At 64.9% G+C, this 56994-nt stretch carries 55 protein-coding genes and 2 tRNA genes (2 of these 57 running past the window's edge); 11 read left to right on the forward strand and 46 right to left on the reverse strand.

Annotated elements, in window-relative coordinates; all coding sequences use genetic code 11:
* From pnp to tpiA, 25 genes are all read right to left on the reverse strand, one after another.
* Positions 1-631: the beginning of a polyribonucleotide nucleotidyltransferase gene (gene pnp, locus ABD002_RS01040; RefSeq protein ID WP_343786241.1), read on the reverse strand. The gene continues 1472 nt to the left of window position 1, outside the view; 631 of the gene's 2103 nt are visible here — the first part of the coding sequence; the start codon lies at positions 629-631; the stop codon falls past the left edge of the window.
* Positions 632-657: 26 nt separating this feature from the next.
* Entirely contained in the window at positions 658-927 is a 270-nt protein-coding gene (gene rpsO, locus ABD002_RS01045) for a 30S ribosomal protein S15 (protein ID WP_343786243.1), read from the reverse strand.
* 394 nt (positions 928-1321) lie between these two features.
* Entirely contained in the window at positions 1322-2233 is a 912-nt protein-coding gene (gene truB / locus ABD002_RS01050; RefSeq protein WP_343786245.1) for a tRNA pseudouridine(55) synthase TruB, read from the reverse strand.
* Between the two features lie 143 nt (positions 2234-2376).
* Positions 2377-2721: a 30S ribosome-binding factor RbfA gene (gene rbfA, locus ABD002_RS01055; RefSeq protein WP_343786247.1), complete on the reverse strand. Its 345-nt coding sequence runs from the start codon at positions 2719-2721 to the stop codon at positions 2377-2379.
* Positions 2722-2823: 102 nt separating this feature from the next.
* The gene (gene infB, locus ABD002_RS01060; protein WP_343786249.1) at positions 2824-5445 is read right to left on the reverse strand and encodes a translation initiation factor IF-2; all 2622 of its coding nucleotides are present in this window, start codon (positions 5443-5445) and stop codon (positions 2824-2826) included.
* A 148-nt stretch (positions 5446-5593) separates the two neighbouring features.
* Positions 5594-7087, reverse strand: coding sequence for a transcription termination factor NusA (nusA, locus tag ABD002_RS01065; protein ID WP_343786251.1), 1494 nt, complete (start codon positions 7085-7087; stop codon positions 5594-5596).
* A gap of 103 nt (positions 7088-7190) precedes the next feature.
* Complete coding sequence (gene rimP / locus ABD002_RS01070) at positions 7191-7721, reverse strand: ribosome maturation factor RimP (protein WP_343786253.1); 531 nt, start codon at positions 7719-7721, stop codon at positions 7191-7193.
* Positions 7722-7919: 198 nt separating this feature from the next.
* Positions 7920-7996: transfer RNA gene (locus ABD002_RS01075), tRNA-Met, on the reverse strand.
* Between the two features lie 52 nt (positions 7997-8048).
* Entirely contained in the window at positions 8049-9533 is a 1485-nt protein-coding gene (gene nuoN / locus ABD002_RS01080) for an NADH-quinone oxidoreductase subunit NuoN (RefSeq protein WP_343786255.1), read from the reverse strand.
* Between the two features lie 10 nt (positions 9534-9543).
* Positions 9544-11046 (reverse strand): NADH-quinone oxidoreductase subunit M, encoded by a 1503-nt coding sequence (locus ABD002_RS01085; RefSeq protein WP_343786257.1) that lies wholly within the window; start codon positions 11044-11046, stop codon positions 9544-9546.
* Positions 11047-11210: 164 nt separating this feature from the next.
* Positions 11211-13283, reverse strand: a complete 2073-nt coding sequence (gene nuoL / locus ABD002_RS01090) for an NADH-quinone oxidoreductase subunit L (RefSeq protein WP_343786259.1) — start codon at positions 13281-13283, stop codon at positions 11211-11213.
* A 3-nt stretch (positions 13284-13286) separates the two neighbouring features.
* Positions 13287-13592, reverse strand: a complete 306-nt coding sequence (gene nuoK, locus ABD002_RS01095) for an NADH-quinone oxidoreductase subunit NuoK (protein ID WP_343786261.1) — start codon at positions 13590-13592, stop codon at positions 13287-13289.
* Positions 13589-14218: an NADH-quinone oxidoreductase subunit J gene (locus tag ABD002_RS01100; protein ID WP_343786263.1), complete on the reverse strand. Its 630-nt coding sequence runs from the start codon at positions 14216-14218 to the stop codon at positions 13589-13591. The genes nuoK and ABD002_RS01100 overlap by 4 nt, the downstream gene beginning before the upstream one ends.
* Positions 14219-14480: 262 nt before the next feature.
* On the reverse strand, positions 14481-14969 hold the full coding sequence (gene nuoI, locus ABD002_RS01105) for an NADH-quinone oxidoreductase subunit NuoI (protein WP_343786265.1): 489 nt from the start codon (positions 14967-14969) through the stop codon (positions 14481-14483).
* Between the two features lie 11 nt (positions 14970-14980).
* Positions 14981-15973, reverse strand: coding sequence for an NADH-quinone oxidoreductase subunit NuoH (nuoH, locus tag ABD002_RS01110; protein WP_343786727.1), 993 nt, complete (start codon positions 15971-15973; stop codon positions 14981-14983).
* A gap of 64 nt (positions 15974-16037) precedes the next feature.
* The gene (gene nuoG, locus ABD002_RS01115) at positions 16038-18416 is read right to left on the reverse strand and encodes an NADH-quinone oxidoreductase subunit NuoG (protein ID WP_343786267.1); all 2379 of its coding nucleotides are present in this window, start codon (positions 18414-18416) and stop codon (positions 16038-16040) included.
* Positions 18417-18534: 118 nt separating this feature from the next.
* Positions 18535-19845: an NADH-quinone oxidoreductase subunit NuoF gene (gene nuoF, locus ABD002_RS01120; RefSeq protein ID WP_343786269.1), complete on the reverse strand. Its 1311-nt coding sequence runs from the start codon at positions 19843-19845 to the stop codon at positions 18535-18537.
* Between the two features lie 117 nt (positions 19846-19962).
* Positions 19963-20490 (reverse strand): NADH-quinone oxidoreductase subunit NuoE, encoded by a 528-nt coding sequence (gene nuoE, locus ABD002_RS01125; protein ID WP_343786271.1) that lies wholly within the window; start codon positions 20488-20490, stop codon positions 19963-19965.
* A gap of 151 nt (positions 20491-20641) precedes the next feature.
* On the reverse strand, positions 20642-21928 hold the full coding sequence (locus ABD002_RS01130) for an NADH-quinone oxidoreductase subunit D (RefSeq protein WP_343786273.1): 1287 nt from the start codon (positions 21926-21928) through the stop codon (positions 20642-20644).
* Entirely contained in the window at positions 21900-22655 is a 756-nt protein-coding gene (locus ABD002_RS01135; RefSeq protein ID WP_343786275.1) for an NADH-quinone oxidoreductase subunit C, read from the reverse strand. The genes ABD002_RS01130 and ABD002_RS01135 overlap by 29 nt, the downstream gene beginning before the upstream one ends.
* Positions 22656-22665: 10 nt before the next feature.
* The gene (locus ABD002_RS01140) at positions 22666-23220 is read right to left on the reverse strand and encodes a NuoB/complex I 20 kDa subunit family protein (protein ID WP_343786277.1); all 555 of its coding nucleotides are present in this window, start codon (positions 23218-23220) and stop codon (positions 22666-22668) included.
* A complete protein-coding gene (locus ABD002_RS01145) occupies positions 23211-23567 on the reverse strand; it encodes an NADH-quinone oxidoreductase subunit A (RefSeq protein ID WP_343786279.1) in 357 nt (118 codons plus the stop codon). The genes ABD002_RS01140 and ABD002_RS01145 overlap by 10 nt, the downstream gene beginning before the upstream one ends.
* 120 nt (positions 23568-23687) lie before the next feature.
* A tRNA-Leu gene (locus ABD002_RS01150) sits at positions 23688-23772 on the reverse strand.
* Positions 23773-23777: 5 nt separating this feature from the next.
* A complete protein-coding gene (gene secG / locus ABD002_RS01155; RefSeq protein ID WP_343786281.1) occupies positions 23778-24251 on the reverse strand; it encodes a preprotein translocase subunit SecG in 474 nt (157 codons plus the stop codon).
* Positions 24252-24261: 10 nt separating this feature from the next.
* Complete coding sequence (tpiA, locus tag ABD002_RS01160) at positions 24262-25011, reverse strand: triose-phosphate isomerase (protein WP_343786283.1); 750 nt, start codon at positions 25009-25011, stop codon at positions 24262-24264.
* A 140-nt stretch (positions 25012-25151) separates the two neighbouring features.
* On the opposite strand from tpiA, the gene ABD002_RS01165 reads away from it, so the two are divergent.
* Positions 25152-25931 carry an SDR family NAD(P)-dependent oxidoreductase gene (locus ABD002_RS01165; protein WP_343786285.1) on the forward strand — a complete coding sequence of 260 codons (780 nt, stop codon included), beginning with the start codon at positions 25152-25154 and terminating at the stop codon, positions 25929-25931.
* 3 nt (positions 25932-25934) lie between these two features.
* On the opposite strand, the gene ABD002_RS01170 is transcribed toward ABD002_RS01165, so the two are convergent.
* From ABD002_RS01170 to dksA, 4 genes are all read right to left on the reverse strand, one after another.
* Complete coding sequence (locus ABD002_RS01170) at positions 25935-27647, reverse strand: hypothetical protein (RefSeq protein ID WP_343786287.1); 1713 nt, start codon at positions 27645-27647, stop codon at positions 25935-25937.
* 141 nt (positions 27648-27788) lie between these two features.
* Positions 27789-28727, reverse strand: a complete 939-nt coding sequence (locus tag ABD002_RS01175; protein WP_343786289.1) for an isopenicillin N synthase family dioxygenase — start codon at positions 28725-28727, stop codon at positions 27789-27791.
* A 4-nt stretch (positions 28728-28731) separates the two neighbouring features.
* Entirely contained in the window at positions 28732-30090 is a 1359-nt protein-coding gene (glmM, locus tag ABD002_RS01180) for a phosphoglucosamine mutase (RefSeq protein ID WP_343786291.1), read from the reverse strand.
* A 118-nt stretch (positions 30091-30208) separates the two neighbouring features.
* Positions 30209-30655, reverse strand: coding sequence for an RNA polymerase-binding protein DksA (gene dksA / locus ABD002_RS01185; RefSeq protein WP_343786729.1), 447 nt, complete (start codon positions 30653-30655; stop codon positions 30209-30211).
* Here dksA and ABD002_RS01190 point away from each other — a divergent pair.
* The 4 genes from ABD002_RS01190 (at position 30654) to ABD002_RS01205 (ending at position 33854) form a co-directional block, all read left to right on the forward strand.
* Entirely contained in the window at positions 30654-31115 is a 462-nt protein-coding gene (locus ABD002_RS01190; protein ID WP_343786293.1) for a hypothetical protein, read from the forward strand. The genes dksA and ABD002_RS01190 overlap by 2 nt on opposite strands.
* 174 nt (positions 31116-31289) lie before the next feature.
* Entirely contained in the window at positions 31290-31559 is a 270-nt protein-coding gene (gene yidD, locus ABD002_RS01195) for a membrane protein insertion efficiency factor YidD (protein WP_343786295.1), read from the forward strand.
* Entirely contained in the window at positions 31552-32886 is a 1335-nt protein-coding gene (locus tag ABD002_RS01200) for a dihydroorotase (RefSeq protein ID WP_343786297.1), read from the forward strand. Before yidD ends, ABD002_RS01200 begins: the two co-directional genes overlap by 8 nt.
* Before the next feature lie 176 nt (positions 32887-33062).
* The gene (locus ABD002_RS01205; RefSeq protein ID WP_343786299.1) at positions 33063-33854 is read left to right on the forward strand and encodes a M23 family metallopeptidase; all 792 of its coding nucleotides are present in this window, start codon (positions 33063-33065) and stop codon (positions 33852-33854) included.
* A gap of 84 nt (positions 33855-33938) precedes the next feature.
* Here ABD002_RS01205 and folE2 read toward each other — a convergent pair whose 3' ends face one another.
* From folE2 to efp, 6 genes are all read right to left on the reverse strand, one after another.
* Positions 33939-34898: a GTP cyclohydrolase FolE2 gene (folE2, locus tag ABD002_RS01210; RefSeq protein WP_343786301.1), complete on the reverse strand. Its 960-nt coding sequence runs from the start codon at positions 34896-34898 to the stop codon at positions 33939-33941.
* Positions 34899-35003: 105 nt separating this feature from the next.
* Entirely contained in the window at positions 35004-35840 is an 837-nt protein-coding gene (locus tag ABD002_RS01215; RefSeq protein WP_343786303.1) for a squalene/phytoene synthase family protein, read from the reverse strand.
* Positions 35841-36506 carry an HAD family hydrolase gene (locus ABD002_RS01220; RefSeq protein ID WP_343786305.1) on the reverse strand — a complete coding sequence of 222 codons (666 nt, stop codon included), beginning with the start codon at positions 36504-36506 and terminating at the stop codon, positions 35841-35843.
* A 142-nt stretch (positions 36507-36648) separates the two neighbouring features.
* A complete protein-coding gene (ubiG, locus tag ABD002_RS01225; RefSeq protein WP_343786307.1) occupies positions 36649-37365 on the reverse strand; it encodes a bifunctional 2-polyprenyl-6-hydroxyphenol methylase/3-demethylubiquinol 3-O-methyltransferase UbiG in 717 nt (238 codons plus the stop codon).
* Between the two features lie 9 nt (positions 37366-37374).
* Positions 37375-38703 carry a TRZ/ATZ family hydrolase gene (locus ABD002_RS01230; RefSeq protein WP_343786309.1) on the reverse strand — a complete coding sequence of 443 codons (1329 nt, stop codon included), beginning with the start codon at positions 38701-38703 and terminating at the stop codon, positions 37375-37377.
* A 198-nt stretch (positions 38704-38901) separates the two neighbouring features.
* Positions 38902-39468 carry an elongation factor P gene (gene efp, locus ABD002_RS01235; protein WP_343786311.1) on the reverse strand — a complete coding sequence of 189 codons (567 nt, stop codon included), beginning with the start codon at positions 39466-39468 and terminating at the stop codon, positions 38902-38904.
* A gap of 152 nt (positions 39469-39620) precedes the next feature.
* Here efp and epmB point away from each other — a divergent pair, with 152 nt between their 5' ends.
* Both epmB and ABD002_RS01245 read left to right on the forward strand, forming a co-directional pair.
* Positions 39621-40646, forward strand: a complete 1026-nt coding sequence (gene epmB / locus ABD002_RS01240; RefSeq protein WP_343786313.1) for an EF-P beta-lysylation protein EpmB — start codon at positions 39621-39623, stop codon at positions 40644-40646.
* 180 nt (positions 40647-40826) lie between these two features.
* Positions 40827-42902 carry a GGDEF/EAL domain-containing response regulator gene (locus ABD002_RS01245; RefSeq protein WP_343786315.1) on the forward strand — a complete coding sequence of 692 codons (2076 nt, stop codon included), beginning with the start codon at positions 40827-40829 and terminating at the stop codon, positions 42900-42902.
* A gap of 78 nt (positions 42903-42980) precedes the next feature.
* Here ABD002_RS01245 and htpX read toward each other — a convergent pair whose 3' ends face one another.
* Complete coding sequence (gene htpX, locus ABD002_RS01250; RefSeq protein ID WP_343786317.1) at positions 42981-43859, reverse strand: protease HtpX; 879 nt, start codon at positions 43857-43859, stop codon at positions 42981-42983.
* Between the two features lie 177 nt (positions 43860-44036).
* Between htpX and gluQRS the strand changes: the two genes are divergently transcribed.
* From gluQRS to phbB (ABD002_RS01270), 4 genes are all read left to right on the forward strand, one after another.
* Positions 44037-44921: a tRNA glutamyl-Q(34) synthetase GluQRS gene (gluQRS, locus tag ABD002_RS01255; RefSeq protein WP_343786319.1), complete on the forward strand. Its 885-nt coding sequence runs from the start codon at positions 44037-44039 to the stop codon at positions 44919-44921.
* A 67-nt stretch (positions 44922-44988) separates the two neighbouring features.
* Positions 44989-45729 (forward strand): acetoacetyl-CoA reductase, encoded by a 741-nt coding sequence (phbB, locus tag ABD002_RS01260; RefSeq protein WP_343786321.1) that lies wholly within the window; start codon positions 44989-44991, stop codon positions 45727-45729.
* Positions 45730-46114: 385 nt separating this feature from the next.
* Positions 46115-46615 carry a polyhydroxyalkanoate synthesis repressor PhaR gene (gene phaR / locus ABD002_RS01265; protein WP_343786323.1) on the forward strand — a complete coding sequence of 167 codons (501 nt, stop codon included), beginning with the start codon at positions 46115-46117 and terminating at the stop codon, positions 46613-46615.
* A 107-nt stretch (positions 46616-46722) separates the two neighbouring features.
* Positions 46723-47469, forward strand: coding sequence for an acetoacetyl-CoA reductase (gene phbB / locus ABD002_RS01270; protein ID WP_343786325.1), 747 nt, complete (start codon positions 46723-46725; stop codon positions 47467-47469).
* Positions 47470-47672: 203 nt separating this feature from the next.
* On the opposite strand, the gene ABD002_RS01275 is transcribed toward phbB (ABD002_RS01270), so the two are convergent.
* From ABD002_RS01275 to ABD002_RS01320, 10 genes are all read right to left on the reverse strand, one after another.
* A complete protein-coding gene (locus ABD002_RS01275; RefSeq protein WP_343786327.1) occupies positions 47673-48308 on the reverse strand; it encodes a hypothetical protein in 636 nt (211 codons plus the stop codon).
* A 419-nt stretch (positions 48309-48727) separates the two neighbouring features.
* A complete protein-coding gene (locus ABD002_RS01280) occupies positions 48728-49393 on the reverse strand; it encodes an RHS repeat domain-containing protein (RefSeq protein WP_343786329.1) in 666 nt (221 codons plus the stop codon).
* A complete protein-coding gene (locus tag ABD002_RS01285) occupies positions 49303-50217 on the reverse strand; it encodes a transglutaminase family protein (RefSeq protein ID WP_343786331.1) in 915 nt (304 codons plus the stop codon). The genes ABD002_RS01280 and ABD002_RS01285 overlap by 91 nt, the downstream gene beginning before the upstream one ends.
* Before the next feature lie 509 nt (positions 50218-50726).
* Entirely contained in the window at positions 50727-51809 is a 1083-nt protein-coding gene (locus ABD002_RS01290) for a hypothetical protein (protein WP_343786333.1), read from the reverse strand.
* Between the two features lie 112 nt (positions 51810-51921).
* Positions 51922-52455 (reverse strand): DUF2058 family protein, encoded by a 534-nt coding sequence (locus ABD002_RS01295; protein WP_343786335.1) that lies wholly within the window; start codon positions 52453-52455, stop codon positions 51922-51924.
* Positions 52456-52531: 76 nt separating this feature from the next.
* Positions 52532-52747: a SlyX family protein gene (locus ABD002_RS01300; protein ID WP_343786336.1), complete on the reverse strand. Its 216-nt coding sequence runs from the start codon at positions 52745-52747 to the stop codon at positions 52532-52534.
* Positions 52748-52752: 5 nt separating this feature from the next.
* Positions 52753-53883 carry a GDP-mannose 4,6-dehydratase gene (gene gmd, locus ABD002_RS01305; protein ID WP_343786338.1) on the reverse strand — a complete coding sequence of 377 codons (1131 nt, stop codon included), beginning with the start codon at positions 53881-53883 and terminating at the stop codon, positions 52753-52755.
* Between the two features lie 95 nt (positions 53884-53978).
* Positions 53979-54482 (reverse strand): hypothetical protein, encoded by a 504-nt coding sequence (locus tag ABD002_RS01310; protein ID WP_343786340.1) that lies wholly within the window; start codon positions 54480-54482, stop codon positions 53979-53981.
* 13 nt (positions 54483-54495) lie between these two features.
* Entirely contained in the window at positions 54496-56028 is a 1533-nt protein-coding gene (locus ABD002_RS01315) for a DUF1501 domain-containing protein (protein WP_343786342.1), read from the reverse strand.
* A 10-nt stretch (positions 56029-56038) separates the two neighbouring features.
* On the reverse strand, positions 56039-56994 hold the 3' portion of the coding sequence (locus tag ABD002_RS01320; RefSeq protein ID WP_343786344.1) for a DUF1800 domain-containing protein. 820 nt of this gene lie beyond the right edge of the window; the window shows 956 of its 1776 coding nt (coding positions 821-1776); its start codon lies beyond the right edge, outside the window — the gene reads right to left on this strand; its stop codon occupies positions 56039-56041.

The following is a 56994-nucleotide window of genomic DNA, read 5'->3' on the forward strand; positions in this document are numbered from 1 at the left end:
TCTGCTTGTGGCCATACACGACCGCGCCGAGCATCACGTCTTCGCCGAGCAGCTTGGCTTCGGATTCGACCATCAGCACCGCATTCGCGGTACCCGCGACGACGAGGTCGAGGTCGGATGTCTTGAGCTCGGTGGCAGTCGGATTCAGCAGGTACTGGCCGTTCGCGTAACCGACACGCGCTGCGCCGATCGGACCCTTGAACGGGATGCCGGCCAGGGTCAGCGCCGCGGATGCGCCGAGCAGCGCCGGGATGTCACCATCGACTTCGGGGTTCAGCGAAAGCACGGTCGCGATGACCTGCACTTCGTTCTTGAACTCCTCCGGGAACAGCGGGCGCACCGGGCGATCGATCAGGCGCGAAGTCAGCGTTTCCTTTTCGGTCGGACGACCTTCACGTTTGAAGAAGCCGCCGGGGATGCGACCGGCCGAGTAGAACTTTTCCTGGTAGTCGACGGTGAGCGGGAAGAAATCCTGCCCCTCGCGCGCCTTCGCCGCGGCTACCGCGGTGACCAGCACCACGGTGCCGGCCATGCTGACGACCACCGCGCCGGACGCCTGGCGGGCGATTTCGCCCGTCTCCAGCGTGACTTGGTGATTGCCGTACTGGAATGACTTGCTTACTTTCGCCACTGACATCTCCTGATGGGGTCGTTCGCTCAACGGCGCAGGCCGAGGCGCTCGATCAGCGACTTGTAGCGATCGCCGTCCTTCGTCTTCAGATAGCCGAGCAGGCGGCGACGCTGGTTGACCATCTTCAGCAGGCCGCGACGCGAATGGTGATCCTTGGCGTGGTCGGCGAAATGCTTGCTGAGGTGATCGATGCGGGCCGACAGCAGCGCGACCTGGACTTCCGGCGAACCGGTGTCGTTCTTGCCGCGACCGAAGTCGGCGATGATCTTGGTGGTTTGTTCGTTGGGAAGAGACATCTCAATGAATCCTTGAAGCAAAGGCGAGACTTGCGAACGACCAATCGTTCGTGCGGATCGACAGGTCGTGAAGGTCGGCTCGAAGGCAGCAGGTCCCCGGAATCGGGAGCCGGTGCCGGCAGCTCGACACGCGTGGTCGTTCGCAAGCCCCGCGGGTTGGACAGACGTACCGTGAAGTGAACGCGCTATTTTAGCCGGCGCAGCGGCGTCGGAACAAGCACTTATGCCGAAAACCGGCCGATCAGCGTGAATGGAGCGGTTTGAAAAACCGCTCCAGCACAGGGAATGTGCCGCCGCGGCAAGCACGCAGGGGCTTGTCGCGACATAAGGTGGCGCGGCTTGGTCGCGACCGTTTGTTGCAAACCGCGGCTGGATGCCCGGTTTCGCAAAATGCTCAACGGAAGCCGCGCAGCGGACGCAGCCGGCCGGCGGCATCGGCTTCGGCCAGTGCGACCGCCCTGCCCGCCCCGTCGAGCGCCACGCAGCGGCCCGCACCTGCCATTCCGGCGACTTCCACGACCTGCCCCTGGCGCAGCCGCGCGGCCGTCGTGGCGTCGAGCCGGACCTGCGGATAGCCCGCCAGCCCCTGCTCCAGCGGCAGCAGCAGTGCATCCAGTGCGGCCGGGGCGGTCTCGGCCAGCGCCGCGAGTTCGTCGAGACCGTGCATCCGCGGGGCACTGAACGGTTCGACCCACAGACGCCGCAGGACCGTGACATGGGCACCGCAGCCGAGCCGTTCGCCGAGGTCGCGCACCAGGCTGCGCACGTAGGTGCCGGACCCACATTCCACCCGCAGGCGCAGGCAATCCGGACCGCGTCCGGTCAACTCGAACCGATGCACTTCGACTTCGCGCATCGGCGCCTCGACCACCTCGCCACGGCGCGCACGCCGATACAGCGGCTCGCCCCCCTGCTTGAGCGCGGAATAGACCGGCGGGATCTGGGCGATGCGCCCGGTCAGCGCGGCCAGCGCCTCGTGAATCCTTGTGTCATCGAGCTCGGGAATGGCGCGCTGCTCGACCATCTCGCCCTCGGCATCATCGGTCGTGGTGGTTACGCCGAGCCGGCATTCGGTCTGGTAGGCCTTGCGCGAACCGAGCAGCAGGCCCGCGATCTTGGTCGCCTCGCCGAAACACAGCGGCAGCAGGCCGGTCGCAAGCGGATCCAGGCTGCCGGTGTGGCCGCCCTTGGCGGCACGAAAGAGGCGCCGCACCTTCTGCAACGCCTGGTTCGAACTCAAGCCTTGCGGCTTGTCGAGCAGCAGGATGCCGTCGACGTCGCGCCAGAGGGTTTTTGCGGAACTCATCGCGCCCAATTCGTCTTGTGTGTAGGAGCGGCTTCAGCCGCGAAGCGGTTTCGCTTCGTAGGAGCGGCTTCAGCCGCGATGCACTCATCGCAAGAGCATCGCGGCTGAAGCCGCTCCTACAGACGCATGGTTTGGGCGCTGCTCTACGCGTCGCCGCGCAGCAGCGATTCGATGCGCTCGCCCTTGTCGACCGAATCGTCATAGCGGAAGCGCAGTTCCGGCACGCGGCGCAGCTTCATCGAACGCGACAACTCGCGGCGAAATTCCTTGGCCAACTCGTTCAGCGCCTTGACGGCCTCTTGGGCCCGGTCACCGAGCAGCGCAGTCACGTAGATGGTTGCGACGTCGAGGTCCTTGGTGACCTCCACGTCGGAGACGCTGACCGATGGCAGCGCGTGCTCGCGCACGGCAGCGTGCACGAGCAATGCGATCTCGCGTCGAAGTTCGGCGGAGACGCGATCGGAGCGATTGAAAGATTTGGTGGGCATGCAGAATCGGGAATCGGGAATGGGGAATGGGGAATCGGTTCAGGAGAAGCGGATGTGGCGTTCAGCCATTCCCGATTCCCCATTCCCGATTCCCGCGCGCGCCTAGAGCGTGCGAGCCACCTCGATGCGCTCGAAGCATTCGATCTGGTCGCCCGGCTTGACGTCGTTGTACTGCTTGACGCCGATGCCGCACTCGGTGCCGTTGCGCACTTCGTCGACATTCTCCTTGAAGCGGCGCAGCGATTCGAGTTCGCCCTGGAAGATCACCGTGTTGTCGCGCAGCACGCGGATCGGCTTGTGACGCTTGACCGTACCCTCGATGACCATGCAGCCGGCGATCGCACCGAACTTCGACGAACGGAACACGTCGCGAACCTGGGCGACGCCGATGATCTCCTCGCGCACTTCCATGCCGAGCAGACCGGTCGCAACCTGCTTCACCTGGTCGATCACGTCGTAGATGATCGAGAAGTAGCGCAGATCCAGGCCGCTCGACTCGATGATGCGCCGCGCCGATGCATCCGCACGCACATTGAAGCCGATGATCACGGCCTTCGATGCAGCCGCGAGCGTCGCGTCGGATTCGGTGATACCGCCGACGCCGGACGCGATCACGTTGACCTTGATTGCGTCGGTCGTGATCGCGGTCAACGCTTCGCGCAGCGCCTCGGCCGAACCCTGCACGTCGGCCTTGACGACGATGTTCAGCGACAGCTGACCCTCGCCCTGGCCCATCTGCGCCATGATGTCTTCCATGCGGTTGCCGGCCTGCTTGACCAGGCGGGTCTCGCGGCGCTTGTGCATGCGCTGCGAGGCAACATCCTTGGCCAAACGCTCGTCGGCGACGACGACGAAATCGTCGCCCGCCTGCGGCACGCCGGACAGACCGAGCACCTGCACAGGAATCGAGGGACCGGCGGATTCGACCTGGTTGCCGCTCTCGTCGAACAGCGCGCGCACGCGGCCGTATTCGACGCCGCAGACCAGGAAGTCGCCCTTCTTGAGCAGGCCCTGCTGCACGAGCACGGTCGCAACCGGACCGCGGCCCTTGTCGAGACTGGATTCGATCACTGCGCCACTGGCACGGCCATCCGGCACGGCCTTCAGATCCATGACTTCGGCCTGCACCGAAATCGCCTCGAGCAGGTTGTCGACACCGTCGCCGGTCTTCGCCGACACCGGCACGAACTGCACGTCGCCGCCCCATTCCTCGGGCACGACCTCGTGCTGGACCAGGCCTTGCTTGACCGTGTCCGGATTCGCCTCCGGCTTGTCCATCTTGTTCATCGCGACGATCAACGGAACCTTCGCGGCACGCGCATGCTGGATCGCCTCAACCGTCTGCGGCATCACGCCGTCGTCGGCGGCGACGACGAGCACGACGATGTCGGTCGACTGCGCACCGCGCGCACGCATCGACGAGAACGCCGCGTGGCCGGGCGTGTCGAGGAACGTGATGACGCCCTTCGGCGTGTCCACGTGATACGCACCGATATGCTGGGTGATGCCACCCGCCTCGCCCGACGCGACCTTGGTGCGGCGGATGTAGTCGAGCAGCGAGGTCTTGCCGTGGTCGACATGGCCCATGATCGTGACCACCGGCGGACGCGACGCCAGCTCTCCCTCGGCCTGCTGCGCGAGCAACGTGGTCTCGGCGCTGGTGTCCTCGGCCGCGACGACCTTGTGGCCGAGTTCCTCGGCGACCAGCACCGCGGTGTCGTGGTCGATGGCCTGGTTGATCGTGACCATCACACCCATCTTGAACAGCGCCTTGACCACGTCGGCGCCCTTGATCGCGAGCTTCTGCGCGAGATCGGCCACCGTGATCGATTCGCCGACGGCGATCTCGCGCACGACCGGCGCGGTCGGCCGCGAGAACGCATGCGCCGGGCCCGAACGCGCCTGTTCGACATGGCGCGTCTTCGGCCGTTTGCGGCCGGTACGGCGCGCCGCACCTTCCGTCGAGAGGTGCAGTTCCGCGCCGAAGTAGCGCGGCGCCTCTTCGCTCGCGCCTTCGTCGCGCATGCGATGTGAACCATGTTTCGGCTTGTGGCGATGCGCGCTGTCAGGCGCCGGAGCGCCAGGCGCTTCGCGGGCACGTTCCGGCCGCGCGCGTTCGGCTTCACGGGCCGGCGCCGCGGCACCGTCCTTGGCAGCCACTTCAACCTTGGGTTCGGCCGCGGGTTTCGCTTCCTCTTCCGTCTTGCGCTTTTCCTCTTCCGCAGCCGCGCGACGCGCCTCTTCGGCGGCGCGCAGCTTGGCGTCCTCTTCCTGGCGGCGGCGCTCGGCTTCGGCGCGCGTGTGTTCCTCGGCCTCGCGCTTGAGCTGCGATTCGCCGAGCTTGCGGATCGCGTCCTCGCGCTCCGGGTCAACCTGCGCCTGCGCTTCTTCCTCGACGACGCTGCGCTTGACGTAGGTGCGCTTCTGGCGCACCTCGACATTGACGGTCTTCGCGGTGGCACCGCGCTGGCCCGGAACGACCGTGATCTCGCTGACCGTGCGCCGTTTCAAGGTGATCTGGCGCGGCGCGGAGGTTGTCTCGACCGGCGCCTCCTGCTTGCCATGCGTGCGGCGCAGGAAGCCGAGCAGCTTCACTTTCTCGGTGCTGCTGATGACCTGCTCCGGGTCGGAAAACTTCATTCCCGCCTCGGCGAGCTGCGTGAGCAACTTGTCGATCGGCGTGCCGAGGACCTTGGCCAGTTGTTTGATCGTGACGTCCGACATCGATTTCGTACTCCGTGGCCCGTGCGACGCTGCTGCGACTTTCCGCGACCCTGCGCACCAGCGGCCGTATTGCTCCTGCAACTCCGGCAAGATCCGCCACCTGGCGGACCCGCCTCTGCCTCCGCAACGCGGAGGATTCAAACCATTTCTATGAAGCGGCGGTCTCGCGGGCGGCCATGATCAGGCCAGCCGCATGATCCTCGTCAATCCCTTCGATACCAAGTTCCATGAACTCGTCGGTCGCGAGATCGGCGAGATTCTCGCGCGTAACGATGCCATGCGAGGCCAGCTCGAACGCGAGGCTTTCCTCCATGCCATCGACCGCCAGCAGATCGTCGGACGGCTTGTTGTCATCGATGCCTTCCTCGACCGCGAGCGCATCGGTCAGCAGTGCGTCACGAGCACGCGCGCGCAGCTCCTCGACGATGTCCTCGTCGAAGCCCTCGATGCCGAGCAGTTCGGCGGTCGGCACGTAGGCGATTTCCTCGACCGTCGAGAAGCCTTCCTGGACCAGGATCTGCGCGATCTCGTTGTCGACCTCGAGCTTGCTGACGAACAACGCGCGCGCGGCTTCCTGTTCGGATTCACTCTTCTGGCGGACCTGGTCCGCGGTCATCACATTGAGCTGCCAGCCGCTGAGCTTGCTGGCGAGGCGCACGTTCTGGCCGCCGCGACCGATCGCCTGCGAGAGCTTGTCCTCGGCGACCGCGATGTCCATCGAGTGCTTTTCCTCGTCGACGATGATCGACTGCACTTCCGCCGGCGCCATCGCATTGATCACGAACTGCGCCGGGCTGTCGTTCCACAGCACGATGTCGATGCGCTCGCCATTGAGCTCGTTCGACACCGCCTGCACGCGCGAGCCGCGCATGCCGATGCAGGCGCCGATCGGGTCGGTGCGATGGTCGTGCGCGAGCACCGCGATCTTCGCGCGGTCGCCCGGATCGCGGGCACAGGCCTTGATCTCGACCAGGCCCTGGCCGACTTCCGGCACCTCGAGCTTGAACAGCTCCATCATCAGTTCCGGCGCGGTGCGCGAGACGAACAGTTGCGGTCCGCGCAGCTCCGAACGCACTTCGTACAGGTAGCCACGCAGGCGGTCGCCGGCGCGCACGGCCTCGCGCGGGATCGCGCGGTCGCGCGGCACGAACGCCTCGGCATTGCCGCCGAGATCGAGGAACACGCTGCCGCGCTCGACGCGCTTGACGATGCCGGTGATCAACTCGCCGACGCGATCCTTGTACGCATCGACGACCTGGGCGCGCTCGGCCTCGCGCACGCGCTGCACGATGACCTGCTTGGCGGCCTGCGCCGAGATGCGGCCGAAATCCGGATTCTCGATCGGTTGTTCGACGAAACCGCCGACATCGACGCCGGGCGCCTCGTCGACCGCATCCATCAGGCGGATCTGCCGGTCCGGCGATTCCATCACGATGTCGTCGGGCACGACTTCCCAGCGCCGGAACGTCTCGTAGTCGCCGCTCTCACGATCGATCGCGACGCGCACCGCGACGTCCTCCTCGGCATAACGCTTCTTCGCGGCGGACGCCAGCGCGGCCTCCATCGCTTCGAAAATCACGCCTTTCGGCACGCCCTTCTCGTTGGCGACCGCATCGACGACCAGCAGCAACTCTTTACTCATGTTCCAGCTCCTTCGCGACCGCGTGGGCGGCCGGAATGACTCCAATGATCCGGATGACCGATCCCCTCTCCATTTCGGAAAGAGGAGCTCTGTCTCTATTCAATCAAACCCTGCTTCTTCCACGCCGCACCGGCCGTTCGCGCCCCTCCGGTTCGGCGCGCGCCGGCGCCATGCCAAGCGCCGCGTAGTCCGGCACCAGCCGCGCCTTCGCGATGTTCGCGTGCGCGATCGATACGGGTGTTCCATCCTGCTCGATCGTGATGCGGTCGCCTTCGACCGCCTTGATCGGACCCTGGAAACGCCGCCTTCCGTCGAGCGGAAGGTTCACGTTGATCTTGACCTGCTCACCGAGAAACCGCGCGAAATGCTCCGGCGTGAACAGCGGGCGCTCCAGGCCGGGCGACGAGACCTCGAGCGTGTAGCGGCCCGCGACCGGGTCGTTCACATCGAGCAGCGCAGAGATCTCGCGGCTGGCGCGCTCGCAGTCGTCGATCGTGACGCCGCGTTCCGGCTCGTCGATGTAGACGCGCAGCAGGCTGCCGCCCGCGTTCGGGCTGAATTCGATGCCGACGAGCTCGAGACCGAGATCGGCAATCGCCGGCGTCAGAAGTTCGTTGAGTTCCTCGTTCGTCATCGTTCACCTATGCGATCGTCCGTGATCGCTAGAGCGTCCATCCATGGCCGCGCTTCTCAAAAAAACGGAAAAAAAAATGGGCACTAGGCCCATTCCGTAGTCCGCCGTTGTGTCGCTTCCCAACACCGGCATGCCGCGCATCCTGCGCTCACGTTCAACACAGAAAAGGCCACGCGAAGTGGCCTTGTCCGTTAGACCTGGTAGCGGGGGCAGGATTTGAACCTGCGACCTTCGGGTTATGAGCCCGACGAGCTGCCAGACTGCTCCACCCCGCACCGAGCTACGCAGTTTAACGACAACCGCGCATTCAGGCAAGCTTTTATCCGCTTATTTGGGGATATCCGCCGCGACCGCGAGCGCGCTATTGCACCAATCGAGCAACGGGCCCCAGGCGACGCCGAGCGCCAGCAGCGCGAGGCCGTTGATCGACAGCGCCCAGCGGAACGAGCGGTCGCCCGGCAACGCGAGCGGCGTGTCGTCCTGCGGCGCGTCGAAGTACATGACCTTGACCACGCGCAGGTAGTAGTAGAGGCCGATGATCGCGAACACGATCGCGACGATCGCGAGCCAGAGCTGGCCGGCGTCGATGACCGCCTTCAGCACCATGAGCTTGGCGAAGAAGCCGAACAGCGGCGGCACGCCGGCAAGCGAGAACATCGCGATCGCCATGACCGCGGCATACCACGGGTTGCGCTGGTTCAGGCCCTTGAAGTCGTCGATCTCCTCGGCCTCGAAACCGGCTCGCGCGAGCAGCATGATCATGCCGAACGCGACCGCGGCCATCAGCGCATAGCTGATCATGTAGAACATCGCTGCCGCATAGCCGATCGCGCTGCCGTTGACGAAACCGAGCAGCAGGAAGCCGATGTGCGAGATCGTCGAGTACGCGAGCATGCGCTTCAGGTTGCTCTGCGCGATCGCGAACACGTTGCCGATCGCGAGCGACAGCACGGCCAGTACCGACAGCATCAGCGTCCAGTGCGCGTGCATGCCGCCCATCGCGCCTTCGAGCAGGCGGTAGGTCATGCCGAATGCGGCGAGCTTGGAGGCCGAGCCGATGAACAGCGTGATCGCGGTCGGGGCGCCCTGGTAGACGTCCGGCAGCCACATGTGGAACGGCGCAGCACCGAGCTTGAACGCAGCGCCGACGACCAGGAACACGAGGCCGAACGCGAGCAGGGTCCGGTGCGGGCTGCCCTCGGAAAAATCGGCGACCGCATGGATCTTCGCGAGATCCAGCGTGCCGGTCGCCCCGTAGATCATCGACATGCCGTACAGCAGCAGACCCGAAGCGAGCGCGCCGAGCACGAAGTACTTGATCGCCGCTTCCGCCGACACTGCCGAGTCGCGGTTCAGTGCGACCAGCGCGTACGAACTCAGGGTCAGCAGTTCGAGGCCGAGATAGAGCGTGACCAGGCTGCCGGCAGAGACCAGCAGCATCATGCCGATCGTCGCGAACAGCAGCAGCAGGTAGAACTCGCCGACGAACAGCTTCCGGTCGCGCAGATAGTCACGGCTGTAGACGAAGACCAGACCGGTCGTCAGCAGCACGAACAGCTTCAGCACGGTCGCCACGCCATCGCGCAGGAACATGTCGTTGAACGCGGCGATGCTCTGCCCTTGCGCAGGTGCGTCGCGCCATACCAGCGCGCCGGTGATCAGCAGAGCGAGCAGCGACAACCAATGCGTCGCGTCGCGCTGGGCGGGCTTCAGGAACAGGTCGATCAGCAGGATCGCGCAGGTCGCACCGAGCAGGAACAGCTCGGGCAGCATGGCGAGAAGATCATTCGGATTGAAGCTGAATTCGGTCATGTCGTGCGACTCACGCCTTGGCCAGACCGAGCTGCTGCACGATCTGCAGCACCGCCGGTTCCATCAGATCGGTCAGCGGCTTCGGGTAGACGCCGACCGCGAGCACCGCGATCGCGAACGCGCCGAGCACGATCCATTCGCGCGCGTCGAGATCCTTCATCTTCGCGACCTTGTCGTTGCCGATCTCGCCGAACACGACGCGCTTGACCAACCACAACGTGTAGGCGGCGCCGATGATCAGCGTGAACGCGGCGAGCAGCGCGATCAGCGGGCTGTCCTGGAACGCAGCCAGGATCACCATGAACTCGCCGACGAAGCCACTGGTGCCGGGCAGGCCGCAGTTCGCCATCGCGAACAGCACCATGAACGCGGCGAACCACGGCATCACGTTCACGATGCCGCCGTAGTCCTTGATCATGCGCGTGTGCAGGCGGTCGTACATGACGCCGATGCACGAGAACATCGCCCCGGAGATGAAGCCGTGCGAGACCATCTGCACCATCGCACCCTGCAGGCCGAGACGTGCACCGAGCGGATTGCCGGTCACGCGCACCAGTGCGAGCGCGATGAAGATGCCGAGCGTGACGAAGCCCATGTGCGCGATCGACGAGTACGCGATCAGCTTCTTCATGTCTTCCTGCACCAGCGCGACGTAGCCGATGTAGATGATCGCGATCAGCGACATCGCGATCACCACCCAGGCGTATTCCTGGCTTGCGTCCGGCGTGATCGGCAGCGAGAAGCGGATGAAGCCGTAGCCACCGACCTTCAGCATGATCGCGGCCAGGATCACCGAACCGCCGGTCGGTGCCTCGACGTGCGCATCCGGCAACCAGGTGTGCACCGGCCACATCGGCACCTTGATCGCGAAGCCGGCCAGGAACGCGAAGAACAGCCACGCCTGTTCCCTGGGGTTCAAGTCGGCATGCGCGAACGCGGCCAGCGAGAACTCGCCGGTCTTCACATGCAGGTAAATCAGCGCGACCAGCATGAAGATCGAGCCGAGGAAGGTGTAGATGAAGAACTTCAGCGTCGCGTAGACGCGCCGCGGACCGCCCCAGATGCCGATGATGATGAACATCGGGATCAGCATGCCCTCGAAGAACACGTAGAACAGCAGCGCATCGGTCGCGGCGAACACACCGATCAGCAGGCCCTCGAGCGCGAGCATCGCGGCCATGTACTGCGAGACGCGCTCCTCGATCGGACCCCATGAGCCGATGATCACCAGCACGCTGGTGAACGCGGTCAACACGATCAGCGCGATCGAGATGCCGTCGACACCGAGCGCATAGTTCGCGTGCAGCGCCTGGATCCACGGCAGGTTCTCGACGAACTGCATGCCGGGCACCGACGGTGCGTAGCCGGTCCAGAGCGGAATCGAGAGCACGAAGGTCGCCAGCGCAACGACGAGCGAAAGCCAGCGCGCGGCGTTCGGCTGCCGGCCAAATCCGAGCACGGCAATCCCGCCGAGGATCGGCAGCCAGATCAGGAGACTCAACAACGAATGCATTCTCAGTCGTTCCCGTATGTTTCTTCTTGCCGTCATTCCGGCGAAGGCCGAAATCCAGTGCCACTAATTCAAGTTTGACGAGCTGGTTTCACCAAGCAACCGTCCATGGTGCGCCCGCCGGCCCGCGCATCCGTGCGCGGTCGCTCGCGGGGGCGCGATGCGCTTCAACGCATCGCGCCAAAACCCCCGCTCGCCCACCACACGCCGCCGAGCAGCGCGATCAGGCCGAGGATCATTGCGAAGGCATAGTGGTAGAGATAGCCGGACTGCAGCCAGCGCACCGTCGCAGCGGTGCGGTTGACCAGCGCCGCGGAACCGTCGATGGCCACGCCGTCGATCACGCCGACATCGCCGCCCTTCCACAGACCACGACCGAGCGCGACACCGCCGCGCGCGAACACCATCTGGTACAGCTCGTCGACCCAGTACTTGTGTGCGAGCAGGCTGTAGAGCGGATGCAGTGATTTCTTAGCCTTGTCGGCGATGCCCGGGTTCAGCAACCAGATATACGTCGCGACGGCGAAGCCCGCGAACGCGATCCAGAACGGCGCCTGCGTGAAGCCGTGCAGCAGCATCGCGAGCGGCCCGTGGAATTCGTGGCCGAGTTCGCCGAGCACATTGTTCGCCTCATTGACGCGGATCGCACCGCCGAACCAGTCGCCGAACAGCATCGGACCGATCGTGCTCCAGCCGACCAGCACGGACGGGATCGCGAGCAGCACCAGCGGCAGCGTGATCACCCACGGCGACTCGTGCGGCGGATGGTCGAGATGGCCCGGTTCATGTCCCGGTTCTTCCTGCGGTGCGTGCTCGTTGCCGTTGTTGTTCTGGTGCGCGGCGTGCTTGCCGTGCCCGACGACGAAGCGCTCCTTGCCGTGGAAGGTCATGTAGAGCAGGCGGAAACTGTACAGTGCGGTCACGAACACGCCGGCCATCACGCAGAAGTAGGCGTAGCCGGAGCCGAAGCGGTGCGACTCACCGACTGCCTCGATGATCGCGTCCTTCGAGAAGAAACCGGCAAAGCCCGGTGCACCGGCCAGCGCGAGCGAACCCAGCCACATCGTGATCCAGGTGACCGGCATGTACTTCTTCAGGCCGCCCATGTAGCGCATGTCCTGCTCGTGATGCATCGCGACGATCACCGAGCCGGCGCCGAGGAAGAGCAATGCCTTGAAGAACGCATGCGTCATCAGGTGGTAGACGCCGCCGGCGTACGCGGACACGCCGAGCGCGACCGTCATGTAGCCGAGCTGCGACAGCGTCGAATACGCAACCACGCGCTTGATGTCGTTCTGAACGATGCCAATCAATCCGGTGAACAGCGCAGTGGTCGCGCCGATGATCAGCACGAACGACAGCGCAGTGTCGCTGAGTTCGAACAGCGGCGACATGCGCGCGACCATGAAGATGCCGGCGGTCACCATCGTTGCCGCATGGATCAGCGCCGAGATCGGGGTCGGGCCTTCCATCGAATCGGGCAGCCACACGTGCAGCGGCACCTGCGCGGACTTGCCCATCGCGCCGATGAACAGGCAGATGCAGATGAGGGTCGCGATATGCCACGGATGGCCGGCGAAGATCTCGACGGTCTTCGTACCAGCCGCCGGATCAAGCGCACCGGCAAACACCTGCGCATAGTCGAGCGAGCCGAACCAGAACAGCACACCGGCGATGCCGAGCAGGAAACCGAAATCACCGACGCGGTTGACCAGGAACGCCTTCAGGTTCGCGAAGATCGCGGTCGGGCGCTTGAACCAGAAGCCGATCAGCAGATACGAAACGAGTCCGACCGCTTCCCAGCCGAAGAACAGCTGCAGGAAGTTGTTGCTCATCACCAGCATCAGCATCGAGAACGTGAACAGCGCGATGTAGCTGAAGAAGCGCGAGAAGCCGTCGTCATCGGCCATGTAGCCGATCGTGTAGATGTGCACCATCAGCGAGACGAAGGTGACGACGACCATCATCATCGCGGTCAGGCGGTCGACCAGGAAGCCGACATGCGCGCCGAAACCACCGACCTGGAACCAGGTGTAGAGGTCCTGGTTGAAAGTCCCTGCCCCGCCCCAGACCAACTGGTACAGCACGTGGAACGACAGCACGCAGGACAGCGCGACGCCGGCGATCGTGACGCCCGCGGCGCCGACGCGCCCGATCTGGTTGCGGAACAGTCCTGCGACGACCGCGCCGAACAGCGGCGCGAGCACGATGAGGAGGAGAAGGGTTTTCGAGAGAACCATCTGTTAGCCCTTCAAGCTGTCGATTTCGTCGACGTTGATCGTGGCGCGGTTGCGGAACAGCACGACCAGGATCGCGAGACCGATCGCGGACTCGGCCGCGGCGACGGTGAGGATGAAGAACACGAACACCTGCCCCGACGGATCGCCGAGGTAGCGCGAGAACGCGACGAAGTTCGTGTTCACCGCGAGCAGCATCAGCTCGATCGCCATCAGCAGCACGATCACGTTCTTGCGATTGATGAAGATGCCGGCGACGGCGACGCAGAACAGGATCGCGCCGAGGGTCAGGAAATGGGCGAGCGTGATCATGGCGCGGGCGACTCCGGATGGGAGGCAACGGGTTTCTCGGCGGCCATCTTGACGATGCGGATGCGGTCGCGCGGCTCGACGCGAACCTGGCGGCCCGGATCCTGCGTCTTGGTGCCGGTGCGGCGGCGCAGGGTCAGCGGCACCGCGGCCACGATCGCAACGGTCAGGATCAGTGCAGCGACCTCGAACGGCAGCAGGAACTGGCTGAACAGCGCGCTCGCGAGCCATGTGGTGTTCGACATGCCGGCCGCCGCGGCCGGATCGACGGACGGCGCAACTTCGGTCACGCGCACGCCGATCAGGCTCAGCATCTCGACCAGCATCACGATGGCGACCAGGAGACCGACCGGCAGCGCGCGCATGAAACCTTCACGCAACGGGTCGAGGTCGAGGTCGAGCATCATCACCACGAACAGGAACAGCACCATCACCGCGCCGACGTAGACCAGCACCAGCGCGATCGCGAGGAACTCGGCGTCAGCGAGCAGCCAGGTGCAGGCGGTCGAGAAGAACGTGAGTACGAGGCACAGCGCCGCATGCACCGGGTTGCGCACCGAGATCACGGCCAGTGCCGCGCCGACCGTGATCGCCGCGAACGCGTAGAAGCAGATCAGTTGGAAGGTCATGCCGCTGCTCCAACGTACGACGTGTTGACTCCCTCTCCCCCAACGGCTCCACCGTTGGGGGAGAGGGTTGGGGTGAGGGGGCGAGGCGTCACGCGAACGAAACCATCGCGGTCTGCGACGCGCCCGCTACAAAACGCTGCGCATGACTGGATCTTCGTCAGCTTCACTGTCTCGCCTCTGTGGAGCCTCGCCCCCTCACCCAACCCTCTCCCCCGAGCAAGCTCGGGGGAGAGGGCATTCATGATTGCGCCATCGGTCGTGATCATCGGTACGCCGCATCCTGCGCACGATCGGCGGCAATCTGTTTCTCGAAGCGGTCGCCGATCGCCAGCAACTGCTGCTTGTTCACGACGTTCTCGCCACGCTTCTCGAAGTGGTATTCGTGGATCGAGGTCTCGACGATCGAATCGACCGGGCAGCTCTCTTCGCAGAAGCCGCAGTAGATGCACTTGAACAGGTCGATGTCGTAACGCGTGGTGCGTCGCGTACCGTCCTCGCGCGGCGCCGAGTCGATCGTGATCGCGAGCGCCGGGCACACCGCCTCGCACAGCTTGCACGCGATGCAGCGCTCCTCGCCGTTCGGGTAGCGGCGCAGCGCATGCAAACCACGAAAGCGGTTCGACTTCGGGATGTGCTCCATCGGATAGCGCACCGTGTACTTCGGGCGCCACAGATACTTGAAGGTCAGCACGAGGCCGCCGATCAGTTCCAGCAGGAGAAGACTCTTGAGATAGCTTGTGACTCGATTCATTGCCATTGGCCTCAAGCGCCCGTCCCGGCCCAGCCGAGGTACTTCATGCAACCCGCGACGAACACCCACACGATCGTGATCGGGATGAAGACCTTCCAGCCGAGCCGCATGATCTGGTCATAGCGGTAGCGCGGGAAGCTCGCGCGAAACCAGACATACGCGGTCGCGAAAAAGAATGCCTTGGCGCAGAGCCACCACCAGCCCGGCGCACCCAGCGCGCCCCAGGACTGCGGAAAGATCGACAGCCAGCCCCCGAGGAACAGGATCGGCGCCAGGAACGAGATCAGGATCATGTTCGCGTATTCGGTCAGGAAGAACACCGCGAACGGCGCCCCCGAATACTCGACGTGGAAACCGGCGACGATCTCCGACTCACCTTCGGCCACGTCGAACGGCGCGCGGTTCGTCTCGGCCACGCCGGACACGAAGTAGATGATGAACATCGGCAGCAACGGCCACATGAACCAATTGCCGATGCCGAAGCGTCCCGCCTGGGCGTTGACGATGTCGGACAGATTCAGGCTGCCGGCGAGGATCAGCACGCTGACCAGCGAGAAGCCCATCGCGATCTCGTAGGACACGGTCTGCGCCGCCGCGCGCATCGCGCCGAGCATCGCGTAGCGTGAGTTCGAGGCCCAGCCGGCGAGGATGATGCCGTACACGCCCATCGAGGTCATCGCAAGCAAGAACAGCAGGCCCGCGTTCGCATTCGACCAGGCCTTGTGGTCGCCGAACGGAATCACCGACCAGGCCGCGAAGCCCGGAATCAACGCCCACAGCGGCGCGAGCAGGAACAGCTTCTTGCTCGCGTTGGCCGGATAGATGACTTCCTTCAGCAGCAGCTTGAACACGTCGGCGAAGGTCTGCGCGAGACCGAACGGTCCGACCTTGTTCGGCCCCATGCGCACATGCATCCAGCCGATGACCTTGCGCTCCCACCACACGTACATCGCGACCGCGATGATCAGCGGCAGCAGCGGGAACACGAACAGGCTGAGCGCCATCGTCAGCGTCGGGAAGGTCGTGGCGCACCAGTGGTAGGCGTCGATGATCCAGTTCATGTCGTCGTTACGCCTTCACGATGTCGAGGGCGCCGCCGTAGGGCGGCAGGCTCGCGGTCGCGGCATGGCCGGCCTCGACCCAGGCGCCGCCTCGCGGGACGCGTGTCGAAAGCTCGACCGGTAGCGCGACGCCGGACACGCGTGCGTTCGCGCCGTTGCCCAGACCGAGCGCCAGCGCATCTTCCGGATGCAGGGTGACGCAAGCGGAGCGGTTAAGCGGATGCGCCTGCAGCGCAGGCGTGCGGCGCAGAACCGCGTCGGCGCGGTAGATCGCGGTGGTCGCGATGCGCGCGAACTTGCCTGCAAGAACCGACGTAGGAGTGGCTTCAGCCGCGATGCCTTGTCGTTGCGCCATCGTTGTCGGGATCGCGGCTGAAGCCGCTCCTGCGGAAGCAGCAGCCATCTGCGCACGCACCTCGTCGATCTCGGTGAAGCCGAAGCCGTCGAGCGAAAGCGCGGAGCCGAGTGCGCGCAGGACCTTCCAACCCGGTCGCGCATCGCCCGGCAGCTTCGCCGCCGCAGCGAGCGTCTGCACGCTGCCATCGAGGTTCGTGTAGCTGCCGTCGATTTCCGGTGGCAGGCCAATTGGCAGCACGGCATGCGCGGTGCGCTGCACGCCCTTGCAGGCATAGGCGCCGATGTAGACGTGGAAATCCGCCGTGCTGCGTGCGTGATCGTAGGCAGCCGGCGCGCTGGTGTCCTGCGAACCCGCGTGATAGACGATCAGATGCTTCGGCGGCTTCGCCAGCATCGCCGCCGCGTCGCGGCCGCCGGCGCGCGGCAACACACCGGCGCGCGACAGGCCGAGCGCATTCGCACCGGCCGGAATCTCGTTGTAGGCGGAGTTCGTTGCCTTGGCGACGAAGCGCGCCGCGGCACGCAGCCACGAAGCGGCCGGATGCTGCACGGCCGATTCGCCGAGAATCACGACCGAAGCGCTGGCGTCCGCGAGTTGCTTGATCAGCGCCTGCGTCGACGCATCGGCCGCGAGTCCTGCGATCGCCTGCGCCAGCGCGGACGACTCCGGCAGATGGCCTGCGTTGTTGGCTGCCTTGGCCAGCGCGAGCAACGCATCGACCAGCGCATGCGGCGCCGCGATGGTCTTGCCGGCCAGCTCGAAGTTGAACTCGAAATCCAGCGGGTTGATCGCGTAGACCTTCGCGCCGGCCCTCGCCGCCTTGCGAATGCGATGGTTGAGCAGCGGAATCTCGTGACGCGGATTGCAGCCGACCAGCAGGATCGTCTTCGCCTTCTCGATCTCGGCGACCGGCATCTCGAACGGCGTTGCGACCGGCGCGTCGGCGAAATCCAGCGTGCGCAGGCGGTGATCGATATGGTCGCTGCCGAGGCCGCGCAGCAGCTGCGCGAGCAGATGGCCCTCCTCGTTCGAGGTCAACGGCGCGACCAGCGCGCCGACGTCACCACCGGCCTGGCGCAGGCGATCGGCGACGAACGCGAGCGCTTCTGCCCATGTCGTCTCGACCAGCTCGCCGTTCCTTCGGATCATCGGTTTCTGCGCGCGATCCGCGGCGCGGAGCCCGTCGTTCGAATAGCGGTCGCGGTCCGACAGCCAGCATTCGTTGATCGCTTCGTTGTCGCGCGGCACGGCACGCAGCACTTCGCCACGGCGCGTGTGCAGCCAGAGGTTCGAGCCGAGTGCGTCGTGGTAGCCGATCGATTCGCGCGCGATCAGTTCCCAAGCGCGCGCCTTGAACCGGAACGGCTTGTTGGTCAGCGCGCCGACCGGGCAGACGTCGATCACGTTGCCGGACAGTTCGCTCATCAGCGGCTTGCCGACGTAGGTGCCGATCTGCAGGCGCTCGCCGCGTTCCATGCCGCCGAGTTCGTAGGTGCCGGCGACATCGGCCATCACGCGCACGCAGCGCGTGCACTGGATGCAACGCGTCATCTCGGTTTCGACCAGCGGGCCGAGATCCTCGTCCGGAATCGTGCGCTTCTGCTCGACGAAGCGGCTGACCGAGCGGCCATAGCCCATCGACAGGTCCTGCAACTCGCACTCGCCGCCCTGGTCGCAGATCGGGCAGTCGAGCGGATGATTGATCAGCAGGAACTCCATCACGTTGCGCTGCGCGGACAGCGCGCGCTGCGACTGGGTCTGGATCTTCATGCCGTCGGCGACCGGCGTCGCACAGGCCGGCTGCGGCTTCGGCATCGGCTTGCCGCCCATCTCGACCTCGACCATGCACATGCGGCAGTTCGCGGCGATCGGCAGCTTGTCGTGATAGCAGAAACGCGGAATCGCGATGCCGGCCTTGTCGGCGGCCTGGATGATCATCGAGTTCTTCGGCACGACCAGCGAACGGCCGTCGATCTCGACGGTGACGTGATCCGGCGGAACCGCGGGGGCTGCGGGCTGCGCGCTCATCGGGCGACTCCTCGCGGAGTGGCGATTGGTGATTGGTGATTGGTGATTCGGAAAAGCGACAAGGAAGCCGCGCTCCCGCTTTTGCGAATCACGAATGACGAATGACGAATCACGGTCTTCATGCCGCGACTCCCAGCTTCTGGTCGACGATCGAATGCCCGTTCTTGATGAAATACTCGAACTCGTTCCAGTAGTGACGCAACATGCCCTGTACCGGCCACGCGGCCGCTTCGCCGAACGCGCAGATCGTGTGACCTTCGATCTGACCGGCGGCCTGCTTGAGGATGTCAAGATCCCCGAGCTCAGCCCTGCCCTCGACGATGCGGGTCAGCATGCGATACATCCAGCCGGTGCCTTCGCGACACGGCGTGCACTGGCCGCAGGATTCGGCGAAATAGAAGCGCGCGATGCGCTGGCAGGCGCGCACCATGCAGGTGGTCTCATCCATCACGATGACCGCGCCGGAGCCGAGACCCGAGCCGGCCTTCTGGATAGAGTCGTAGTCCATGGTCAGGCCCATCATCGTCTCGGCCGGCAGCACCGGCATCGACGAACCGCCCGGAATCACCGCCTTCAGCTGGTGGCCGTTGCGCACGCCGCCGGCCATCTCGAGCAGGTCCTTGAACGGCGTGCCGAGGCGGATCTCGTAGTTGCCCGGCTTGTTGACATGGCCGGACACCGAGAAGATCTTCGGGCCGCCGTTGTTCGGCTTGCCGACATTGAGGAACCAGTCGGCACCCTTGTTGAGGATCGCCGGCACCGAGGCGTAGGTCTCGGTGTTGTTGATCGTGGTCGGCTTGCCGTAGAGGCCGAAGTTGGCCGGGAACGGCGGCTTGAAGCGCGGCTGGCCCTTCTTGCCTTCGAGCGACTCCATCAGCGCGGTTTCCTCACCGCAGATGTAGGCGCCCGCGCCCAGCGCGTTGTGGATGTCGACGTCGATGCCCGAACCCTGAATGTTCTTGCCGAGCAAGCCCGCCGCGTACGCATCCTTCAGCGCCTGCTCGATATGCTCGAACGGCTCATGGTGGAATTCGCCGCGCAAGTAGTTGTAGGCAACGGTCGACCCGGTCGCATAGCACGCAATCGCGAGCCCCTCGACGACCGCATGCGGATTGAAACGCAGGATGTCGCGGTCCTTGCAGGTGCCGGGCTCCGATTCATCCGAATTGCACAGGATGTACTTCTGCATCGTGCTTTTCGGCATGAACGACCACTTGAGACCGGTCGGGAAGCCGGCGCCGCCGCGCCCGCGCAAGCCGCTCTTCTTGAGCTCGTCGATGATCGTGGCCGGGTCGGGCTTCTCGGCGAGGATCTTCTTCCACGCCTTGTAGCCGTCGACCTTCAGATAGTTGTCCAGCGTCCACGGCTGCTCGAAATGCAGTGTCGTGTAGACGACCTGGTGTTCCTGTGGGGCGGGACCGTATGCCATTGACCTGGGTTCGCTTCGATTTCGCGCTTGCGTTTTGTAGGAGCGGCTTCAGCCGCGATGTTCTTGCTCTGCGTGTACAAAGAAAAGGCATCGCGGCTGAAGCCGCTCCTACAATTCCTATTTCAGATTGTCGAGAATCGCATCGACCTTCGCGATGTCCAGCTTCTCGTGGTAGTGACCGTTGACGACCATCATCGGCGCGCCACAGCACGCGGCCAGGCACTCCTCTTCCTTCTTGAGGTAGATGCGACCGTCCTTGCTGCTCTCGCCGAGCTTGATGCCGTATTTCTGCTCGCAATGGCGCACGATGTCCTCGGCGCCGTTGAGCCAGCACGAGATGTTCGTGCAGATCGCGACGTTGTTGCGCGCGACCGGCTTCGTCTCGAACATCGAGTAGAACGTCGCGACCTCATAGCCCCAGACCTGCGGCAGGCCGAGGTAACGCGTGACGGCGGTGATCAGCTCGTCGGTCAGATGACCGCCGTTCTGTTCCTGCGCAGCCCACAGGCCCTGGATCAGCGCCGAGCGCTTGCGATCCGGCGGGAACTTGGCCACCCAATGGTCGATATGCTCGCGCGTATGCGCATTCAACGCGACCTGCGGGTCGACATCCTTGACCTGCTCGTAAGTGCCGGTCGCTTTCATGGCGCGCACCGATCTTCCAAAGCCTTGTGAAACACTCCCACCGTTCGTGCTGAGGTATCGAAGCACGAACGAGCGTCGTGCCGTTCACCCTTCGATACCTCAGGGCGAACGGTATGGGACGTCTGCGCGAACATCAGAAAAATCCAAGCGCTCATCGATCAACCTCGCCAAACACGACGTCGTAGGTGCCGATCATCGCGACGACGTCGGGCAGCATGTGGCCGCTCACGATCGCGTCCATCGACGACAGATGCACGAAGCTCGGCGCACGGCACTTCAGGCGGAACGGCTTGTTTGCGCCGTCGGACACCAGATAGATGCCGAACTCGCCCTTCGGCGCCTCGACCGCGGCGTAGGTTTCACCGGCGGGCACGCAATAGCCTTCGGTGAACAGTTTGAAGTGATGGATCAGCGCTTCCATGTCGTCTTTCATCTCGACACGGGACGGCGGCGCGACCTTGAAGTTCCTGACCATGACCGGGCCGGGATTCGCGCGCAGCCAGTCGACGCACTGCTTGATGATGCGGTTGGACTGACGCATCTCCTCGACTCTCACGAGGTAACGGTCGTAGCAGTCGCCTTTCACGCCGACCGGAATATCGAAGTCGACTTCGGCGTACTTCGCGTACGGCTGCTTCTTGCGCAGGTCCCATTCGACGCCGGATCCGCGCAGCATCGGGCCCGACATGCCCCAGGCCAGCGCCTGCTCGGGCGAGATGATGCCGATGTCGACGGTGCGCTGTTTCCAGATGCGGTTTCCGGTCAGCAGCGTCTCGTATTCGTCGACGCGGCGCGGGAAATCGGCGGTGAACGCATCGAGGAAATCGAGCATCGAACCGCCGCGCCATTCGTTCAGGCGCTCGAGGTCCTTGCCCTTGTGCCACTTCGACTCGTTGTACTTCGGCATCTGTTCCGGCAGGTCGCGGTAGACGCCGCCAGGACGATAGTAGGTCGCGTGCATGCGCGCGCCGGAGACCGCCTCGTAGCAGTCCATCAGCTCCTCGCGCTCGCGGAACGCGTAAAGGAACACCGCCATCGCACCGAGATCGAGTCCGTTCGAACCGACCCACATCAGGTGGTTCAGGATGCGCGTGATCTCGTCGAACATCGTGCGGATCCACTGCGCACGCTCCGGCACCTCGACGCCCAGCAGGTTCTCGATCGCGCGCACGTAGGCATGCTCGTTGCACATCATCGAGACGTAATCGAGGCGATCCATGTAGCCGATCGACTGGTTGTACGGCTTGGACTCTGCCAGCTTCTCGGTCGCGCGATGCAGCAGGCCGATGTGCGGATCGGCGCGCACGATCGTCTCGCCGTCCATCTCCAGCACCAGACGCAGCACGCCGTGCGCGGCTGGATGCTGCGGGCCGAAATTCATCGTGTAGTTGCGGATTTCCTGCATGGCTTTACTTTGCTCCGGCCTTGCGCTCGGCATCCGCCTGCTCGTAGCGCGAATCGTCGCGGATCGTGCGCGGCACCAGCACGCGCGGCTCGACCGAAGTCACCGGCTCGTACACGACGCGCTTCTTCTCCGGGTCGTAGCGCACCTCGACATTGCCGATCAGCGGGAAATCCTTGCGGAACGGATGGCCGACGAAACCGTAGTCGGTAAGCAGGCGGCGCAGGTCCGGATGGCCCTCGAACAGGATGCCGTAGAGATCGAACGCCTCGCGTTCGAACCAGTCCACGCTCGACCAGATGCCGATCAGCGACGGCACGCTCGGCAGGTCATCGTCCGCGCAATGCGCGCGCAGGCGCACGCGCCGGTTGTGCCTGACCGACAGCAGATGCACGACGACCGCAAAACGATGCGGGATATGCGTATTGCGCGGCCGGTTCGCCCAGTTGAAGCGCCCCGGGCCCTCACCCTCGACACCGCGCGAGAACCCTTCGGACGACACGTCGGTGGTATCCCACTCGACCTCGCCGTAGGACAGGTAATCGACGCCGCACACGTCCATTGCCTGCTCGAAATGCAGCTCCGGATCGTCGCGCAGGATCGTGGCGACGGCGAGCCAGTTTTCCGGCAGCACCTCGATCGTGATCTCGCCACGCGTCTCGTCGAGCCGGACCAGCTTCTGGCCGAGCTTCGCCTCGAGCTTCTGCGCGAACGCGGATCGCCCATTGGCAGCGCCGTCGATTGCAGCGGTGTTGTCGCTCATGCCGTGACCCTCAGCGCGCGATCGTGTTGGTACGGCGGATCTTCTTCTGCAACTGCAGAATGCCGTGGATCAGCGCCTCCGCGGTCGGCGGACAGCCCGGCACGTAGATGTCGACCGGCACGATGCGGTCGCAGCCGCGCACGACCGCATACGAATAATGGTAGTAGCCGCCGCCGTTCGCGCAGCTGCCCATCGAGATGACCCATTTCGGATCGGGCATCTGGTCATAGACCTTGCGCAGCGCCGGCGCCATCTTGTTGACCAGCGTACCGGCGACGATCATCACGTCGGACTGACGCGGGCTCGGCCGGAAGATCACGCCGTAGCGGTCCAGATCGAGGCGCGCGGCGCCCGCGTGCATCATCTCGACCGCGCAGCAGGCGAGGCCGAACGTCATCGGCCACATCGAGCCGGTGCGCGCCCAGTTGATCAGGTCATCAAGACGCGCAGTCGCGAAACCGCGCTGCAGCAGCGGGTTGTCATCGCCCGGGCGCAGGATGTCGTCGACGACATTGACCGGCGCCGGGTTGTGCATCGTCTCGCTGAGGCGATCGATCATTCCCATTCGAGCGCCCCTTTCTTCCAGACGTAGACGAAGCCGAGCACCAGCAGCGCGAGGAACATGCCCATCTCGATCAACCCGAGCAGACCGAGCTTCGAGAACACGGTCGCCCACGGGAACACGAACGCGATTTCGAGATCGAAGATGATGAACAGGATCGCGAACAGGTAATAGCGCACGTCGAAACGCATGCGCGCGTCCTCGAACGCCTCGAAGCCGCACTCGTACGGTGAGGCTTTCTCGGATTCGGGTCGGCGTGGTCCGAGCAGGTTGCCGATCACGATCAGCGCGACGCCGACCACGGCAGAGACCACGAGGAACAGCAGGACCGGGAAATACTCGGTCAGCACACACACCTCCGCGCCGTTGGCGCATCAGCGATCGCGGCGGCGCAGCCGACGCGACGACGGTAAAGATGACCTGGCGGAAAGACTCCGGACATCGCGTCCGGAGTCATCCGACAGATCGAGTGGTGCCCAAGAGAGGACTCGAACCTCCACGGGTTTCCCCGCTACCACCTCAAGGTAGTGCGTCTACCAATTCCGCCACCTGGGCACAGCTTACTTTCCGTCCTTCCCGCCTTCTTTCGGCGTCGTCGCAGCGGGCTTGTCGGCACCGGCGACGGGCTTGTCCGGGGTCGTCGTCGCGGGCGTCGGCGCCGGCTTGTCAGCCGAGGCCGCGGGCGTTGCCGGCTGCGGAACCTCGCCATTCGACGAGGGCGCCGCCGCGGGAGCCGGTTTCGCCGGAGTGGCGACGCCGGACATCACGCCCAGATCGTCCGCGGGATGCGTGGCCGCACCCGATCGACCCAGATAAATGCCCATGCCGAGGCTGAGCAGGAAGAACAAACCCGCGAGTACCGCCGTGCTGCGCGACAGGAAGTTCGCCGAACCCCGCGCACCGAAGACGGTGGCCGACGCGCCGCCACCGAAGCCCGACCCCGCCGCGGCGCCAGCGCCGCGCTGCAGGAGGATCAGGACGATCATGGCGATCGCGATCAGCACATAGAAGATGTTTGCAACGATAGAAAGCATGAGCAGTTCTTTACGTTTGCGCGGCTGCACAGATGGCGAGGAAATCCGCCGCCACCAGAGATGCACCGCCGATCAATCCGCCATCCACATCGGGCTGGCCGAACAGCTCGGCCGCATTGACGGGTTTGACGCTGCCGCCGTACAGGAGCCGCAGCGAGCTGGCAATTGTAGCATCCAGCGCCCGTATTTTGTCACGCATGAATGCGTGGACTGCCTGCGCCTGCTCCGGCGACGCGGTCAGACCGGTGCCGATCGCCCAGACCGGCTCATAGGCGACGACCGCATTCGCGAACGCGGCGATACCCGCGCGCGCGACGACCGCATCGAGCTGACGCGCAATCACCGCTTCGGTCTCGCCCGCCTCACGCTCGGCCAGTGTCTCGCCGACGCACAGGATCGGAACCAGGCCGGCCGCCTGCGCCGCGACGAACTTCGCGGCGACGCGCTGATCCGATTCGGCGTGATGCTGGCGACGCTCCGAATGCCCGACCAGCACGTAAGTGCAGCCAACATCCTTGAGCATCGATCCAGCGACTTCGCCGGTATAGGCGCCTTGCGCATGCTCGCTGAGATCCTGCGCACCGAACGCGATTCCGCTTCGGCGATACTGCGCGACCAGGCCGTCGAGATACGGAAACGGCGGCAGCACGGCGACTTCCGCACGCAGTAGCAGCGCGGCCGCAACGTCCGCGACCAGACCGGCGGCCATTGCGCGCGACCCGTACATTTTCCAGTTTCCGGCAACCAGCGGACGTCGCATGGCGATCCCGAGCGTACGAAAGGCGCGCAAGGATAGCGGCGGACCGGCGGAGCGACAACCGATGATGATCGGAGCACGCAGACGAGCACGCGCGTTGCGATTACGCTGCGCGACAGGCCAACCGGAGAGGATCTCGAGCGATGCGGCAAACGACCCACGCCCTGGTGACTGGCGCCTCCGCGGGCATCGGCGCCGCGTTCGCACGCGAACTCGCGGCACGCGGTCATGCGCTGGTGCTGACGGCACGCCGTGCGGAACGGCTCGACGAACTCGCCGGTGAGTTGCGTGCGAAGCACGGCACCGACGTGCAGTGCATCCCTTGCAATCTCGCTGAGCCGAGCGCGCCGCAGCATCTGCACGACGAGATCGTGCGACGCGGCCTGACGATCGACCTGCTGGTCAACAACGCCGGCTACGGCGTCACCGGTAGTTTCGTGTCACACCCGTGGCGGACGCACGCGGACTTCATCCAGGTCATGATGACCGCGCCGACCGAACTCTGCCATCGCCTCCTGCCCGGCATGCGTGAACTCGGGTGCGGCCGCATCATCAACGTGGCCTCGCTGGCCGGCATGCTTCCCGCGCCGGCCGGACACACGCTCTATGCCGCGTCCAAGGCCTACCTGATCAAATTCTCGCAGGCGCTGGCGCTGGAGAATCGCCACCACGGTGTGCACGTCTGCGCGCTCTGCCCCGGCTTCACGTATTCCGAATTCCACGATGTCACCGGCACGCGTGAGCGGATGAAGCGCATGCCGCGCTGGATATGGATGGATGCGCGGACCGTCGTGCGCGAAGGCCTCACCGCCGTCGAACGCGGTGAGGCCATACATGTCTGCGGTCGCGTCAATCGCGGCATCAAGCGCCTGTTCAAACTGCTGCCCGACCGGCTGGGGCAGCGCTTGATCAACAGGCGCTGACGGCTAGCGCAGGCGAACCGCAAGCCGCCCCGCGACAACATCCGCACTGACGTCGTCGAAGCGGCCGTCGCGATAGCGCAGGAAGCGCATCGACGCGAGTTCGCGCGGATCGACCTGCGGCGGCGGGCTCAAGTAGTCGATGAGCAGACCGCCGATGCGCCGCGGTGGAACGATCCTTCCGTCGATCTCCAGCGGTCGGTAAGGCGCCGCATCCCCGGTATCGACCGGCGCGGCGAGCAGGTGGAAATACGTCACGTAGTCCGCGTGGAAGTAGCAGTGCCCCACGCGCGCGAGGTCGGGGCTCAGCGCCTTGACGATCGAATCCATCGACACATAGATGCTCCATTCCGGCGGCGGATCGATGCCGAGAAACACGACGTGGCAACGGGACGTCGGCAGGTCCAGCTCTCCGACCGCCGCGACCGCCGCCCGTGCGACCGTGGAGATCTGCATCGAACGCTTCGCGAACGCGCGCGCGTCCGCGTGCGAGATCGACCCGAGCGCGGCCGCCGCGAAAGCGAGCGGAACGAATATTGCGATGCGCCAGCGCGTTGACGACGTATCCCAGACCGGCGCCAGCAACGCCGCCAGCGCGATCGCCGCTCCGCTGATGCCCAGGTAGTAGAGCCGCGACTGCATGGCAGCCTCGATCACCGACATGTCGGCGCGCAGCGGCGCTGCGTTCAACGCCGCGACGGGTGCCTGCAGCAAGGCCGGCACGACGAGCAGACACAGTCCGCAGACAGCGAGATCGACACGCCGGCGTCCCGTGCCTCTGGCGGGATGGCGCATGATCGCGGCTCCGACGGCCATCGCCAGCACGAGAACCGCGACCACCAGCGCGCCACGCCGTGCACCATCGCTGCGCGCCCAGAATGCGAGATAACCCGGCGCCTGCTGCAGCCAGTCGAGCAATCCCTTCGCGATCGCGCTGCTGACTGGCATCGTGCCGGTCAGCCCGCTGGCCGGCGTGCCGAGAACGCTCCAGCGCCAGCCGAAATAGGCGAGCGCGCACAGCCACGCCAGCGCGATCGCGCGCAACGCCTGTGCGCGCTGCGCCGGCTCGTGCCAGGCCCAGCGCAGCCACAGCCACGACAGCGGAACCAGCACCGCCAGCCCGACTTCCTTGGACAGCATTGCCGCGAATGCCGCGAGCAATGCGAGCAGCAGTGCAGTCCATCGGCCGCGCTCGCGATAATCGAACGCGGCGTTGAGTGCGAGCAGCACGAACAGCGCCGCGAGCAGATCGAATCGGGCCGACCACCACAGCGCGGTGCCGACGACGGCCGGATGCAGCGCGAACAGCAGCGCGCAGCACACGGCGAGCAAGCGCGGAATCGCGGCACGCAGGAGCAGCCCGAACAGCGCGAGCGCCACGCCGAGGTGCAACAGCATGTCGGCGATCGCGTGCGCTTCGTAGTCGGTACCGAAAAGAGCGGCGCCGAGCCAGAAAGACGCGAAACCCAGCGGCCTGAACACCGCACCGGGTACCGGCACATAGTGATCCTGCACGAACAGCGGCCACGGCGACCCGACCAGGCGCGCGGACGCGAGCTGCATGAAGTCGTCGCGCCCCCAGAAGCCGTGCACGCCCGGCCAGTACACGATGATCACCAGCACGACGATTGCGAACAGGGGTAGCCTGCCGTTTGCTCCCTCTCCCCCAACGGCTTTCTCGTTGGGGGAGAGGGTTGGGGTGAGGGGGCGAGGCTGCATAGCGCGACGATCCAGAAGTTGGGACGAGCAACCGACAGGTGAACTGCAGCGCAACGCTTCGCTTGGCGCTTCGCCCCAACACCCCGCCCGCTCCCCCGGGCTTGCTCGAGGGAAAGGTTCTTTTGATTCAGCCCTCGGCCTTCAAATCAGCTTGATCTCGCGCAACCGCTCCTGCAGATACTCGTGCGCAGTGATCGGCTGCGGATAGCGGCTCGGGTTGGCGGCATCGACGCAGGACGGCAGCACGTCGATCAGGAAATCGGGATTCGGATGCAGGAAGAACGGCACCGAATAGCGCGGCTTGCGCGCATTCTCGCCGGGCGGATTGGTCACGCGGTGCGTCGTCGACGGATACAGGTGGTTGGTCAGCCGCTGCAGCATGTCGCCGATGTTGACGACGATGGTGTCGGCATCCGCGGTGAACGGCACCCACTCGCCCGCGTGCGAGCGCACTTCCAGGCCCTGCGCGCTGGCGCCGACCAGCAGCGTGATCAGGTTGATGTCCTCGTGCGCGCCGGCGCGCACGTTCGGGATGTCGGGGGCGGTGATCGGCGGATAGTGGATTGGCCGCAGGATCGAGTTGCCGAAATTCGTCTTGTCGTCGAAATACGTCTCCGGCAGGTCGATATGCAGCGCGAGCGCGCGCAGCACGCGCGAACCGAGCGCATCGAGGGCCTCGTACAGGCCATAACCGTATTCGCGGAAGTCCGGCACCTCTGCCGGCCACAGGTTCGGCGCCATCACGTCCGCGTATTGCGAATCGCGCGGGATCTCGCGGCCGACGTGCCAGAACTCCTTGAGATCCGGATAGCGCGAATCCTTCGCGGTCTCGACGCCGAACGGCGTGTAGCCTCGAGCGCCGCCGCCGCCCTTCACGTGGTATTTCATCTTCACTTCGGCCGGTAGCGCGAAGAAGCGTCGGAACGCCTCGTAGGCGCCATCGATCAAGGATTGCGCGATGCCATGGCCGCGGATGCCGACAAACCCCCACTCGCGGTACGCCGCACCGAGTTCGGCGACGAACGCTGCGCGGTCGGTGTCGTAGCGCCGGATGTCGAGGGTCGGGATATGTGCGCTCATGCCATCAACTCGCATTCTTCGATGCGGCCGATTTTACGGCGCTGGCAAGTTCGTCCGCGAGCCGCGCGACCAGTGCGTCGTCGCCCGCCTCGACGGTGACGCGCACCAGGGGTTCGGTGCCGGAAGGACGCAGCACGACACGCCCCTGCCCTTCGAGCTCGGCGCGCACGCGCTCGAACACATGCTGCACGTTCGCATCCTCGACCAGCGCCGCGGCTCCGCCGGCGACGCGGATGTTCACCGTGGTCTGCGCGACCTTGCGCATGCCGGCGACCCCCTCGTCGAGGCGCTGCCTTTTGCGCACGAGCACGTCGAGCACCTGCAGCGCGCTCACGATCGCATCGCCGCTGCTCGCGCGATCAAGGGTGAGAATATGTCCGGAGGTCTCGCCGCCGAGCACGCCGCCATGCTGCTTGAGCAGCTGCAGCACGTAGCGGTCCCCTACGTTCGCGCGCAGGAACGGCACGCCGAGTTCGCGCATCGCGCGCTCGAGGCCGTAATTGCTCATCAGCGTGCCGACCAGGGCGCCATGCAGGCGGCCACTCGCTTGCCAGTCGGTCGCGAGCAGGTAGAGGAGCTGGTCGCCGTCGACGAGCGCACCGTGGCGATCGATCATCTGCACGCGGTCACCGTCGCCGTCGAATGCGATGCCGAGATCGGCGCCGGCCGCGACGACCGCGCGCGACAATGCCTGCGGGCTGGTCGAACCGACCCCGCGATTGATGTTGAGACCGTCCGGCTGGTTGCCGATCGCACTGACCTTCGCGCCAAGCTCGGCGAACACTTTCGGCGCGATCTGGTAGGTCGCGCCATGCGCGCAGTCGAGCACGATCGACAGACCGCGCAGGCTCAGGGAAGGCGGAATGGTCGACTTGCAGAATTCCGCGTAACGCGCCGCAGCGTCCTCGAGGCGCACGACCTTGCCGATCGCCTCGGAGGCGACCGTCGTGAACGGCGCCTCGAGTTCGGCTTCGATCGCCTGCTCGACGGCATCGTCGAGCTTCTCGCCGTCGGCGGAAAAGAACTTGATGCCATTGTCCTGGTGCGGATTGTGCGACGCGCTGATCACGATGCCGGCACTCGCGCGCAGGCTGCGCGTCAGGTAGGCGACAGCCGGCGTCGGCATCGGCCCGAGCAGGCGCACATCGGCGCCGGCCGCGACCAGGCCGGCTTCGAGCGCGGACTCGAACATGTAGCCGGACACGCGCGTGTCCTTGCCGATCACGATCGTCGCCTTGCCGTTCGGTGCGGCGAGAACACTGCCGACCGCGCGACCGAGTCTGAGCATGAACTCCGCGGTGATCGGCCACTCGCCGACGCGGCCGCGGATGCCGTCGGTACCGAAATACTTGCGTGCGTTCACGTCGTCTCGATCCGCGCTTCGCTATTCGGACTGCAGGGTCGGGAAATCTCCCGATTCCTGTCCGTAAACACAAACGCCCCGTCAGGCGGGGCGTTTGCAGGTTGACGAGCGACCAGACTCAGTCGCCCATCTGCTTCTGGCGATGCTCCCAACGTTCCTGTGCGTCGAGACTCAGCGTCGCGATCGGACGCGCCTCGAGGCGGTCGATGCCGATTTCCTCGTCGGTTTCCTCGCAGAAACCGTAGCGGCCTTCCTCGATGCGCTTGAGCGCCTTGTCGATCTTCGCGATCAGCTTGCGGTAGCGGTCGCGCGTGCGCAGCTCGAGCGAATTCTCGGTCTCGCGCGTGGCACGCTCGGCCTCGTCGCCGACGTCGCGCACTTCATCGCGCAGGCTCTCGATGGTCTGACGGCTTTCCTCGACGAGCTCCTCGCGCCACTTCGACAGCTTGCTGCGGAAGTACTGCAGCTGTCGCGGGCTCATGTATTCCTCTTTCGCGGTCGGTTTGTAGCCGTTCGGGAGGTCGATGTGGACCGTGGTCGGCAGCGCATAGCGGCCGTCCTGCATGGTCACGTTGTTGTCCACGGGCGGCGGCGTCACACGTGCCTTGCCGCCCTTCGGCGCTGCAATTGTTTCTGGCTTGCTGGTGGTCACGAATTTCCCGGGTTTTTCTGTGCTGCGTGTGGACGATTGCGGTTTCGCCGGAGCCGCGGCCCCGGTCTTCTTCTGGACGACCGGCTTCACCGGGACGACCTTTTTCGCTGGAACCGGCTTGGCGTGCTTTGCAGGCAACGGTTTCGCGGCTTTCTTCACCGGTTTTGCGGGAGCTGCCTTCTTCGCGGCGGGCTTTCTCACGACAGCCTTCGAAGCAGCCCCCTTGGAGGCCGGTTTCGCCGCAACCTTCTTGGGAGCCACGGATTTCGTCGATTTCTTCACGACGCCCGCCGCCGGCTTCGCCTTCGTCGCCGGCTTGGCCGCGGTCTTGCGCGACGCACTCGCCGCCGCGCGTGCGACGGGTTTCGCGTGAGTCGGCTTCTTCACCGCCTTGCTGCGGCTGCCTGCGTTCTGTTTGCTCTTCGCCATTCCTAAGCCCATCTTGTGACTCGGCGGTCGCGTGTTATAGCCTAAGTCCCACCCCCCGGCAACCGCCGAAATTTCTTGCCGTGGCGCGCGATTGCGCGCGCCCGCCGCAGCGCGCACGATGTCCCGCCCGATCATTTTCCTGCTCCGTTGTTACAAGCGCTGGCTGAGTCCCCTGCTGGGCTCGCGTTGCCGTTTCCAGCCGAGCTGCTCGGACTACGCGCGCGTCGCTGTCGCCCGCTTCGGCGCGCTGCGCGGCGGCTGGCTGGGCCTGTGGCGCATCCTGCGCTGCCAGCCACTGTGCACGGGCGGATACGATCCGGTACCCGCCGAGTTCCACTGGTGGCCGGCGTGCGCGCAAGCCTCCCACAAAGAGCATCCCCATGACTGACTGGCTGATCACAAACGCTGAACTCGTCAACGAAGGCCGTCGCCTCCAGGCGGACCTGCGTGTACGCAACGGCCGCATCGAACGCATCGGCAGCTCGCTCGCCGCGCAACCGAACGAGCGCGTACTCGACGCGGCCGGCCGCTGGCTGCTGCCCGGCATGATCGACGACCAGGTGCATTTCCGCGAACCCGGCCTGACCCACAAGGCCGACATCGAATCGGAATCGCGCGCCTGCGTCGCCGGCGGCATCACCAGCTTCATGGAAATGCCGAACACCCGGCCGCCGGCGACGAACCGCGATGCGCTGGAGGCGAAATACGCGCGCGCGGCCGAGGTCTCGCGTGCCAACTACGGCTTTTATCTGGGCGCGACCAACGACAACCTCGACGACATCCGCGCGCTCGACCCGAAGGCCGCGCCCGGGATCAAGGTGTTCATGGGCGCCTCGACCGGCAACATGCTGGTCGACGATCCGGCCACGCTGGATGCGATCTTCCGCGACACGCCGGTGCCGATCATCACGCACTGCGAGGACACGCCGACGATCACCGCCAACGAGGAAGCGGCGCGCGCGCGTTGGGGTGAGGACATCCCGCCGGAGCAGCATCCACTGATCCGCTCACGCGAGGCATGCGTGAAGTCGACGCAGCTCGCGATCTCCCTGGCGAGGAAGCACGGCACACGCCTGCATGTGCTGCATATCTCGACCGCGGATGAATGCGCGCTGTTCGAGCCCGGTCCGGTGGCGGGGAAGCGCATCACCGCGGAGACCTGCGTGCATTTCCTGCATTTCAGCGATACCGACTATGCACGCCTCGGCCACCTGATCAAGTGCAATCCGGCGATCAAGACCGCGGCCGACCGCGAGGCGATCACGGGCGCGCTCGCCGAAGGTCGCATCGACGTGCTGGCGACCGACCACGCGCCGCATCTGGTCACGGAGAAATCCGCGAAGTACCCGCGCTCACCCTCGGGCCTGCCGCTCGTGCAGTACGCGCTGCAATGTGCGCTGGAGCGCGTGTTCGACAGCCAGCTCACGCTCGAGCGCGTGGTCGAGGCCGCCATGCATGCACCGGCGATCCTGTTCGACGTGCGCGAACGCGGGTTCCTGCGCGAGGGTTATCACGCCGATCTGGTGCTGGTCGACCCGAACAAGCCGCATGCGGTAACCGCGGCGGAGGTGCTGTCGAAGTGCTCGTGGACACCGTTCGAAGGCGCCACATTCCGATCCAGCATCGCGGCGACGTTCGTGAATGGTCGACTCGCCTGGCAGGATGGAAAGCTCGATGACACCGTGCGCGGTTCGCGATTGGAGTTTGCTCGGTGATCATGCGTGATACGCACCACGTCGCGAGCTCCCGCTTTCGTAGGAGCGGCTTCAGCCGCGATGCTCTTGCATGTGCTGACGTGCTGGACGGAAAAGCATCGCGGCTGAAGCCGCTCCTACGGGGCTTGCGTCGCTCCGGACAATTCGCTGGCGTCCTTCTCGCCCTGGCGCTTTGCGTGCAACCCGCATCCGCCAGCGCTGCGACACGCGACGGCTTTCCGCAATCCGCCCCGCAAGGCGCACTGGTGATCGGCAAGGTCGCTCCCGGCAGCAGGGTGCGCTACGCGGATCGCGACCTGCTCGTGACGCGCGGCGGCGAGGTCGTGTTCGGCATCGGTCGCGACGAGAAGGGCCCGGTCTCGGTCGACGTGCGCAGCCCCGGCGGCAAACACACGCGCGAGGAAATCGCAGTCACACCGCGCGACTGGCCGCTCGAGCGCATCGAGGGCGTACCGCCGAAAACCGTCGAACCGCCACCGGAAATCGCCGCGCGTATCCAGCGCGAGCAGGCGCGCGTGGTCGCCGCACGCATGCGTGACGACGCGCGCGAGGATTTCCTGGAAACCTTCGTCTGGCCGGTCGAGGGCCGCATCAGCGGACGCTTCGGCAACCAGCGTGTCTATGTCGTGAATGGCGACGACGTGCCGAAATCGCCGCACTCGGGCATGGACATCGCCGTGCCGCAGGGTACCGCCATCAAGGCGCCGGCCAGCGGCCTCGTCACGTTCGCCGATCCGGATCTGTACCTGACCGGCGGCACCGTGCTCATCGACCACGGCCACGGCGTCAGCTCGAACTTCCTGCACCTCTCGCGCATCGACGTGAAGGTCGGCGACCGCGTCGGGCAAGGCCAGGTCATCGGCGCCGTCGGCATGACCGGCCGCGCGACCGGGCCGCATCTGCACTGGGGACTGAACTGGTTCGATGTGCGGCTGGATCCGCTGTTGCTGGCCGGCATCGCACCGTAGGTTGGGCTGACGAAGGAAGCCCAACATTACATCGACGTCGCAGCGAATCGTTGGGCTTCGCTGTCGCTCAGCCCAACCTACGCTCTAGGCGCTTGGGTCCGCGGCGCCGTAGCCGCTGGCAACACCCTTCGTCGCGACCGCAACTGCGTCGTGCGGATGCAGGCTCTCATGGTGCGACGCGCGCAGCCAGAAATCGGCGATGCGCTCGTCGGCATCCAGCGCGTGCTGGATGCGGCGTGCGGCGTCTTCGCAGAACATCAGGTTCTGGCCGTTGCGCAGCGCGAACGCCTGCTCGTCCTCGCGCTTGACCGCGGTCTGCACCGGCGTCTGCAGCGCGTCTTCGACGAGATCGATGATGTCGACGATCGGGAAGTCGAAGCCGGGTGCAAGCTTCACGCGGACCTTCGCCGTGCTGCGCTGGCTGTGCGGGGTCGCGACGATGCCCTGCTCGCTGCCGAGCCAGGCCAGTACCTCGTCACGGCCAACCGATTTTCCGTCCGCGAAATCGGTGGTGAACCGATCCTGGATCAGTTGCCGCGACAGCGCGGCCGAGGCCGGGCAGGTACTCGAGTACTGCACCTCGATCGTGAGCTCGACGCGGAATTCGGTACCGTCCATGCGAGCGGCGATCTCGACCGGATACGAGCGCCAGCCGCTGTGCTCGCTGGCGAGCGCGGCGCGCCGCACGAAATGGTCGAAGCGCACGCGCAGGCTGGCGCGGTCGGAAAGCCCGGCGTGCGAGTCGAGGAAATCGCGCAGCAACCGGCGCAGCGAGGCCGGCGTCAACGGCTCTGCCGACAGATGTCGATCCACATGCAGGTACAGCCGCGACATGTGGATGCCGCGCGCATCGGCGCGATGCAGGTTCACGTAGGCGGCGACGCGCGCGCTGGTCCGCTGCACGTGATCGCCCGAACCGGTCAGCAGGACCGGCATCTCGATGCCGTCCATGCCCACCCAGTCGAGCGCGCCGGCCCGGTCCGCCTGCGCTTCGCTGGCGACATCGGGCATCGCGCGTTGGGTGTTTTCTTTCGTCGACGTCATGTTTCGGTGGCCTGTGGCTTGCAGAGCATTGCACGAATGCCCCAGTTGCGGGCATGAGAGCCGTTCCTCAATGGGCTGTCAGGCTGCGGATCGGCGACGCAGCGTTCAGCGGGACGAACGCCGCGCGGTGCGCCAGGCGGCCCAGGTCGCGTCGAATGGCAGCTGGCCGAACGCCGCATTCAGCGTCGCCAGCGGATCTTCCGCCCGCGTGGCCTTGCGCGCGCGCCAGCGGTCCGCATGCAGGTTCGCGGCGACGAGAACGCCAAGGTGCGCCCCTGAAGCGGCCACTTCGGCATGCTCCGAGGCCAGCGCGCGCAGCCATTCACGCAACGCGGCGACTTGCTGTGCTGACGTGCGTGCCAGATCGCCACGCGCAAGCCGATGCCGCGCAAGCAGGTCGAGCGGAAGCGGCAGGCGGCCGTCGCGCAGAGCGTCCGCGAGCGTTGCGGTGTCGCGCAGCGAGCGCGCCAGCGCGCGCACTCGTGCGCTCGCCGCGGCATCGACCGACGGGAACAGCGCGGCTTCGATCGCGCCCAGCGGCCGGTACAGCACCGCATGCGCGTCCAGCAATGCGGCGCGGTCCGCGGCGGGTTCCGGATCGCGTTGCGCCAGCGCACCGGCGATCACCTCGTACCAGAGCGCAAGCGGAACCGCGGCGAAACCCGGATGCTCGGCCAGCGCCTGGGTCAGTGGATGCCGCGCTTCATGCTTGGCGGCGCGCGCGAACTCCTCGGCCCACCACTGCAGCTTGATCGCGGCCGGTTGCGCCTCGCGGATACCGAACGCGGCATGTTCGAGTTCATAGACCAGGCATGCGAACGCGCTCTGCGCACGCCGCCCGGACTCGCCGACGAACCTCAGGGCAAGCCCGAATTCGGGATGCGCGGCCACCCACTTCGCCTCGAAGCTCGCGAGCGGCGTGGCGTCGGCGACGGCGTCCATTCAGGCCAGACCGAGCGCGGCCGGAAGCCCGGACGGAACGTCGACGACATGATCGGCGCCCCAGGCATGCGGGTCGCCCCCATCGAGATAGCCCCAGGCCGCCGCGATCGTGCGCGCACCGGCCGCACGGCCAGCCTGCACGTCGCGCAGGTCGTCGCCGACGAACACGCAGCTCGACGCATCGACGCCGACCAGTTCACAGGCGCGCAGCACCGGTGCCGGATCGGGTTTGCGCACCGGCAGGCAGTCGCCGGTGACCAGTGCGGCGCAGCCGGTGTGGAACGCCATCTGCGCGAGCATCGGCCGCGCGAGCCAGCCCGGTTTGTTGGTGACGATGCCCCAGGCAATGCCGCGCGACTCGAACAGATCGAGCACTTCGGCCATGCCGTCGTAGAGCCGCGTGTGCACAGCCATCTTGACCGAGTAGATATCCAGGAACCGCGCCAGCCACTGGTCGATCATCGCGTCGTCGGCGCCGGGCAGGCCCTTGCGCAGCATCGCGCGACCGCCGGCCGAGACCACCTTGCGCACCGCGTCCGCATCCGGCGGCGGCGCACCGAGCTCTACGCACAGCGCCTGCACGGCGGCGACCAGATCCGGCGCGGAATCGACCAGGGTGCCGTCGAGATCGAACAGCACTGCGCGCGGCGGCAACACTGCGCTCATGGCTGTGCTCCCTCTCCCCCAACGGCTTCTTCGTTGGGGGAGAGGGTTGGGGTGAGGGGGTGAGGCGGCAGAGATTTCCCGACGCCACGCCCGTGACGAACGCCTCGCCCCCTCAAGAGAGAATTCCGTTTCCGAGTGCCCGTCATGACGTGAGCGCCATCGGTTTCGTCGCGCATGCGAGGTAGTTCACCGCGACGCTGCCGGTCAGCCAGGCCTTGCGTGTAAGCGGGTTGTACGCGATGCCGGACAGGTCATCGAGCACGAGGCCTGCCGCGCGCAGATCCGTCGCGATCTCGCTCGGCTTGAGGAACTGCGCGTAGTGATGCGTGCCGCGCGGCAGCAGGCGCAACACGTGCTCGGCACCGAGGATCGCCACGCCGAACGCGAGCGGCGTGCGGTTCAGGGTCGACAGGAACAGCTTGCCGCCCGGCTTCAGCAGCGTCGCGCAGGCACGGATCACGCTGGCCGGATCGGGCACGTGCTCGAGCATTTCCATGCAGGTGACGATATCGAACTGCGCCGGCATCACGGCCGCCAGGGCCTCGACGCTGGTTTCGCGATAGTCGACTGCGAGCCCGCTCTCGTGCAGATGCAGCCGTGCGACATCGAGCACGACCGGCGCGAGATCGATCGCGGTCACCTCGGCACCAGAGCGCGCCAGCGCCTCGCTGAGCAGGCCACCACCGCAGCCGACATCGAGCGCTCGCGAGCCCTTCAGCGGCGCGCGCCCGGCGATGTAGCGGAGACGCACGGGATTGAGGTCATGCAGCGGGCGTGACTCGCCATCCGGATCCCACCATCGCGACGCGAGACGGTCGAACTTGGCGGTTTCACCCGGATTTACGTTGACGGTATTCATCGGATCGGCTCAGCCCGCAGCGATACGCTCGCGCCAGCGGCGCGCCTTCGCGCGCAACTCGCCCATGTCGAGATCGACCAGCACGCGATCGCGCAACTTGCGTTCACCGGCGATCCAGACGTCGCTCACCTGATGGCGGCCGGCAGCATAGACGAGCTGCGAGATCACGCTGTACATGGGTTGCGTCTCGACGTCGTCGAGGCGGATCGCGGCAAGGTCGGCCTGCTTGCCGGCTTCGATCGAGCCGATGCGCTCGTTCCAGCCGAGCGCCCTCGCCCCGTCCAGTGTCGCCGCGCGCAGCGTGGCCGCGGCATCGAGCGCGCTGGCGTCGTTCGCAACCGCCTTGGCAAGCAGCGCAGCCGTGCGCATCTCGCCGAACATGTCGAGGTCGTTGTTGCTGGCGGTACCGTCGGTGCCGAGCGCGAGGTTGACGCCTGCGCCGCGGAGCTTCTCCGCCGGGCAGAAGCCGGAGGCGAGTTTGAGGTTCGACTCCGGGCAATGCACCACGGAAACGCCGGCTTCGGCGCAGGCCGCGATCTCGGCATCGCTGAGCTGGGTCATGTGCACCGCAATCAGGTGATCGTTGACCAGACCCAGTGCCTGCATGCGCGCGAACGGGCGCGCGCCGTGCTCGCGCCGGGATTCCTCAACCTCATGCGCGGTTTCGTGCAGATGCAGGTGCACGGGCACGTCGAGTTGGTCGGCCAGCACGCGGATGCGTTCAAAACTCGCGTCCGACACCGTGTACGGCGCGTGCGGCGCGAAACAGGTGTCGACCAGTGCCTCGCCCCTGAATTCGTCGTGTACGGCGAGCGCCCGGTCGAAGTATTCGTCGCGGCTCTTCGCCCAGGCGCTCGGGAACTCGATGATCGGCAGGCCGATCATCGCGCGGAAGCCGAGACGGCGATAGGTTGCCGCCTGCACGTCCGGGAAGAAATAGTTCTCGTTGCAGCAGGTGGTGCCGCCGCGCAGCATCTCGGCGATCGCGAGTTCGACGCCGTCGCGCACGAACTCGGGGCCGATCGCCTTCGCCTCGGCCGGCCAGATGTGCTCCTGCAGCCAGCGCATCAGCGGCAGGTCGTCAGCGAGCCCGCGCATCAAGGTCATCGGATTGTGCGTGTGCGCGTTGACCAGCCCGGGGATCAGCGCGTGCTCGGCCAGTTCCACATGCTCGCGCGGCGCATAGCGCGCGTGCGCTTCGGCCGCTGGCAGCACTGCGACAACGCGGCCACCCTCGATCGCGACCGCATGGTTTTCAAGCACGACGCCATGCGGCTCGACAGGAACGAGCCAGCGGGGTTCGATCAGGAGGTCGATGCGAATTAGCGAGTCAGCCATTTTGCTCGTCGTCCCGGCGAGCGCCGGGACCCAGTTCCTTGTGGGAATGCTCAAGACGCTGGATTACAACCTGCGTCCGCAGGTTGCCCTGCGGGCCATCCGCTTCGCGGATGTTCGCTCCGGCATCCTGCCTACGCAGTCCGGCGTTCGCCGGGATGACGATCTGGCAAAACCACGCGCTCCGCGTGGGCCAAATCGTCATTTCACGCGCGACATGTACTCGCCCGAGCGCGTATCGACCTTGATCTTCTCGCCCTGCCCGACGAACAGCGGCACGCGCACCACGGCGCCGGTTTCGAGTTTGGCCGGCTTGCCGCCGCCGCCCGAGGTATCGCCGCGCACGCCCGGGTCGGTCTCGACGATCTCGAGTTCGACGAAGATCGGCGGGGTCACGGTCAGCGGCGCGCCGTTCCACAGGGTCATGATGCAGACCTCGTTGCCCTTCAGCCACTTCGCCGCATCAGCCACCGCGTTCTCGTCGGCAGCGATCTGGTCATGCGTCTGCGGATCCATGAAATGCCAGAACTCGCCGTCGGAGTAGAGGAACTCCATGTCGGTATCCATGACGTCGGCGGCTTCAAGCGAGTCGGTCGACTTCATCGTCATTTCCTGCGTGCGTCCGTTCTTGAGGTTGCGGAACTTCACGCGCGTGAACGCCTGACCCTTGCCGGGCTTGACGTATTCGGTATCGACGATCGTGCACGGATAACCGTCCACCATGATCTTCTGACCGTTCTTGACGTCGTTCATGCCATAGCTGGCCATGCAAAACTCCTGTTGCTCATAGGTAGGTCCGTCCGCGGGTGGACGGGCGATCGCGGGCGGACCCGCAATCCTGCGGTCAAAAAAGCCGCTCGGAGAAAGCGGCTAGAATAAAGGGTTGCTTCGCGCGCCCGAACGGATCGGACAACCCGCCAATGATACCCGCTAACCGCGCTCCGGCGCAGCCTGTCCGCTGGCAAACGCTCTGGCGGGATGCGATCACCGACCCGCACGAATTGCTGCGCCTGCTCGACCTGTCCGCACACGCGGCGACTTTGCTGCCGGACGCCGATACCGGCTTCGCGCTGCGCGTGCCGCGTGGTTTCGCCGCGCGCATGCGCCACGGCGATCCCGCCGACCCGCTGCTGCTGCAGGTGCTGCCGCAGGCCGCCGAGCTCGGCGAGGTGCCCGGCTTCACGCGTGATGCGGTCGGCGACCTGGATGCCCGCGCAGCGAGCGGCGTGCTGCACAAGTACCAGGGCCGCGCGCTGCTGATCGCGACCGGCTCCTGTGCCGTGCATTGCCGCTACTGCTTTCGCCGGCACTTCCCCTACGCCGAGGAAACCGCGGCCGCGAACCGCTGGGAGCGGGCGCTCGCACACCTGCGCGCGGATGCCTCGATCCGGGAGGTGATCCTGTCGGGCGGCGATCCGCTGTCGTTGTCGACGCCCAAGCTCGCCGAGCTGACCGACGCGCTGGCGACGATCCCGCACATCCGCCGCCTGCGCATCCATACGCGCCTGCCGGTGGTGCTGCCCGAGCGTGTCGACGCGGAATTTTTCGACTGGCTCGCGGCGCTGCCGCTGCAACGCGTCGTCGTGCTGCATGCAAACCACCCCGGAGAGATCGACGATTCAGTCGCCTCGGCCTGCGCTGTGCTGCGCGACGCCGGCGCGACGCTGCTCAACCAGGCGGTGCTGCTGCGCCAAGTCAACGACAACGCCGAGGTCCTGTGCGCGCTGTCCGAGCGCCTGTTCGAGGCGGGTGTATTGCCTTACTACCTGCACCAGCTCGACCGCGTCACCGGCGCCGCGCACTTCGAGGTCGAGGATGCGCGCGCGCTGGCGTTGCTGGAAAGGCTGCGTGAACGGCTGCCGGGCTATCTCGTGCCACGGCTGGTCCGCGAGGTCGCTGGCGCGCCCTGCAAGCGGCCGCTGGCGGACAACGATGGAAATGCGTGACCGAATCCGGTAAATATCGGACGGTACCTGGCCAGGGACGACGCTCGCAACGCCACCTTGGTATGCCGCGGAATACCCGGGAGCGCCGACGCCAGCGACAGAACACGGCGTTTTTCGCGGCGGATCCATCCAAAATCCACCCGGATTCCTCACCTGATGCAGAGCCCCTGACTCGCCCCGATGACCCGATCCGACAACATCATCAAGCTGCTCCTGATCGACGATTCCGTCGAGGACGCCGAACAGTTCGTCAGCATCCTGCGCAATGGCGGCATCGCGGTGCGTCCGGCGCGCGCGAGCAACGAAGCGGAACTCGAAGCCGCGCTGGAGCAGCAGACGCCCGACCTGATCGTCGTGGACCTCACCTGCAAGGAACTCAAGCTGCCGCAGATACGCGACGCGGCCGGACGCGGTGGGCGCGACATCACGCTGATCGGCTGCGGGCGCGGCGTCTCCGAGGACGCGATCGTGACCGCATTCCGCGACGGCGCGCGGGCGCTGCTGCTGCGCGATTCGCACGAGCACGTGCAGATGGTGGTCCGGCGCGAGTTCGAGGCCCTGACGATGCGCCGCAGCGTGCGCCGCCTGGAAGCCTCCTTGCGCGAATCCGAGCGCCGCTGCGAGGCGCTGCTGGACTCCTCCCGCGACCCGATCGCGTTCGTGCACGAGGGCATGCACGTGCGCGCGAACAAGGCCTACCTCGAAATGTTCGGCTATGACGAGTTCGAGGACGTCGAGGGCATGTCGATCCTCGACATGATCGCCGCCGAGGACGCCGACGACTTCAAGACGCTGCTCAAGCGCCTGTCCAAGGGTGAAAAGCCGCCGCAGCGCATGAACCTCAAGGCCAAGCGCGGCGACGGCGGCACGTTCGACGCGACCATGGAGTTCGCGGAGGCGAGCTATGAAGGCGAACCCTGCCAGCAGATCACGTTCCGCCTGCAGGCCGCTGACGCGAATCTGGAGCAGGAACTCGACGCGCTGCGCTCGAAGGACCTGATCACCGACCTGTTCAACCGCCAGCACATGATGGCGCAGATCGATCAGGGCGCGGCACAGGCCGCCAACGGCAAGGGCGAGCAGGCCTTGCTGCTGCTCGAACCGGACGGCTTCAAGCAGGTCCTGGACACCGTTGGCCTCGGTAACGCCGACGTGCTGCTCGGTGACTTCGCGGCGCTGTTGCGCCGACACCTCGGCGAATCGGATGTCGCGGGCCGTGTCGCCGAGTACACCTTCGGCGTGTTGACGACGGGGCGCGGCAGTGACGCGACAGAGCAGCTTGCCGAGACGCTGCGCAACGCATTCAGCGAGCGCATCTTCGAAGTCGGCAAGCAATCAATCAGCCTGACCGCCAGCATCGGCGGCGCGCTGATCGGCGAGAAGAACGCGAATGCCGCCAGCGTGATGAGCCTCGCCACCACGGCGCTGCGCGCTGCACAGGCCGAGGGTGGCAACCGCGTGCACGTGATCGACCCGTCCGAGCAGGACAGGGCGGCCGCGGCGAGTTCGCAGCACTGGCTCAGGCAGATCGACGACGCGCTGGCGAACGATGGATTCGTCCTCTACTACCAGCCGATCATCAGCCTGCACGGTGCCGAGGGCGACTTCTACGAAATCCTGCTGCGCATGGCCGGACCGAATGGCGAGATCCCGCCGAACCAGTTCCTGCCGATCGCCGAACGGAACGGCAAGCTGCCGGCGATCGACCGCTGGGTCATCGCGAACGCGATCCGCGCGATCTCCGAGCGTGAACAGGCCGGCCATCGCACCACGTTCTTCATCAAGCTGACCGCGCAGTCACTCGATGACCAGACCCTGCTGCCGTGGATCGCGCATCACCTCAAGAACGCGCGCCAACGCGGCGATTCGCTGGTGTTCGAGATGCCGGAAAGCAAAGTCGTGACCAACCTGAAACCGGCACGCGCGTTCGCGAAGGGGCTCGAGCAACTGCACTGCGGATTTGCGCTGGAACAGTTCGGCTCCGGCCTGAACTCGTTCCAGCTGCTCAAGCACATTCCGGCGCACTACCTGAAGATCGATCGCAATTACATGGCCGATCTGCCCAGGCACAAGGAAAACCAGGACCGGATCAAGGACATCTGCGATCAGGCGCACCATGCCGGCAAGCTGACCGTCGCCGAGTTCGTCGAGGACGCCGCGAGCATGTCGATCCTGTTCAACTGCGGCGTCAACTTCGTGCAGGGCAATTTCCTGCAGGAGCCCGAGAAGATCCTGAGCCACGGCGCAGCAGCGTAGGAGCAACGCATACCTCCGTTCGCCCCTCGATACTTCAGGGCGAACGGCAACCCTCTCCCCCGGGAGCTACGCGGTCTATCAGGCCGCCGCACGCAGCGCCGCGATGCGCTCCTCGATCGGCGGATGGCTCATGAACAGGCGGCTGATGCCGCCCTCGCCCGAGATGCCGAATGCCTGGATCGCCTTCGGCAACGCGGTCTCGCCCTGATTGCCGGCCAGGCGTTGCAGCGCCGAGATCATGTTGTCGCGACCGCCGAGGCGGGCGCCGCCGGCATCGGCGCGGAATTCGCGCCAGCGCGAGAACCACATCACGACCATCGAGGCGAGGAACCCGAGCGCCACCTGCAGCACCATGACGATGATGAAATAGAAGAAGCCGCCGCTGCTGCTCTCGCTATTGCGATTGCCGCTCAGCGCGTTATCAACGACCGTGCCGATGATCCGGGCAAGGAAGATCACGAACGTGTTGAGCACGCCCTGAATCAGGCCCATGGTGACCATATCGCCATTCGCGACATGGGTGATCTCGTGGCCGAGCACGGCCTGCACCTGGTTGCGATCCATGCTCTGCAGCAGGCCCGTGCTGACCGCGACCAGCGCATTGTTGCGGCTCATGCCGGTCGCGAACGCGTTCATGTCCGGCGCGTCGTAGACCGCGACTTCCGGCATGCCGATGCCGGCTTTCTGCGCCTCGCTCTTCACCGTATCAAGCAGCCAGCGCTCCGATTCGTTGCGCGGCTGCGTGATGACCTGCGCGCCGGTCGTGCGCTTGGCGATCCATTTCGACATCGCCAGCGAGATGAACGAGCCGCCCATGCCCATCACGGCGGCCATCAGCAGCAAACCCGAATAGTTGCCGAGGCGAACGTGGAACACGCTCTGCACGATGAACAGGACGATGTTCAGCAGCACCAGCACCGCGATGTTGGTGCCGACAAAGAGGAGGACGCGCATCATGGGCTGTGACTCCGAAATCAAAGTGAGAACTGCACGTACTTGGATGATGTGGCGCGTCGGCGCCGAACTCAAGTCGACACCTGATCGGTATCGAAGTTCAGCCGACTTTCCGGATGCAGAAACCGCGCAGGGTTGGGCATGCGTTACGATCGACACACCACTCCCCTGCCCCTCGTCATGATGTACCGCGGCCGCTTTGCTCCGTCGCCTACCGGATCGCTGCATTTCGGCTCGCTGGTCGCCGCGCTCGGCAGCTGGCTGTTCGCGCGCGCGGCGGGCGGCGCCTGGATCGTGCGCATGGAGGACCTCGATCGCGAGCGCGAGGTCGCCGGCGCGGCTGCCGATATCCTCGCTACCCTGGCGGCTTTCGGACTCGACTCCGACGAGCCGGTCATCCAGCAGAGCCATCGCTCGGACCTCTACGCCACCGCGCTCGATCGCCTCGCCGCAGCCAGCCACGCCTATCGCTGCTGGTGCAGCCGCAGCGATCTCGAGCCATTCGGCGGTATCCATCCGCGCGCTTGCGTGGCGCACGAAACGTCACGCCCACCCGCGTGGCGCGTGCGCGTGCACGGCGAGACGATCGGTTTCGACGATGCAATCCAGGGCGCGCAGACTCAGCATCTCGGCCGCGAAGTCGGCGATTTCGTGGTCTGGCGCGCCGACGCCGGTTGCGCATACCAGCTCGCAGTCGTCGTCGACGATGCCGCGCAAGGCATCACCGATGTCGTGCGCGGTGCCGATCTGCTCGATTCGACGCCACGCCAGATCCTGTTGCAGCGGCTGCTCGGCCTCTCCCAGCCGACCTATGCCCATCTGCCGCTCGCACTCGGCGAGGACCGGCGCAAGCTCAGCAAGCATGAAGCCGCGCTGCCGGTCGAGGCGACCGATCCGCTGCCGGCGTTGCGCGCGGCATTGCGCTTCCTGGGCCAGCCGGTGTCCGACGCGCGTCATCACGCCGCATTACTCTCGCATGCCGTGTGCGAGTTTGATGCGAGACGCATTCCACGCGTGAGCATCGCGCCCACACCATTTGCGGCGTTGCGGAAGGAAACTTGCTGACGCCACGGGCACAATCAAGGCGACGCACCTTGCGTCGCCCGCAACGAAACACGAAGGAGAACAAGTCATGACGACGCGCGTCGCCCTGGTCACCGGCGGAACCGGCGGAATCGGCACCGCCATTTGCAGACACCTCGCGAAACTCGGTCACAAGGTCGCGACCAATTACCGCGATGAAGCGAAGGCAAAGGCCTGGCAGGAGACGCAGCGCAAGGACGGTTTCGAGTTCGCGATCGTCAAGGGCGATGTCGCCGACCCGGTTTCGGCCGAAGCGATGGTGCGGGAGGTCGAGACGCAGCTCGGCCCGATCGACATCCTGATCAACAACGCCGGCATCACGCGCGATACGACCTTCCACAAGATGAACGCGATGCAGTGGCAGGACGTGATCGCGACCAATCTCGGCTCGTGCTTCAACGTGACGCGCCCGGTCATCGACGGCATGCGCGAACGCAAGTGGGGCCGCATCGTGCAGATCAGTTCGATCAACGGCCAGAAGGGCCAGTACGGCCAGGCGAACTACGCCGCCGCGAAGGCCGGCATGCACGGCTTCACGATCTCGCTGGCGCAGGAGAACGCGAAGTTCGGCATCACCGTGAACACGGTCTCGCCGGGCTACGTCGGCACCGACATGGTGATGGCTGTGCCCGAGGACGTGCGCGCGAAGATCGTCGCGCAGATCCCGATCGGTCGCCTCGGCGACCCCGACGAGATCGCCTACGCGGTCGGCTTCTTCACCGCCGACCAGGCCCGCTGGATCACCGGCGCGAACCTGGCCATCAACGGCGGCCAGTACATGGGTTGGTAGAGCAAAAGCGCGCTTGCGCGATGCGTTGAAGCGCATCGCGCGCGCTTTTGCTCTGGTGAGGCAGGAGCCGAACGGCACCGCACCAGGGACGGTTGCTCGCGACTACCGCCCTGGTTGACCAGCCGCTGCCAGGCATCGGCTGCGGCATTTACCAGGTGTGGCAGGATGCCGACCGGGCGGGTCCAGCCAGGGATGGCAAGCCATGGATGGCGTAAGGGGCGCGCCATGGATGGCTGCTTGAGCAAGGCGCTGCTCCTTGTAAAGACGAGCCGTGAAAACCTTACCCGACCGCAAGTGCTGCGACCTTGGCCCGGTCCTCAGCGGGCCATTTGCTGCGCAACATAGGCAACTGGTGCGCCGCGTCACATTCTGCTAGCGTTAAGGAATGACCACGCCGCGCATCATCAAGAAATACCCGAACCGCCGTCTCTACGACACCGAAATCTCGAGCTACATCACGCTGGAGGAAGTCCGCCAGCTGGTGCTCGATGACGAGGAATTCGAGGTCCGCGACGCGAAGACCGGCGAGAACCTGACGCGTTCGGTACTGCTGCAGATCATCTCGGAATACGAGGATCGCGGCGAGCCGATGTTCACGACCAAGCTGCTCTCGCAGATCATCCGTTTCTACGGAGATTCGCTGCAGGGCTTCATGGGCGGCTATCTCGAGCGCAGCCTGCAGGTCTTCCTCGACCAGCAACAGCAGTTCCGCAGCCAGTTGAACAACATCATCGGCCAGACCCCGTGGTCGATGTTGAACGACCTGACCGAGCGCAACATGGACCTGTGGAAATCCCTGCAGCAGGGCTTCCTGAACGCCGCCGCGAACAGCGTGCGCAACGGCGAGTTCGAGCAGGCCAAGCCCAAGAAAGACGCCAAGTCCTGAGCCGGTTCGATTCAGGCATCACCCGGTATCCCTGAGCCCGCTCCGCTGCGTCGCAGCAGAGTCGTGCGGGTACGGATGCCGCAGCGCACGAAGAGCGGGGGCAATCGATGAGCAAACGCGTCGCCATCGTCACCGGCGGGATCGGTGGCCTGGGCACTGAAATCTGCAAGCACCTGGCTCGTTCCGGCCGCAAGGTTGTCGCCGCGGACCTCGCTTCGCGCAGCGAGCGCGTCGAGGCATTCAGGGCGGAAATGGCGGACTTCGACGGCGCGGTCGCCTTCGAACCACTGAATGTCACCGATCATCAGGCCTGCGCGGATCTCGTGCAGCGCACTGGACGGACGCATGGATCCGTCTCGATCCTGGTCAACGCCGCCGGCATCACGCGCGATACCAGCTTGCGCAAGATGGCGCCCGAGCAGTGGGCCGACGTGATCAAGGTGAACCTCGAAGGCGTGTTCAACATGTGCCGCCACGTCGTCGACGGCATGACTGCGCAGGGCTTCGGCCGCATCGTCAACATCTCGTCCGTGAACGGCCAGACCGGCCAGTTCGGCCAGACCAACTACTCGGCCGCCAAGGCGGGCATGCACGGCTTCACGATGGCGCTGGCGCGCGAGGTCGCGAAAAAGGGCGTGACCGTCAACAGCGTATCGCCGGGCTACTGCAACACCGCGCTGGTCCAGGCCGTGCCGGAAGAGATTCGCAACCAGATCATCGCGAACATCCCGGTCGGCCGCCTCGGCGAACCACGCGAGATCGCGCGCGTCGTCGACTTCCTCTCCGCCGAGGATGCCGGCTTCATCACCGGCGCGAACATTCCGGTCAACGGCGGCTACTTCATGGATTTTTGAGTCGAAAGATTCAAGACATTGATTTAAAATAATTATTTCAGAAATTCCATGGGGAAGGCTAACCGAGCTACCCTTGGAGCTACCCATTTGAACGCGGGTACCCTTCCCCCCTTGGCAGTCGCGCATACTGCGCCGCGCAGCGACTACATCGCTCGAAGCGAGCACCATGCTCTCTGCGCCGCTGATCCAGCGAAGTGTAGCTCTCAGCCTCCAAGATTAAGCGTCCACCCGGCGTCACGCACGCCGTTACCAAACGATACGAAGAAGTGGGCCAACGACTGCCGGATGGGGACGAGCGGCTGGACGAACGAGATCGGGTCCGCTCCATGGCCCCGTCCCTCGACGGTGCGCTCGGCGGAATATCCAGTAGCCATCAGATACACCCGAAATTTCGCCGGCAGCGGGTCGTTGAGATAGAAGCCTGTGTGTACCTCGCCGGGGTGCGCCAGCTCCTCGTTCGCGCAGTTGTATTGTTCTAAGACACAAATACCAAGACGCCGCCGCCGCTGACCGTTTACCAGCAGCACTTCTCCAAGGGCACGTGCGACTGCATGCACCTGATCCTGAATGTCGCGACCAAGCGCCATAAAATTGGCGTTGTCGTTCCATTTGTCGAGCCGCGTGGGCGGGTTGTGAACATTCTCGCCATGCTCAACAACGTTGGCCCCGACAATGCCTTCAAGCGCCCTGCGCATCCACTCGACCATGAACGTCTCCCCGCTAGCAAAGGTGACCATACTGGATCGGTGCAGCATGCCGACTTCACAAATTGACGCCTTCACCGCCTGTGCCCCGGCGCCGATCACGTCTCCGAGCAGTCGACAATCGTCGTGATGCACATGCGTTGCATCTAGCACTGCCTCGGCGCCGAGCCTCTGATTTTATACTCCAACGGATTTTTGCGGTGAAATCATCGAGGGGGCACAGAGCCAGCTCGTCTAATCTTTCTCTGATATAGCCAAGGAGCCACCACACCCCACTGTACCCACCCGAACACAATGATGGTGACGAGAACGAAATAGTCCGAGGACGGATTCTGGCCAATGGACGTTATCGAGTAAATGAAAAGGCACGCGACGTATGCCAAGAGGCTGGCTGGCAAGGAGAAGAACATGAGAGCTATGAGTATTACTTCGCGCAGCTCATATGCGTGCGAGTGATCCGTGGTAAGAACGTTTGTTTGTGAAACAACGATTTCTATGAGCACCACAAAGATGCTCGCAGCTAACCAGCATATTCCAATGGTTCTATTCATAGGCTATTTCTTCGCGCTACATTGTGCCGCGCACATTTCCAATATCTGAGTTGCTGACGTTTGGCAGTTTTGAAGGGAGCCTGCGGGGACGACACCGTACTCAGGCGGCGGCGTAGTCCACTGAACCCTGATGCACTTAGACATACAGTCGCCCGGATCAGGGATATTCACGCATGTGCTGTTGGGAGTGTCAGGCTCCCACTGGCCGGGACTCTTGAACATGCTGTGTGAAGGACCAAGCCCGTTGCAAGTGAAGTCCGGCTCACCCGACTCCTTCGTACACAAGAACTCGTGATGAGCGACAGGCTGCATAATCTGAAGTCCAGCCCCTGTACTTCGTCCGACAGGGTTGTTGCCGCCCAAGTAGAGCGGACGCTGGCACCATAAAGCCTCAAGACCATATGGGTCAGTTAGCACCAACGGCGTACCGGTCACGTATCCGTAAGTTGAGATGCCGCCCGCCAATCCAATCGGATCGCTCTCTAAGTAGCGCCCGGTCTTTGCTTCGTAGTCCCTTGCCTGTACGCATTGGGTTGCGAGCAGGAAGATCAGTAGCAACATCCCATTCCGCATCGCCATCACCGACTTCCCCTCGTATTGGCATCTGGGTCGCTGGTCCAACCCAACTCTTCGGCTATCACGTGGTAGCGGTTCGAGTTTAACCGACATCGTTCTGCCTGTGCTTCTGTGGTCGCTCGCTCGCCCTTGCGGTGGTACAGCATGGCTAGGTTCTTGGCAGCGTACACGTCCTTCGAGTCGATTTCGTATGCCTTCTCGAAGTAGAAGATGGCGCGATCTAGGTCCCCCCGCGTGGCGAACACAATCGCGTTCTGTTGAAGCAGTTGACAAAGGTATTGACGGCGAGTCAGCGTTCGCAAATAGGCTCCGCTCTGGATCGCCCGCTGGCTGATGTTTAGCTTGTACGCATATTCTGCGTCAGAGGAATAGCCGGCACTCCCCGACAGCTCGATATTCTGTTCTCTGAGCGTTGGGTCAACGAACCGAACGAAGTTGTGTTCGGGGGCTACGACAGCGTAGACGGGGTATCCCAAACGCTGCGCAATAGCCATGTACAGCATTGGAATCGTGACGCACTGGCCGAGCTTACGGTCGAGAATTCCGTTGATGAAGTAGTTTTCTTGCGTCGCGCGACCGTTCGGCGCCTTGTCGTACTGGACGCCCCACACTTTGTAGTAGTACGAGTCGAGTGCCCGGATGACCGAATCGGGGGCGTGCTTGCCGTGTCTGGCGATGAATTGGCGAGCACCCTCGGCGAGTTCGTCGATCTTGGATGAGTACGCAGCGACGTCAATGTAGGGATAGATTTCCTTGGCGAAGGTTAGCGCAGCCAAGCCGGTATCGATTTGATCTTCGGGAAGCGATAGGACTTTCTGGATGTCCCGAGGAAATGTGGCGAGTTGAGGCGAGTGCGTATTCCGCGCACCTACCGTCGAAACCACCACAGACAGGACAACCGCCAGCAATCCCCGCATACCGAATCCCTGAATGCGCAACGTGCCGCGAGTCTACCTCACTCGCCAGCATTGGCCTTCTGAACATCTTCACTGGGCAGCTGCGATGTCCTCAACGAGCCCGTTGGTGTTCGGATCGGACCTTGTGGGAATTTCGTCCGGCTTCTTGCTTCCAACCCAAGCAGGATGGGGCTGACGTGCTCTCGTTGGCGAGATGGAGACGATCGCGTAATCGTGCGAGCCTGCAAGTCATTCGGACCGGTGCAGACCGAGCAATTTCCCTCACCACATCATGCGCCGAAGCCGACCACCCATCGGACCCTGGCCCCACCCTTGCGCTGCAAAAGTCCCAACACGCCTCATAAACACGCGCGTCTGCCCTGGGAAAATTATTCGCAAATTCTGACCGCGTCACGCCCGCTCCCTAGACGTGGCGCCCTACTCAAACCGTTCGGCATCGGCGAACAGCTTGGCTGGCGTCACGCCGAGCCCCTCACCAGTTTCGCTGCCGGGAGGCGCGGCGTCCGGGCTCAGAAATCGTTGCCGTCGATGAAGATGAAGTCATCCGGAGTGCGCACACAATCGTAGGTCACGGTCATCGGATCGCCGGTTTCGACCACTTCGAAATCGGTGGGCTTGATGCCGAACAACGAGTGCGCGTCGATGCCGATGTCCGTATCCGACCACTTGTGCGCGGTGTAGTAGTCCGCCTCCGCCGTCAACGGAATTCCGCCGCCATCGGAGAGGAACATGCCGTATTTCTGCAAGGTGCGCAGAATCGCACGCACGGATTCGCTGGTGCTGAAACCGTTCACGTCGAAACCGGCCTTCAGCCGCAGATGCGAGCCGTAGGGTACCGCGTCGGCGTTGGTATCCGAGGTCGCGGTGGTGCCGTGCGAGGCCGGATGCACGTACTTGTGCATCATCATGCGGTTGTTGCCGAGAATGAAGCGGATCGCATGGCCGAGATCGCCATGCGCCTGTGACGCCGCCCACACCTCGTCCGCGTTGAACAGCAGCGGTGCGATTGGAAAACCGGCGCCATCCGCGCTGGTGCAGTGCTCGCCGCGGCCGTAACGCGGATAGACCCGTGTCAGATCCCATTTCAGTCCGCAGATCGAGTGCACGCCGGACGCGTCCGCTGCGTTGGTGGCATAGGACTCGTACAGCACCTTGGTCGCATCGTTGCTGACCAGCAGATGGCAGTCGTTGTTGGACGCGTCACACGTATATGTCGGTGGCGGCCCGCTGCCCTCGATGCCGCCGCCGGCAGGAACCGGGAACGCGAATCCCGGGTCCTCGCAGTCTGTTGAGTAGTAGCTGCTGGCATCGGGAAACGCGACGATCGGCCGGGTTGGCGTCGATGCGTTCGCATGCAGCACATAGAACGAAAAATCGATCTGGAAATCAAAGCTGCGGGTGTCGCCCCATTTGCCGGTGCCGCTCGACAGCGATTCGAGATGCGCCATCATCGCCGCTGAATTGGCGCGCAGCGGCGCGTGGCTGACATCTACGTTCCACACCGCATTCGGTTGCGTGAATCGCGGCAGCGGTGCCGCCGTCGTGACGATCGGCAGCAGGGTGACACAAGTCAGAAGGGACAATCGATGCATGGCGGAGGTCTCCTCCGCGCATCGTCGTCGGCGCAAGCGCTCAAATCCGGGCGCGACATCACAGCTTGCGCAAGATTTACAGCCTGAAACAGCCAATCCGTCGCGATCGGGACTACCAGACCAGGTCGGCCGGCACGCCATCCTCGTCAACCGCATGCGGATCGCACAACAGGACCAGCGCATCGGCGTCGATCGACTGCGCAGCGAGCGCGGTATCGCGCGAGACCAGCAGATAGCGGCCAGCGTACTGCACGATCGCCAGCTCGCCGCCATTGAGCCGTGGTAGTTGCTCGGCGGTCACATAAATACGGCGGATCTTGTTCGCGTGCGGAAAATGACGCGGAATCTCGGCGTTCGCCTCGTTCAGTGCCTTGCCGCCCAGCAACGACGCGAGCTTCTGCCTGCGCTCCTTCTTCTCGCGCGCACGCTGCTCGGCCTCGCGCTGTTCGCGCTCGCGGGTCTCGCGTTCGGTCTTGTCGCGCAACGCGTACGCCTTGGCGAGATCGATCTCGCCCCCTTCGCGCCGCGGCGGTTTTGCCGCGGACTTGCCGGGATGCGGGCGTTGCGGCTGTTTCGCGCGCTGTTCGGGCTTGGGTTTCTGCGAAAAGCCGGCTTTCAGCAACTGGTCGCGCAGGGATTCGGACATGGTTCAAAAACTCGCCAAATTTACTTGTGCGTTCGTCCGTGAACGCGAAGATCAAAAGCGTTCATGGATGAACGCATTAGTAATGCGGCGGTGGCGGTTCGTCGCGCGCGTCGTGCGTGAGCGCGCCGCGCACCGCGACGAGGTCACCGCGCAGGCGCTCCATCGCGGAGCGCAGATCGTGCAGAAGACGATCGTGCGTCGCAACTGTCTCGTTCAATGCGTGCACGGTATCGTCTACGAACGCGAGCCGTACCTCAAGCTCGGTCAGTCGTTCTTCGAGCGAAGCGGACATCGCGACTATCCCGGCAGACGTTCGATCAGGTGCCGACCGTGGCGCGCCCCGACAAAACCCTGCGCCTCGCGTTCGGCGAGCGCGAGATCGGCTGCCGCCATCTCGCGCACGAGCTCGGCGAAGCTGGTCTTCGGTGTCCAGCCGAGGCGTTCCCGCGCGAAGGTCGGGTCACCGAGCAGCGTATCGACCTCTGCAGGCCGGTAGTACTGCGGATGGATGCGCACCAGCACATCGCCGGCCTTGATCTTCGTATTCGGAGTGCACACGGAGGCTGCGACCGCATGTTCGTCCGCGCCGCTGCCACGGAACTCGAGCTCAACGCCCATCTCACGCGCGGACAAGGTCACGAACTCACGCACCGAGTGCTGGATGCCGGTCGCGATGACATAGTCGGTCGGCTGATCCTGCTGCAGGATCAGCCACTGCGCCTCGACGAAATCGCGCGCGTGGCCCCAGTCGCGCCGCGCGTCGAGATTGCCAAGGTACAGGCAATGCTGCAGCCCGCAGACGACACGCGCCAGACCGCGGGTGATCTTGCGCGTCACGAAGGTCTCGCCGCGGATCGGCGATTCGTGGTTGAACAGGATGCCGTTGCAGGCGTACATGCCGTACGCCTCGCGGTAGTTCACGCTGATCCAGTACGCGTACAGCTTGGCGACGCCGTACGGCGAGCGCGGATGGAACGGCGTGCTCTCGCGCTGCGGCGTCTCGCGCACGAGGCCATACAGCTCCGAGGTCGACGCCTGGTAGAAGCGGCAGCGGTCGCCAAGGCCGAGGCTGCGCATCGCTTCGAGGATGCGCAGCGCACCGAGACCGTCCGCGTTCGCGGTGTATTCGGGCTCCTCGAACGAGACTGCGACATGGCTCTGCGCAGCGAGGTTGTAGATCTCGTCCGGTTTCACCTGCTGGATCACGCGCAGCAGGCTCAATGAATCGGTGACGTCGCCATAGTGCAGGCGCACGCCCGGACGCGTCTCGTCGAGCTCGTGGTAGAGATGATCGATGCGCTCGCTGTTGAATGAGGACGCGCGCCGCTTCAGGCCATGCACCTCATAGCCCTTGGCGAGCAGCAATTCGGCGAGATAAGCGCCGTCCTGGCCGGTGACGCCGGTGATCAATGCTCTCTTGCTGCTCATGCGGTTCGTGCTGCCCCGGGGTTCCACGTGGGGTGTCCACGTCTATCGAAGGAACCGTGGATGGTAACCGCGCGGACGGGGCCGGTACAGCGCAGTCAATCGCGTATTTCGAACCCGCTGCGGAAGATCGTGTCGGTCGTGCCGGACGGCGCGCCGCCGGCGATCCAGTCGTGGATCAGCGCCTGGTCCTGGATCGACAAGTAGGGGCCACCATATGGCATCCGTGCGCCGACATCCGGAACCGCGCAGTTTACCTTGTGGAACAGCAGGCTGAGATCGGGCCGGTTTGGCACGACGCGAACGAGGCCAGGGCGCTGCGAACTCGCGTGATTGACGATCGCGGACCAGGAAACGCCGGGATCCAGGCTGAGGCCTGCGGGTAGTGGCGGCGCCGTATTCGTATGGCACGCGACGCAGTTCGCGTTGAAGATGCCCTGGATCGCCGACTGGTAGTCGATGGTGAACGTGACCGGCACCGAGTCGATGCTGTCGCACATGCTCGCCGAGCTGATGTCCTGAGTTTGCGATGGCCCCGGCTCTGCCCTTGCCGTACCGACCACCGCGAGCAGCCAGAGCCCGCGCAGGGCGATTGCGCGCATCCGCCCGCTCACATCAGCCCATGAACCCGAGATCGCGCGTCGCGAAGTTCGCGAGGTTCGGGAAGATCGCGTCCTGGTCAGTGGTCGCCGTCACGCCGAGCCACTTCGCAAGCGTTGCCGCGTATTGGTCGACGCCGATGCCCGGGATGAACTGCCCGCGCGAGAACGCGACCGGATTCGTGTTGTTGCCGTGCGAATCGAGCGTGATGGACTGATCGGGAAAGCCGCTGATCGGTCCGCCGCCGCTGCTGTAGAGCTTGCCGCCCTGCACGCCCCCGCCCATGACGAGCTGCACGCTGCCCCACGCATGATCGGATCCGTTGCCGTTCGAGGTCAGCGTGCGTGCGAACTCGCTCATCGTGAACGCCGTAACATCGTTCTGTGCGCCGATCTCACCGAGCGCGGCGTTGAATGCATTGAGTGCCTGCGAAAGCCGCGACAGCAGACCCGCGTGTCCATTCGTGCCGGTCGCCATCAGGCCGGAATGCAGATCGAACCCGCCCGTGCGCACGTAGTAGATCTGGCGCGCGGCATAGTTGTTGGCGCGCGAAAGCTTGATCATGCGCGCGACGCTGCGCAGCTGGTCGCCGAGCGAGTTGTTGGCCGGGAATGTCGTCGTCGTCAGCTGCCCGGGCGCGCTGTTGAGGCCATCGAACAGCGTTTGATAGAGATCGCGCCCGCGCTGGAACGTCTGCGCGTACTCATTGGCGAACCCACCCTGGTAGGTCGCGGCGAGCAGTTGCGTGACGGCTCCATCGCGCTGGGCCCCGAAGGTGCCCGAACACGTGCCACCGTTGCATACGCCGCTGACACCCGACAAGGGCGGCGTCGTATTGCTGGAAGACGACGACATGAAATACGGAAACACGCTGCTGCCGACCTCGAGCTTGTTGCTGCCGGCGACCGAAATGCATGGCGACAAGACCGCGTTGCCGCCGGGTGGAAACTGCGACTTCAACGTGTTGATGGCCGATCCGGCCCAACCATAGCGGCTATCCTTCGCGGTGCCCACATGCCAGAGGTTTTCTTGGTCGCTATGCGAGAACAGTTGGGGCGGACGGTTGGCAAGCGACGAAGCGTACTCGGCCTTGGTGATCGGCTTGACCAACGGTCCGACGTTCACGACCAGCCCGAGCTTCTGGGCGTCGTACAGCGTGCGCAGTTCGGGACAGCTCGGATGCAGTCCGTACATGTTCGATCCCGAACCTGTCGCCCCCGTCAATCCGAGCAGCTGCGGAAAATCGATCGCCAAGCCGCCGGGATTGCTGGTGGCGTTGTACACACCGCTGCGCGATGTTCTGTAGATGTCCCAGAGCGATCCTGCGTTTGTGGAATCCTTTGGAACGAGCAGGTTCCATGCGTCGTTGCCGCCCGAAAGATAGATGCAGACCAACGCCCTGTAGCCACTCAGCGAGGAGGGTGTCGTCTGCGCGAGCGCCGTTCCCATCATGCGAAGCTGCGGAATCAGCGCGGCTGCGCCACCGCTTGCGGCGAGGCAGGCCATCTGGCGGAGAAATTCGCGGCGGCTCTTGCGATCAGTGGTCATGACGGCTTCCTCAGCGCTGGGCCGCGAATTCGGGAGACAGGGCGATCACGTACACCAGCGACCAGGCCTTCTCGTTGTTGCTCGCCGTGCTCATGAACTGCAGCATCGAGGTGAGGACACTCTGCATGCTTGGCGACATGCTGCCGTACATCATGCGGCGGTTGGCTTCGCCCACCATGGCCACAGAATTGCTGGTCAGCGAAGTGATCGGCGCGAGGTTCAGCAGGGGTCGATCGACCGGCGGATTGGTCATGCCCAGATAGCCACCCTGGATGAAGTTGTAGAGCGTGTTGGTCGTAGAGTACGTCGTGCTCTCGTTGGTGATCTGGAGTTCGGGTGAATAGAGGTTGTTGCCGGCGAAGTAGCCGGGTTGCTGATAGTCCGGCTCGTAGAAGTTGAACACCGTTGGTGCGCTCAGCGAACGCTGGCCGAAGCTGTTCAGGAAATTCGTCGTGTACGACATCTTGATCTCGCCGTACGCGTTGGCGGGCTGCGCCTGTGCGTCCCACGCGCGCCAGATCGCGGTCAGGCGCAGCAGCGGCTCGCGCAGCTTGCCGTAGTTGGCCAGCAGCACCGGATCCGTCGGCAGCGTGCGCGCTTCCGGGTCGAGCAGGATCGCTTTCAGTACCGCGCCGAGATCGCCGCGCTCGGTGTAGCCGTTGTCATCGAACACTTGCGCAACGCGCTGGATGTACGCCGGCGACGGATTGCTGGTGACGAAGCGCTGGATCAGCTGGCGCGAGATGAATGGCGCGACGTTCGCGTGTCCGGCGATGATGTCGAGTTCGGCACCGACGTCGGCGCTGCAGCTCTGGTTGGCGGGAATGGTCAGCCCCGCCAGCACGGTCTTCGGCGTGTTCGTCGTGCCGTCGTCGCCGGTGATGTCGTGGCGCATGTTGCCGCTGCCGGTGCCGCTGGCCGGGAACAACTCGGTGCCCCAGCACGCCATCGGCGCGTACGAGCCGG

The sequence above is a fragment of the Dokdonella soli genome (genome assembly GCF_039523175.1).
Lineage (GTDB): Bacteria > Pseudomonadota > Gammaproteobacteria > Xanthomonadales > Rhodanobacteraceae > Dokdonella_A > Dokdonella_A soli.

What these genes read in the sequence shown, in the direction of transcription:
- ABD002_RS01295 (WP_343786335.1), bottom strand. Translation starts at nt 52,455, where the DNA reads ATGTCCGAATCCCTGCGCGACCAGTTGCTGAAAGCCGGCTTTTCGCAG.
- nuoN (WP_343786255.1), bottom strand. Translation starts at nt 9,533, where the DNA reads ATGACCGAATTCAGCTTCAATCCGAATGATCTTCTCGCCATGCTGCCC.
- gluQRS (WP_343786319.1), top strand. Translation starts at nt 44,037, where the DNA reads ATGATGTACCGCGGCCGCTTTGCTCCGTCGCCTACCGGATCGCTGCAT.
- ABD002_RS01230 (WP_343786309.1), bottom strand. Translation starts at nt 38,703, where the DNA reads ATGGCTGACTCGCTAATTCGCATCGACCTCCTGATCGAACCCCGCTGG.
- ABD002_RS01315 (WP_343786342.1), bottom strand. Translation starts at nt 56,028, where the DNA reads ATGACCACTGATCGCAAGAGCCGCCGCGAATTTCTCCGCCAGATGGCC.
- nuoF (WP_343786269.1), bottom strand. Translation starts at nt 19,845, where the DNA reads ATGGCATACGGTCCCGCCCCACAGGAACACCAGGTCGTCTACACGACA.
- ABD002_RS01220 (WP_343786305.1), bottom strand. Translation starts at nt 36,506, where the DNA reads ATGAGCGCAGTGTTGCCGCCGCGCGCAGTGCTGTTCGATCTCGACGGC.
- efp (WP_343786311.1), bottom strand. Translation starts at nt 39,468, where the DNA reads ATGGCCAGCTATGGCATGAACGACGTCAAGAACGGTCAGAAGATCATG.
- ABD002_RS01190 (WP_343786293.1), top strand. Translation starts at nt 30,654, where the DNA reads ATGGTCACGTTGTTGTCCACGGGCGGCGGCGTCACACGTGCCTTGCCG.
- phaR (WP_343786323.1), top strand. Translation starts at nt 46,115, where the DNA reads ATGACCACGCCGCGCATCATCAAGAAATACCCGAACCGCCGTCTCTAC.
- ABD002_RS01085 (WP_343786257.1), bottom strand. Translation starts at nt 11,046, where the DNA reads ATGCATTCGTTGTTGAGTCTCCTGATCTGGCTGCCGATCCTCGGCGGG.
- folE2 (WP_343786301.1), bottom strand. Translation starts at nt 34,898, where the DNA reads ATGACGTCGACGAAAGAAAACACCCAACGCGCGATGCCCGATGTCGCC.
- tpiA (WP_343786283.1), bottom strand. Translation starts at nt 25,011, where the DNA reads ATGCGACGTCCGCTGGTTGCCGGAAACTGGAAAATGTACGGGTCGCGC.
- ubiG (WP_343786307.1), bottom strand. Translation starts at nt 37,365, where the DNA reads ATGAATACCGTCAACGTAAATCCGGGTGAAACCGCCAAGTTCGACCGT.
- nusA (WP_343786251.1), bottom strand. Translation starts at nt 7,087, where the DNA reads ATGAGTAAAGAGTTGCTGCTGGTCGTCGATGCGGTCGCCAACGAGAAG.
- ABD002_RS01245 (WP_343786315.1), top strand. Translation starts at nt 40,827, where the DNA reads ATGACCCGATCCGACAACATCATCAAGCTGCTCCTGATCGACGATTCC.
- ABD002_RS01290 (WP_343786333.1), bottom strand. Translation starts at nt 51,809, where the DNA reads ATGCATCGATTGTCCCTTCTGACTTGTGTCACCCTGCTGCCGATCGTC.
- htpX (WP_343786317.1), bottom strand. Translation starts at nt 43,859, where the DNA reads ATGATGCGCGTCCTCCTCTTTGTCGGCACCAACATCGCGGTGCTGGTG.
- nuoI (WP_343786265.1), bottom strand. Translation starts at nt 14,969, where the DNA reads ATGAATCGAGTCACAAGCTATCTCAAGAGTCTTCTCCTGCTGGAACTG.
- nuoH (WP_343786727.1), bottom strand. Translation starts at nt 15,973, where the DNA reads ATGGCGCTCAGCCTGTTCGTGTTCCCGCTGCTGCCGCTGATCATCGCG.
- ABD002_RS01130 (WP_343786273.1), bottom strand. Translation starts at nt 21,928, where the DNA reads ATGCCGAGCGCAAGGCCGGAGCAAAGTAAAGCCATGCAGGAAATCCGC.
- infB (WP_343786249.1), bottom strand. Translation starts at nt 5,445, where the DNA reads ATGTCGGACGTCACGATCAAACAACTGGCCAAGGTCCTCGGCACGCCG.
- ABD002_RS01280 (WP_343786329.1), bottom strand. Translation starts at nt 49,393, where the DNA reads ATGTCGGTTAAACTCGAACCGCTACCACGTGATAGCCGAAGAGTTGGG.
- ABD002_RS01175 (WP_343786289.1), bottom strand. Translation starts at nt 28,727, where the DNA reads ATGAGCGCACATATCCCGACCCTCGACATCCGGCGCTACGACACCGAC.
- nuoL (WP_343786259.1), bottom strand. Translation starts at nt 13,283, where the DNA reads ATGGTTCTCTCGAAAACCCTTCTCCTCCTCATCGTGCTCGCGCCGCTG.
- nuoE (WP_343786271.1), bottom strand. Translation starts at nt 20,490, where the DNA reads ATGAAAGCGACCGGCACTTACGAGCAGGTCAAGGATGTCGACCCGCAG.
- ABD002_RS01215 (WP_343786303.1), bottom strand. Translation starts at nt 35,840, where the DNA reads ATGGACGCCGTCGCCGACGCCACGCCGCTCGCGAGCTTCGAGGCGAAG.
- ABD002_RS01135 (WP_343786275.1), bottom strand. Translation starts at nt 22,655, where the DNA reads ATGAGCGACAACACCGCTGCAATCGACGGCGCTGCCAATGGGCGATCC.
- ABD002_RS01300 (WP_343786336.1), bottom strand. Translation starts at nt 52,747, where the DNA reads ATGTCCGCTTCGCTCGAAGAACGACTGACCGAGCTTGAGGTACGGCTC.
- dksA (WP_343786729.1), bottom strand. Translation starts at nt 30,655, where the DNA reads ATGCAGGACGGCCGCTATGCGCTGCCGACCACGGTCCACATCGACCTC.
- phbB (WP_343786321.1), top strand. Translation starts at nt 44,989, where the DNA reads ATGACGACGCGCGTCGCCCTGGTCACCGGCGGAACCGGCGGAATCGGC.
- nuoG (WP_343786267.1), bottom strand. Translation starts at nt 18,416, where the DNA reads ATGAGCGCGCAGCCCGCAGCCCCCGCGGTTCCGCCGGATCACGTCACC.
- ABD002_RS01170 (WP_343786287.1), bottom strand. Translation starts at nt 27,647, where the DNA reads ATGCAGCCTCGCCCCCTCACCCCAACCCTCTCCCCCAACGAGAAAGCC.
- gmd (WP_343786338.1), bottom strand. Translation starts at nt 53,883, where the DNA reads ATGAGCAGCAAGAGAGCATTGATCACCGGCGTCACCGGCCAGGACGGC.
- rpsO (WP_343786243.1), bottom strand. Translation starts at nt 927, where the DNA reads ATGTCTCTTCCCAACGAACAAACCACCAAGATCATCGCCGACTTCGGT.
- truB (WP_343786245.1), bottom strand. Translation starts at nt 2,233, where the DNA reads ATGAGTTCCGCAAAAACCCTCTGGCGCGACGTCGACGGCATCCTGCTG.
- nuoK (WP_343786261.1), bottom strand. Translation starts at nt 13,592, where the DNA reads ATGATCACGCTCGCCCATTTCCTGACCCTCGGCGCGATCCTGTTCTGC.
- secG (WP_343786281.1), bottom strand. Translation starts at nt 24,251, where the DNA reads ATGCTTTCTATCGTTGCAAACATCTTCTATGTGCTGATCGCGATCGCC.
- phbB (WP_343786325.1), top strand. Translation starts at nt 46,723, where the DNA reads ATGAGCAAACGCGTCGCCATCGTCACCGGCGGGATCGGTGGCCTGGGC.
- ABD002_RS01310 (WP_343786340.1), bottom strand. Translation starts at nt 54,482, where the DNA reads ATGCGCGCAATCGCCCTGCGCGGGCTCTGGCTGCTCGCGGTGGTCGGT.
- yidD (WP_343786295.1), top strand. Translation starts at nt 31,290, where the DNA reads ATGTCCCGCCCGATCATTTTCCTGCTCCGTTGTTACAAGCGCTGGCTG.
- ABD002_RS01285 (WP_343786331.1), bottom strand. Translation starts at nt 50,217, where the DNA reads ATGCGGGGATTGCTGGCGGTTGTCCTGTCTGTGGTGGTTTCGACGGTA.
- ABD002_RS01200 (WP_343786297.1), top strand. Translation starts at nt 31,552, where the DNA reads ATGACTGACTGGCTGATCACAAACGCTGAACTCGTCAACGAAGGCCGT.
- rbfA (WP_343786247.1), bottom strand. Translation starts at nt 2,721, where the DNA reads ATGCCCACCAAATCTTTCAATCGCTCCGATCGCGTCTCCGCCGAACTT.
- ABD002_RS01140 (WP_343786277.1), bottom strand. Translation starts at nt 23,220, where the DNA reads ATGGGAATGATCGATCGCCTCAGCGAGACGATGCACAACCCGGCGCCG.
- rimP (WP_343786253.1), bottom strand. Translation starts at nt 7,721, where the DNA reads ATGACGAACGAGGAACTCAACGAACTTCTGACGCCGGCGATTGCCGAT.
- ABD002_RS01100 (WP_343786263.1), bottom strand. Translation starts at nt 14,218, where the DNA reads ATGACCTTCCAACTGATCTGCTTCTACGCGTTCGCGGCGATCACGGTC.
- epmB (WP_343786313.1), top strand. Translation starts at nt 39,621, where the DNA reads ATGATACCCGCTAACCGCGCTCCGGCGCAGCCTGTCCGCTGGCAAACG.
- ABD002_RS01165 (WP_343786285.1), top strand. Translation starts at nt 25,152, where the DNA reads ATGCGGCAAACGACCCACGCCCTGGTGACTGGCGCCTCCGCGGGCATC.